Annotated in this window: 59 protein-coding genes (2 of these 59 only partly in view); 25 read left to right on the top strand and 34 right to left on the bottom strand. The window is 66.2% G+C overall.

Annotated features, from left to right (window positions below; genetic code table 11):
- The 7 genes from thrC to coxB all read right to left on the bottom strand — a co-directional run.
- A protein-coding gene (gene thrC / locus BMX57_RS11475) for a threonine synthase (protein ID WP_092366819.1) crosses the window boundary here: on the bottom strand, positions 1-678 show its beginning. 711 nt of this gene lie to the left of the window's left edge; the window shows 678 of its 1389 coding nt (coding positions 1-678); the start codon lies at positions 676-678; the stop codon falls past the left edge of the window.
- Positions 675-1358: an SURF1 family protein gene (locus BMX57_RS11470; protein WP_092366817.1), complete on the bottom strand. Its 684-nt coding sequence runs from the start codon at positions 1356-1358 to the stop codon at positions 675-677. The genes thrC and BMX57_RS11470 overlap by 4 nt, the downstream gene beginning before the upstream one ends.
- Before the next feature lie 101 nt (positions 1359-1459).
- On the bottom strand, positions 1460-2278 hold the full coding sequence (locus BMX57_RS11465) for a cytochrome c oxidase subunit 3 (protein WP_092366814.1): 819 nt from the start codon (positions 2276-2278) through the stop codon (positions 1460-1462).
- 22 nt (positions 2279-2300) lie between these two features.
- Entirely contained in the window at positions 2301-2879 is a 579-nt protein-coding gene (locus tag BMX57_RS11460) for a cytochrome c oxidase assembly protein (protein ID WP_092366810.1), read from the bottom strand.
- A complete protein-coding gene (locus tag BMX57_RS20675) occupies positions 2876-3037 on the bottom strand; it encodes a hypothetical protein (RefSeq protein ID WP_177175448.1) in 162 nt (53 codons plus the stop codon). The genes BMX57_RS11460 and BMX57_RS20675 overlap by 4 nt, the downstream gene beginning before the upstream one ends.
- Complete coding sequence (cyoE, locus tag BMX57_RS11455; RefSeq protein ID WP_092366807.1) at positions 3034-3990, bottom strand: heme o synthase; 957 nt, start codon at positions 3988-3990, stop codon at positions 3034-3036. Before cyoE ends, BMX57_RS20675 begins: the two co-directional genes overlap by 4 nt.
- A 107-nt stretch (positions 3991-4097) precedes the next feature.
- Complete coding sequence (gene coxB, locus BMX57_RS11450; protein WP_092366805.1) at positions 4098-4934, bottom strand: cytochrome c oxidase subunit II; 837 nt, start codon at positions 4932-4934, stop codon at positions 4098-4100.
- Positions 4935-5111: 177 nt separating this feature from the next.
- On the opposite strand from coxB, the gene tldD reads away from it, so the two are divergent.
- Complete coding sequence (gene tldD / locus BMX57_RS11445) at positions 5112-6533, top strand: metalloprotease TldD (protein WP_092366802.1); 1422 nt, start codon at positions 5112-5114, stop codon at positions 6531-6533.
- 16 nt (positions 6534-6549) lie between these two features.
- Here tldD and BMX57_RS11440 read toward each other — a convergent pair whose 3' ends face one another.
- Positions 6550-6756, bottom strand: coding sequence for a hypothetical protein (locus BMX57_RS11440; protein ID WP_177175447.1), 207 nt, complete (start codon positions 6754-6756; stop codon positions 6550-6552).
- 182 nt (positions 6757-6938) lie between these two features.
- On the opposite strand from BMX57_RS11440, the gene BMX57_RS11435 reads away from it, so the two are divergent.
- On the top strand, positions 6939-7847 hold the full coding sequence (locus BMX57_RS11435; protein ID WP_092366797.1) for a LysR substrate-binding domain-containing protein: 909 nt from the start codon (positions 6939-6941) through the stop codon (positions 7845-7847).
- Between the two features lie 21 nt (positions 7848-7868).
- On the opposite strand, the gene BMX57_RS11430 is transcribed toward BMX57_RS11435, so the two are convergent.
- Genes BMX57_RS11430 through hisS form a run of 4 tightly spaced genes read right to left on the bottom strand, consistent with a single transcriptional unit; the run spans position 7869 to position 12137 of the window.
- Positions 7869-8693, bottom strand: coding sequence for a zinc ribbon domain-containing protein (locus BMX57_RS11430; protein WP_177175446.1), 825 nt, complete (start codon positions 8691-8693; stop codon positions 7869-7871).
- A 47-nt stretch (positions 8694-8740) separates the two neighbouring features.
- Positions 8741-9430, bottom strand: coding sequence for an ATP phosphoribosyltransferase (gene hisG / locus BMX57_RS11425; RefSeq protein WP_092366795.1), 690 nt, complete (start codon positions 9428-9430; stop codon positions 8741-8743).
- The gene (locus tag BMX57_RS11420) at positions 9427-10515 is read right to left on the bottom strand and encodes an ATP phosphoribosyltransferase regulatory subunit (RefSeq protein ID WP_092366793.1); all 1089 of its coding nucleotides are present in this window, start codon (positions 10513-10515) and stop codon (positions 9427-9429) included. Before BMX57_RS11420 ends, hisG begins: the two co-directional genes overlap by 4 nt.
- Positions 10515-12137: a histidine--tRNA ligase gene (gene hisS / locus BMX57_RS11415; RefSeq protein WP_092366791.1), complete on the bottom strand. Its 1623-nt coding sequence runs from the start codon at positions 12135-12137 to the stop codon at positions 10515-10517. The genes BMX57_RS11420 and hisS overlap by 1 nt, the downstream gene beginning before the upstream one ends.
- A 136-nt stretch (positions 12138-12273) precedes the next feature.
- On the opposite strand from hisS, the gene BMX57_RS11410 reads away from it, so the two are divergent.
- The 5 genes from BMX57_RS11410 to BMX57_RS11390 all read left to right on the top strand — a co-directional run bounded on the left by BMX57_RS11410 (position 12274) and on the right by BMX57_RS11390 (position 18105).
- Positions 12274-12468 carry a SlyX family protein gene (locus BMX57_RS11410; protein WP_092366789.1) on the top strand — a complete coding sequence of 65 codons (195 nt, stop codon included), beginning with the start codon at positions 12274-12276 and terminating at the stop codon, positions 12466-12468.
- A 208-nt stretch (positions 12469-12676) separates the two neighbouring features.
- A complete protein-coding gene (dprA, locus tag BMX57_RS11405; RefSeq protein WP_092366786.1) occupies positions 12677-13831 on the top strand; it encodes a DNA-processing protein DprA in 1155 nt (384 codons plus the stop codon).
- Between the two features lie 195 nt (positions 13832-14026).
- On the top strand, positions 14027-16633 hold the full coding sequence (gene topA, locus BMX57_RS11400; RefSeq protein ID WP_092366783.1) for a type I DNA topoisomerase: 2607 nt from the start codon (positions 14027-14029) through the stop codon (positions 16631-16633).
- Between the two features lie 126 nt (positions 16634-16759).
- On the top strand, positions 16760-17464 hold the full coding sequence (locus BMX57_RS11395; protein ID WP_092366780.1) for a CoA transferase subunit A: 705 nt from the start codon (positions 16760-16762) through the stop codon (positions 17462-17464).
- Positions 17464-18105, top strand: coding sequence for a 3-oxoacid CoA-transferase subunit B (locus tag BMX57_RS11390; RefSeq protein WP_092367204.1), 642 nt, complete (start codon positions 17464-17466; stop codon positions 18103-18105). Before BMX57_RS11395 ends, BMX57_RS11390 begins: the two co-directional genes overlap by 1 nt.
- Before the next feature lie 48 nt (positions 18106-18153).
- On the opposite strand, the gene BMX57_RS11385 is transcribed toward BMX57_RS11390, so the two are convergent.
- Entirely contained in the window at positions 18154-19023 is an 870-nt protein-coding gene (locus BMX57_RS11385) for a lytic transglycosylase domain-containing protein (RefSeq protein ID WP_092366777.1), read from the bottom strand.
- A gap of 351 nt (positions 19024-19374) precedes the next feature.
- On the opposite strand from BMX57_RS11385, the gene BMX57_RS11380 reads away from it, so the two are divergent.
- From BMX57_RS11380 to pdeM, 16 genes are all read left to right on the top strand, one after another.
- Complete coding sequence (locus BMX57_RS11380) at positions 19375-19566, top strand: Flp family type IVb pilin (protein ID WP_092366774.1); 192 nt, start codon at positions 19375-19377, stop codon at positions 19564-19566.
- Positions 19567-19729: 163 nt separating this feature from the next.
- Positions 19730-19855, top strand: coding sequence for a hypothetical protein (locus BMX57_RS21020; RefSeq protein WP_268236021.1), 126 nt, complete (start codon positions 19730-19732; stop codon positions 19853-19855).
- A gap of 140 nt (positions 19856-19995) precedes the next feature.
- The gene (gene cpaB / locus BMX57_RS11370) at positions 19996-20853 is read left to right on the top strand and encodes a Flp pilus assembly protein CpaB (protein ID WP_092366769.1); all 858 of its coding nucleotides are present in this window, start codon (positions 19996-19998) and stop codon (positions 20851-20853) included.
- A gap of 195 nt (positions 20854-21048) precedes the next feature.
- Entirely contained in the window at positions 21049-22455 is a 1407-nt protein-coding gene (locus BMX57_RS11365) for a type II and III secretion system protein family protein (RefSeq protein WP_092366766.1), read from the top strand.
- Between the two features lie 17 nt (positions 22456-22472).
- Entirely contained in the window at positions 22473-23102 is a 630-nt protein-coding gene (locus BMX57_RS11360; RefSeq protein WP_092366763.1) for an OmpA family protein, read from the top strand.
- 198 nt (positions 23103-23300) lie between these two features.
- A complete protein-coding gene (locus BMX57_RS11355) occupies positions 23301-24539 on the top strand; it encodes a CpaE/TadZ family protein (protein WP_092366760.1) in 1239 nt (412 codons plus the stop codon).
- 22 nt (positions 24540-24561) lie between these two features.
- Entirely contained in the window at positions 24562-26001 is a 1440-nt protein-coding gene (locus tag BMX57_RS11350; RefSeq protein WP_092366757.1) for a TadA family conjugal transfer-associated ATPase, read from the top strand.
- An 8-nt stretch (positions 26002-26009) separates the two neighbouring features.
- Positions 26010-26978 (top strand): type II secretion system F family protein, encoded by a 969-nt coding sequence (locus BMX57_RS11345; RefSeq protein ID WP_092366755.1) that lies wholly within the window; start codon positions 26010-26012, stop codon positions 26976-26978.
- A 12-nt stretch (positions 26979-26990) separates the two neighbouring features.
- Complete coding sequence (locus tag BMX57_RS11340; RefSeq protein ID WP_092366752.1) at positions 26991-27977, top strand: type II secretion system F family protein; 987 nt, start codon at positions 26991-26993, stop codon at positions 27975-27977.
- A gap of 46 nt (positions 27978-28023) precedes the next feature.
- Positions 28024-28569 (top strand): tetratricopeptide repeat protein, encoded by a 546-nt coding sequence (locus tag BMX57_RS11335; protein ID WP_092366749.1) that lies wholly within the window; start codon positions 28024-28026, stop codon positions 28567-28569.
- Positions 28570-28598: 29 nt separating this feature from the next.
- The gene (locus BMX57_RS11330) at positions 28599-29447 is read left to right on the top strand and encodes a tetratricopeptide repeat protein (protein WP_092366746.1); all 849 of its coding nucleotides are present in this window, start codon (positions 28599-28601) and stop codon (positions 29445-29447) included.
- A gap of 3 nt (positions 29448-29450) precedes the next feature.
- Positions 29451-29945: a prepilin peptidase gene (locus tag BMX57_RS11325; protein ID WP_092366743.1), complete on the top strand. Its 495-nt coding sequence runs from the start codon at positions 29451-29453 to the stop codon at positions 29943-29945.
- 115 nt (positions 29946-30060) lie between these two features.
- Positions 30061-31368: an ATPase gene (locus BMX57_RS11320; RefSeq protein ID WP_092366740.1), complete on the top strand. Its 1308-nt coding sequence runs from the start codon at positions 30061-30063 to the stop codon at positions 31366-31368.
- 52 nt (positions 31369-31420) lie between these two features.
- Complete coding sequence (locus tag BMX57_RS11315) at positions 31421-31885, top strand: VOC family protein (RefSeq protein ID WP_092366737.1); 465 nt, start codon at positions 31421-31423, stop codon at positions 31883-31885.
- Between the two features lie 38 nt (positions 31886-31923).
- A complete protein-coding gene (locus tag BMX57_RS11310; RefSeq protein WP_092366734.1) occupies positions 31924-34341 on the top strand; it encodes a ligase-associated DNA damage response DEXH box helicase in 2418 nt (805 codons plus the stop codon).
- The gene (gene pdeM / locus BMX57_RS11305; protein ID WP_092366731.1) at positions 34338-35003 is read left to right on the top strand and encodes a ligase-associated DNA damage response endonuclease PdeM; all 666 of its coding nucleotides are present in this window, start codon (positions 34338-34340) and stop codon (positions 35001-35003) included. Before BMX57_RS11310 ends, pdeM begins: the two co-directional genes overlap by 4 nt.
- A gap of 12 nt (positions 35004-35015) precedes the next feature.
- On the opposite strand, the gene BMX57_RS11300 is transcribed toward pdeM, so the two are convergent.
- On the bottom strand, positions 35016-35711 hold the full coding sequence (locus BMX57_RS11300; protein ID WP_229724237.1) for a LytTR family DNA-binding domain-containing protein: 696 nt from the start codon (positions 35709-35711) through the stop codon (positions 35016-35018).
- A 207-nt stretch (positions 35712-35918) separates the two neighbouring features.
- Here BMX57_RS11300 and BMX57_RS11295 point away from each other — a divergent pair, with 207 nt between their 5' ends.
- Positions 35919-36326, top strand: coding sequence for a PaaI family thioesterase (locus tag BMX57_RS11295; RefSeq protein ID WP_092366725.1), 408 nt, complete (start codon positions 35919-35921; stop codon positions 36324-36326).
- A gap of 15 nt (positions 36327-36341) precedes the next feature.
- Here BMX57_RS11295 and folD read toward each other — a convergent pair whose 3' ends face one another.
- From folD to ruvC, 17 genes are all read right to left on the bottom strand, one after another.
- Positions 36342-37244, bottom strand: coding sequence for a bifunctional methylenetetrahydrofolate dehydrogenase/methenyltetrahydrofolate cyclohydrolase FolD (folD, locus tag BMX57_RS11290; protein WP_092366722.1), 903 nt, complete (start codon positions 37242-37244; stop codon positions 36342-36344).
- Between the two features lie 40 nt (positions 37245-37284).
- Positions 37285-37590: a chorismate mutase gene (locus BMX57_RS11285; protein ID WP_092366719.1), complete on the bottom strand. Its 306-nt coding sequence runs from the start codon at positions 37588-37590 to the stop codon at positions 37285-37287.
- Positions 37591-37646: 56 nt separating this feature from the next.
- Positions 37647-39323: a formate--tetrahydrofolate ligase gene (locus tag BMX57_RS11280; RefSeq protein ID WP_092366716.1), complete on the bottom strand. Its 1677-nt coding sequence runs from the start codon at positions 39321-39323 to the stop codon at positions 37647-37649.
- A 173-nt stretch (positions 39324-39496) separates the two neighbouring features.
- A complete protein-coding gene (locus BMX57_RS11275; protein ID WP_092366714.1) occupies positions 39497-40075 on the bottom strand; it encodes an MOSC domain-containing protein in 579 nt (192 codons plus the stop codon).
- 109 nt (positions 40076-40184) lie between these two features.
- A complete protein-coding gene (gene ftsH, locus BMX57_RS11270; RefSeq protein WP_092366711.1) occupies positions 40185-42101 on the bottom strand; it encodes an ATP-dependent zinc metalloprotease FtsH in 1917 nt (638 codons plus the stop codon).
- 77 nt (positions 42102-42178) lie between these two features.
- The gene (gene tilS / locus BMX57_RS11265; protein WP_308419738.1) at positions 42179-43432 is read right to left on the bottom strand and encodes a tRNA lysidine(34) synthetase TilS; all 1254 of its coding nucleotides are present in this window, start codon (positions 43430-43432) and stop codon (positions 42179-42181) included.
- Positions 43429-44259, bottom strand: a complete 831-nt coding sequence (gene ybgF, locus BMX57_RS11260) for a tol-pal system protein YbgF (protein ID WP_092366706.1) — start codon at positions 44257-44259, stop codon at positions 43429-43431. The genes tilS and ybgF overlap by 4 nt, the downstream gene beginning before the upstream one ends.
- A gap of 5 nt (positions 44260-44264) precedes the next feature.
- Entirely contained in the window at positions 44265-44783 is a 519-nt protein-coding gene (gene pal, locus BMX57_RS11255) for a peptidoglycan-associated lipoprotein Pal (RefSeq protein WP_092366703.1), read from the bottom strand.
- Between the two features lie 94 nt (positions 44784-44877).
- Positions 44878-46197 carry a Tol-Pal system beta propeller repeat protein TolB gene (gene tolB, locus BMX57_RS11250; RefSeq protein ID WP_092366700.1) on the bottom strand — a complete coding sequence of 440 codons (1320 nt, stop codon included), beginning with the start codon at positions 46195-46197 and terminating at the stop codon, positions 44878-44880.
- Entirely contained in the window at positions 46194-47321 is a 1128-nt protein-coding gene (locus BMX57_RS11245) for an energy transducer TonB (RefSeq protein ID WP_092366697.1), read from the bottom strand. Before BMX57_RS11245 ends, tolB begins: the two co-directional genes overlap by 4 nt.
- A 9-nt stretch (positions 47322-47330) precedes the next feature.
- Complete coding sequence (gene tolR / locus BMX57_RS11240; RefSeq protein WP_092366694.1) at positions 47331-47810, bottom strand: protein TolR; 480 nt, start codon at positions 47808-47810, stop codon at positions 47331-47333.
- A gap of 3 nt (positions 47811-47813) precedes the next feature.
- Positions 47814-48509 (bottom strand): protein TolQ, encoded by a 696-nt coding sequence (tolQ, locus tag BMX57_RS11235; RefSeq protein ID WP_092366691.1) that lies wholly within the window; start codon positions 48507-48509, stop codon positions 47814-47816.
- 106 nt (positions 48510-48615) lie between these two features.
- On the bottom strand, positions 48616-49002 hold the full coding sequence (gene ybgC / locus BMX57_RS11230; protein ID WP_092366688.1) for a tol-pal system-associated acyl-CoA thioesterase: 387 nt from the start codon (positions 49000-49002) through the stop codon (positions 48616-48618).
- Positions 48999-49637 (bottom strand): hypothetical protein, encoded by a 639-nt coding sequence (locus BMX57_RS11225; protein WP_177175445.1) that lies wholly within the window; start codon positions 49635-49637, stop codon positions 48999-49001. The genes ybgC and BMX57_RS11225 overlap by 4 nt, the downstream gene beginning before the upstream one ends.
- Positions 49638-49780: 143 nt before the next feature.
- Positions 49781-50800, bottom strand: coding sequence for a Holliday junction branch migration DNA helicase RuvB (ruvB, locus tag BMX57_RS11220; protein WP_092366682.1), 1020 nt, complete (start codon positions 50798-50800; stop codon positions 49781-49783).
- Positions 50801-50809: 9 nt separating this feature from the next.
- Complete coding sequence (ruvA, locus tag BMX57_RS11215) at positions 50810-51487, bottom strand: Holliday junction branch migration protein RuvA (RefSeq protein WP_092366679.1); 678 nt, start codon at positions 51485-51487, stop codon at positions 50810-50812.
- Positions 51484-51981, bottom strand: coding sequence for a crossover junction endodeoxyribonuclease RuvC (ruvC, locus tag BMX57_RS11210; protein WP_092366676.1), 498 nt, complete (start codon positions 51979-51981; stop codon positions 51484-51486). Before ruvC ends, ruvA begins: the two co-directional genes overlap by 4 nt.
- Before the next feature lie 333 nt (positions 51982-52314).
- On the opposite strand from ruvC, the gene BMX57_RS11205 reads away from it, so the two are divergent.
- Positions 52315-52533: a DUF1127 domain-containing protein gene (locus BMX57_RS11205; RefSeq protein ID WP_092366674.1), complete on the top strand. Its 219-nt coding sequence runs from the start codon at positions 52315-52317 to the stop codon at positions 52531-52533.
- A gap of 76 nt (positions 52534-52609) precedes the next feature.
- Here BMX57_RS11205 and BMX57_RS11200 read toward each other — a convergent pair whose 3' ends face one another.
- From BMX57_RS11200 to BMX57_RS11190, 3 genes are all read right to left on the bottom strand, one after another.
- The gene (locus tag BMX57_RS11200; protein WP_092366671.1) at positions 52610-52957 is read right to left on the bottom strand and encodes a hypothetical protein; all 348 of its coding nucleotides are present in this window, start codon (positions 52955-52957) and stop codon (positions 52610-52612) included.
- 100 nt (positions 52958-53057) lie between these two features.
- On the bottom strand, positions 53058-53936 hold the full coding sequence (locus tag BMX57_RS11195; protein ID WP_092366668.1) for a 50S ribosomal protein L11 methyltransferase: 879 nt from the start codon (positions 53934-53936) through the stop codon (positions 53058-53060).
- A protein-coding gene (locus BMX57_RS11190; RefSeq protein WP_229724236.1) for an MATE family efflux transporter crosses the window boundary here: on the bottom strand, positions 53936-54824 show its 3' portion. 518 nt of this gene lie beyond the right edge of the window; 889 of the gene's 1407 nt are visible here — the last part of the coding sequence; its start codon lies beyond the right edge, outside the window — the gene reads right to left on this strand; its stop codon occupies positions 53936-53938. Before BMX57_RS11190 ends, BMX57_RS11195 begins: the two co-directional genes overlap by 1 nt.

Genomic DNA, 54824 nt, shown 5'->3' with positions numbered 1-54824 from the left:
CCGGGCGAAGTTGATCGAGTTCACGCCGGCCAGCCGCACTCCGTCGCGGAACTCGAAGTCGTTGAACATGGCCTTCACCGCGGCCTGGCAATCGTCGAAATCGCCATCCAGCGCCAGCGCGTGCACATTGGCATCTTCGGGCGTGGTCATCTGCCGGCGCTGCACCTCACTGACGCGGCCATGCGGAAACAGGATGAACACGTCGACATTGTCCAGCCCGCGGAACGCCTCGATGGCGGCGCTGCCGGTGTCGCCGCTGGTGGCGCCGACGATGGTCACCCGTTCGCCGCTGCGTTCCAGCGCTGTCTGGAACAGCTGCCCGATCAGCTGCATGGCGAAGTCCTTGAACGCCAGGGTGGGGCCGTGGAACAGCTCCAGCAGGAAGGCGTTGGCGTCCAGCTGCCTGAGCGGCGCGCGGGCGGCGTGGCCGAAGCCCTCATAGGCCCGGGCGATGATGCCGCGGAACTCGTCCTCGCTGAAACTGCCCGAGACATAGGGCCACATCACCCGGAACGCGATCTCTTCATAGGGTTGCCCGGCCAGCGCGGCGATCTCGTCGCTGGGGATCGCCGGGATCTCGGCGGGCAGGTAAAGGCCGCCATCGCGCGCCAGGCCGGTCAGCATCGCCTCTTCGAATGTCAGCTCGGGCGCCTGCCCGCGGGTCGAGATGTATCTCATGGTTTCACGCTTTCGGATCGGCTGCGGCCGCGCCGCAGGAAATAGACGGTCATCGCGGCCCAGACCGCCGCAAGACCGAACCAGGTGATGGCATAGTGCAGGTGATCGTTGGGAATCCCGGCGCTGTCCACCGGCAGCGGTGTCACATCCGGATCGGTGGGCGTGCGCGCGATCAGCAGCACCGGCTCGGTGTCCAGCGCCTCGGCCAGCGCCGGCACGTCGCGGGCAAACCAGATGTTGCCGTCCTTGTCCGGTTCCGGCGTGTAGCCGTCGATCTCGTCCGGCCAGTGCAGGTTGCCGGTGACCTGTATCGGCCCCGTCGCGCGCGGTGCGTCCTTGGCCTCGGTCGGCACGAAGCCGCGATCGACCAGGATGCGGCGCCCGCCGGTGCGGAACGGCGCGATGATGCGATAGCCCGGCCCGACCCGCTTCACCGAGACCAGCACATGCACCTCGCCCCGGTCGAACGTGCCCTCGGCGCGCACGGGAAGGTAGCGGTCGGTGTCGGGGTCCGGATCCACGGGCAGCGCCACGGGCGCGGCTGCGATGCGGGCGTCGATCTCGGCCAGCAGCGCCTCTTTCCAGGCCAGGCGCTGCACCTGCCAGATGCCGAGGCCCAGCAGCACGGCAAGCCCGACAAGGCCGAAGGTCAGCACGAACAGAAGGCGGCGGGTGGGCATAAACGCGGGTCCGGAAGGCAAAAACGGCGCCCGTGGCAATTCCCGGGCGCCGTTGTTTCTTGCGCGTCGGGGGCGGATTTGCAACCGCCCCGGGCGCTGCGTCAATTCATCAGCGGCGCCTGGCCCCAGATGTAGACGGCGAAGAACAGGAACAGCCAGACCACATCGACGAAGTGCCAGTACCAGGCCGCCGCCTCGAAGCCGATATGCTTCTCGGGCGTGAAATCGCCGCGCATCGCCCGGATCAGGCAGACCAGCAGGAAGATCGTGCCGATGATCACATGCGCACCGTGAAAGCCGGTCGCCATGAAGAAGTTCGAATAGAACTGGTCGCCGCCGAAGGTCCAGTCCTCATGCGCGATCAACTGCCAGTATTCATAGCCCTGAAGGACGGTGAAGAAGACGCCCAGCACGATGCCGATGGCCAAGCCCTGCACCAGCGCCTTGCGGTCGTTGTTGTGCACCAGAGCATGGTGCGCCCAGGTCACGGCACAGCCCGACAGCAACAGCACCAGCGTGTTGATCAGTGGCAGATGCAGGGGATCCACCGCATGGATCGCCGGGGCCACGTATTCGCTGCCCACATACTCCTGCATCGGATAGATCCGGTGCTTGAAGAACGACCAGAACCACGCGGCAAAGAACATCACCTCGGAGGTGATGAACAGGATGAAGCCATAGCGCAGGCCTATGCGCACCACCGGGGTATGGTCTCCGACCCGGCTTTCGGCAACGACGTCGGACCACCAGCCGAACATGGTGTAAAGCACGCCCACCAGCCCGATCAGGAACACCCAGTGGGTGATGCCGTGCATCCACAGCACCGCGCCGATCAGCATGACGAAACCGCCCAGCGAGCTCAGGAGCGGCCAGATGGAGGGGTTGAGAATATGGTAATCGTGGTCTTTCGCGTGTGCCATCAGCGTCCCTTACCTTGCGGCCTTAATTCGTATCTGTTGCGGTGTCCGCCTCGAGGGCCGCGTATCCCTCGGGCAGATCTATCTCGTAGAATGTATACGACAGAGTGATCGTATGCACATATTTGCCGTCGCGGTCCTCGACGATCTCGGGATCGACGAAGAAGGTGACCGGCATCTGGACCCGCTCACCCGGTTCCAGCACCTGTTCCTCGAAACAGAAGCAGGCGATCTTTTCGAAGAAGCCGCCGGCCTGGTAGGGCGTCACGTTGTAGGACGCCTGCCCCGCCACCGGTCGGTCGGTGGGGTTGTAGGCCTCGTAGAAGGCCAGCCCGGTCTCGCCGATGCGGATTTCCATCTCGCGTTCGACCGGGGTGAATTCCCAGGGCATGCCGCGCTCGCGGCTGGCGTCGAAGCGCACGGTGATGGTCTGGTCGAGGATCTCGTCCGAGCCGGCCTCGGCCACGCCGGTCACCCCGCCAAAGCCGGTGACCCGGCAGAACCAGTCGTAGAACGGAACCGAGGCCCAGGCCAGGCCGCCCATCAGTAGCACGACTCCGACGGTCTGCACGACCGTCTTGCGGGGTCCGGTCAGGCCCTTCATTGCTGCACCTCTCCAGTGGGAAGCAGGAAATCACCGCGGCTGACCTTGACCACGGTCAGGCTGAACACGATCACGATGAACCCTGCCAGCGTCAGCGCCAGGCCCAGGTTGCGCCCGAAGCGGCGCTGGTGCAGCTCATGGGGTTTGCGCAGGCTCATCCCCAGCCTCCCAGTCCAAAGGGCTTGAGCAGAGCCTCTGTCAGGATCGCGCCGAAATGCAGGAACAGATACAGCAGCGACAGTTTGAAGAACCCGCGCTCGGCCTTGAAATTGTCGGCCTCGGCATCGGCCTCGTCCCGGCGCCAGATCGTCCAGGCACCGCGCAGGAACAGCGCGTTCATCACCAGGGCCACGGCCAGGTAGACCGGCCCGCCGATATCGGTAAAGGCAGTGCCCACCGCCAGCAGCGCGAGAAGCGCGGTATAGACCAGGATATGCACCCGGGTGGCGCGGCGGCCGTGGGTGACGGTCAGCATCGGCACGCCGGCATCGTCGTAATCGTTGCGCATGAAGAGCGCCAGCGCCCAGAAATGCGGCGGCGTCCACATGAAGGTCAGCGCGAACATCAGCCAGGGCTCGATGCTCATGCCGCCGGTGGCCGCGATCCAGCCGATGACCGGCGGAAAGGCCCCCGCGGCACCGCCGATCACGATGTTCTGCGGCGTCGCCCGCTTGAGCCACATGGTATAAATCGCCACGTAGAAGAAGATGGTGAAGGCCAGGAAGGCGCCGGCAAACAGGTTCGTCGCCAGCGCCAGCATGATGACGCTCAACCCCGACAGGGCCAGCCCCAGCGCCAGCGCCTCGCCGGGCGCGATCTTGCCGGCCGGGATTGCGCGGCGGCGGGTGCGCTTCATCACCCGGTCGATATCGGCGTCCCACCACATGTTCAGCGCCCCGGACGCGCCGCCGCCGATGGCGATGAACAGGATCGCGCAGAACCCGATCACCGGATGCACCGTGACCGGCGCCGCCAGCAGGCCCACCAGCGCGGTGAACACAACCAGCGACATCACCCGCGGCTTGAGCAGCGAGAAATAGTCGCCGAAACCCGCCTCGTCCTCGCGGACGGGGTTGCGCAGGGGGCTGGCGTTGAAACTTGCGTCACTCATGTCCGGTCCTTGGGCGTCACGGAGGCGCGGAGACCGCGCGTCCTACGTCTTGATCGTCACGCGGGACACGCGGGCCGGGAAACCGACCTGCCGCCCGGTCCAGCCTGTCAGTTCGAGGCCACCTGCAAGCTCTGCGGCACGCCGGCGAATTCCTCTTTCGCCTCGGCCAGCCACTGGTCATAGGCCTCCTGACTGACCACCTTCACGGTGATCGGCATATAGGCGTGGTCCTTGCCGCACAGCTCGGAACACTGGCCGAAATAGATACCCTCGCGGTCGGCATTGAACCACAGCTCGGCCAGGCGCCCCGGCACCGCGTCCTGCTTCACACCGAAGGCCGGAATGGTCCAGCTGTGGATCACGTCGGCGCCGGTGACCTGCATCACCACGGTCTTGTTCACGGGCACCACAACGGCGGTGTCGGTGGCCAGCAGGTATTCGTCCTGGCTATAGCCGTTCTCTTCCAGCGACTCGCGGTCCAGCATGAAGCTCTCGAAGCCGAACCCCTCGTCGATATATTCATAGCCCCAGTACCACTGGTAGCCGGTCACCTTGATGGTCAGGTCGGCCTCGGGGATTTCCTGCTGCTTGAACAGCACCGGCAGGCTGAAGGCGCCGATGAAGACCAGGATCAGGATCGGCCCGATGGTCCAGAGGATCTCGACCGGGGTGTAATGCGAGAAGCTGGACGGGGTCGGGTTGGCCCGGCGGTTGAAGCGCAGGATCGCATAGAGGATCAGGCCGCCCACCAGCAGACAGATCAGGGTGATGATCACCAGGACGATCCAGTCGAGCGATTGCAGGTCTCGCGCCAGTTCGGTCGCGGCGGGCTGGAACCCGGTGCCGCCCGGGACCGGCTTGCCGACGGATTCCAACTCCTGCGCGGCGGCGGGCAGGCTCGAAAGGGCGGCAAGGGGCGCCGAGAGCTTCAAAGCGTTCTTCATTTTCTGTCCTGATCGTTTGATCTTGTTCCCGTCAGACCGGGCCGGGCATGAATCGGACACACCCGGCCCGTTGTCTTTGGCTGCGTTAAAAACCATATTCCGGACTACAGATAAAGCGAAATGCTTGCGTCAAAGAGACGCTTTTTTGATCTGGATCAAACAGCGAGGCCCCGCCGCATGTCACAGGACGCGTTCCGCCCATTCGAAGCCGCCCTTCCCCTGGACGAGGCGCTCCCGCTCTTGCACGGCGCGCTGGACGGGGCCGAGGATGGCGAGCTTTTCGTCGAACGCCGCCGGTCCGAGGCGCTGACCTTCGATGACGGGCGGCTGCGGCAGGCCTCGTATGATGCGTCCGAGGGCTTCGGTCTGCGCGCGGTGAATGGCGAGGTCGCGGGCTATGCCCATTCCACCGATGTCTCGATCCCCAGCCTGCGCCGCGCCGCCGAGACCGCGCGCCTGGCCGTGGGCGATGGCGGCGGCACCTATGCCGACCCGCCCCAGGCCACCAACCGCCATCTCTATACCGATGCCGACCCGATCGCGTCGGCGGAGTTTCCGGTCAAGATCGACACGCTGCGCGAGATCGACGCCTTCGCGCGTGGCCTCGACCGGCGGGTGGTGCAGGTGACCGCCTCGGTCGCCGCCTCGCATCAGGAGGTCGAGATCCTGCGGCCCGACGGAACCCATCTGCGTGACGTGCGGCCGATGACGCGGCTCAACGTCTCGGTGATCGTCGAGCAGGACGGCCGCCGTGAAAGCGGCACCGCCGGCGGTGGCGGGCGCGTGGGCCTCGACGGGCTGATCGCGCCGGACGCCTGGCAGGCCAGGGCGCGCGAGGCGCTCAGGATTGCGCTGGTCAACCTCGAAGCGGTGCCGGCACCGGCCGGCGTGATGGAGGTGGCACTGGGGCCCGGCTGGCCGGGGATCCTGCTGCACGAGGCGATCGGCCACGGGCTGGAGGGCGATTTCAATCGCAAGGGCAGTTCGGCCTTTGCCGGGCTGATGGGCCAGCGGATCGCGGCCAGGGGCGTCACCGTCGTGGATGACGGCACCATGCCGGACCGGCGCGGCTCGATCAGTTTCGACGACGAGGGCACGCCCTCGCACCGCACCACGCTGATCGAGGACGGCATCCTGGTGGGCTACATGCAGGACCGCCAGAATGCCCGGCTGATGGGCATGGCGCCCACCGGCAACGGGCGGCGGCAGAGCTATGCGCACAAGCCGATGCCGCGGATGACCAACACGGTGATGCTGGGCGGAGACGCCGATCCCGCCGACCTGGTGGCGCAGATCAAGGACGGCATCTGGGCGGTGGGCTTCGGCGGCGGCCAGGTCGACATCACCAATGGCAAGTTCGTGTTCTCCTGCACCGAGGCCTACCGCGTGCAGGACGGCAAGATCGGCGCCCCGGTCAAGGGTGCCACGCTGATCGGCGACGGCCCGACCGCGCTGGGCCGCATTCGCGGGCTGGGCAACGACATGGCGCTCGATCCCGGCATGGGCAATTGCGGCAAGGACGGCCAATGGGTGCCGGTCGGCGTGGGCCAGCCCACGGTGCTGATGGACGGGCTGACCGTGGGCGGCTCGGCGGCCTGACACCGCCGGTCCGTCGTCACGGCGCCGGGCCGCTCGCGTCGATCACCACGAAGTCCCGCACGCCGTCCGTCCAGACCGTGCGCCCAGCGGTGCTCCGGTGGCGGTCCCTGGTGAAGCCGATATCCTCCAGCAGGTGCGGCGACAGCGCAGCCAGCCTTGCCAGTGCCTCCTCGGTCTTCGCGTCGGGCGGCGGCGTGGGCGCGCTTGGATCAGCAAATCTCAAGGCTTCCGCGCAACGGGAAAGCGCAAACATGACCCAATGGCGCGATGTGAAACTCGCTTTGGCTATTGGCATGGCGTGCTCTCCGTTGCTGATGGCCAGATCAGGATTACTTGTGAACTCCGCTTGCGGGCAAACCAGTTTTTCGCCTAGGTTGGATCAGGAAAACTGATCCAACGCCCGCCATGCCCCTGCCACCGCTCAATGCCCTTCGCGCCTTCGAGGCCGCCGCCCGGCACAACGGCTTCGTCGCCGCTGCCGACGAGCTGTGCATCACGCGCGGCGCGGTCAGCCGGCATGTCAAGCTGCTCGAGGCGCATCTCGGCGTCACCCTGTTTCGCCGCACCCACCGGGGCGTGGACCTGACCGCGGCGGGCCAAAGACTGCTGCCTGTCCTGACCGACGCCTTCTCCGCGATCGAGCGCGAGACCCGCAGCCTGACCGCCCAAGGCGCGGAACTGCGGATCATCTGCCCGCCCGCCCTGTCGATCCGGTGGCTGTTCCCAAGGCTCGAGTCGTTCCGCCGGGACCACCCCGAAATCCGGGTGCGGCTGACGACCGAGTTCTACGGCCAACAGGGGTTCGACGCGGCGGAATACGATCTCGGCATCTCGCTGGAGCACCGGCCGGGACGGTCGCCCGACATCGAGGTGCAACCGCTTTTTCCGATGGTCCTGTCGCCGGCCTGCGCGCCGGATCTGGCGGAAGGTGGTGCCCGGCTCACTGATCCACACCAGGTCGGCGCGTTCACCCTGTTGCACGAAAGCCCGAGGCGCAGCGACTGGGCCACGTGGCTGGAGACCTTCGGCATAGGCGGCGTCGATGTCGAAAGCGGCGAGGTGTTCCCGAATCTCGACATGGCGGTCCGGGCCGCCGTGATGGGCTCGGGCGTGGTGATGGCCGACCTGTTCCTGTGCCGCGAGGAACTGGCGCGCGGTACGCTGGTGCTGCCGTTTCCCGACATGCGCTGCGAAACGCCGGAGGGCCGCTATTGCCTGATCGGTCCGCGCGACAAATGGAAGGATCGCAAGGTGCGGGCGTTCCGGGACTGGGTGGCCGGCATGTCGGGGATGGATACCGACGCCGCGCGCTGACCGGCCCCGAGCGGTGACGCCTCAGAACCGGCCCTCGGTGCTGATGTGAATGGTCTCGCCGCAATGCTTGCAGTGCACGGCGTCGGCGTCATGCACCAGCAGGCCGCAATGGGGGCATTCCTTGCGCACCTTCGAAGGGCGGAACAGCACCTGCGCCAGCCGAAGGAACAGGGTCACGCCGACGATCATCACCCCCACCGACAAGAGCCGCCCCGAGGTGCCTTGCAGGGTGATGTCTCCGAACCCGGTGGTGGTCAGCGTTGTGACCGTGAAATACAGCGCATCTGCATAATTTCCGATCTGCTCATTGGCCTCGTTCTGCAGCGCATAGATCAAGCCGGTCATGATGAACAGGAACACCGACAGGTTGATCGCGGCAAAGATGATCTCTTCGTTGCGCCGGAAATACGGGAAATCCTGCCGCAGCCGCGCCAGCATCTGGTAGGTGTGCAAGAGCCGCAGCGTGCGCAGGATGCGCAGGAAGGCCAGCCCCTCACCGGCAATGGGCGCCAGGAACGACACCATCGAGATCAGGTCGGCCCATGTCGCCGGCCGCATGAAGAACGCCATGCGGTCGTGATCGAGGCGCAGCCGGATCAGGAAATCGGTAAGGATCAGAACGCCGAAGATCGTGTCCACCACGGTGATTGCCGTGGTGTGCGGAATGAACGAGGATCCGACCACGAAGAGGATCGTCACGATGTCGAAGACCAGCAGACCATAGCGGAACCTGTGCGCCCGCGGCGTCGACCCTTCGTAGAGCGCGCGCAGTCGCGCAACCCGCGAAGGCTTGGCCGATGCGGCGGCACTCCCGGTCTGGGTTGAGGTATCCTGGGCCTCGTCCATCCGTGCAGTCTGCACCGAAACCCGGCGACCCGCCAAGCCCCGCGAGGTCAGCCGATCCGGTCGAGCAGCGCCCGCAACACGCCGCGATCCGAACCTTCGCAGGGCGCCACCCGGCTGCGCCACAGCGTCGCCTGGCTGCGCAGCACCGGTCCGTCCGACAGCACCTTGAGGTGATTTGCGCGCAGCGTCTCACCCGTCGAGGTGATGTCGGCAATCGCCTCGGCGGTCTCGTTGGCCACCGTGCCCTCGGTCGCACCCTGGCTGTCGACCAGCGTATAATCGGCCACGCCATGGGCGGTCATGTAGTCACGCACCAGCCGGTGATACTTGGTGGCGATGCGCAGCCGGTGGCCGTGACGCGCGCGAAAGGCCGCGGCCGCGGCATCCAGGTCGTCCAGCGTGTCGACATCGCTCCAGCAGGCCGGCACCGCCACGATCAGGTCGGCCTGGCCAAAACCCAGCGGCGCGATCTCCTCGACCTGCTGTTCCCACCGCGGCAGCTTTTCATGCACCAGGTCGGTGCCTGTCACGCCCAGATGGATGCGCCCGGCGGCCAGTTCGCGCGGGATCTCGCCCGCCGACAGCAGCACCAGCGCCAGCCCGTCGATGCCCTCGACCTGGCCGGCATATTCGCGCTCCGACCCGGCCCGGCTGAGCGTGACGCCGCGCCGCGCGAACCACTGGAACGTCTTTTCCATCAGCCGCCCCTTGGACGGCACGCCGAGTTTCAGGGTCATCCGCCGCGCGCCTCCAGCTCGAGCATCAGGTCGGGGCGCAGCACACCGCCTACCGCCGGGATCTCGGCCCCCGCGCCCAGCTGCCGGGTCAGCGCGTCATAGCGCCCGCCGGTGGCGATGGGCGGCAGGTCCGGGCGGGATTCAGCGTAGAAGCCGAACACGAACCCGTCGTAATACTCCATCGAGGTGCGGCCATAGGATGCCTCGAAATCCAGCCCGTCCACATCGACGCCCCGTTCGCCCAGCGCCTCGATCCGGGCCTCGAGCCGGTCGAGCGCCGGGGTGATCTGCGGCAGGTCCACCGCCACGTCGCGCAGGCGCTCCAACGCGAAGGGCATCGTCTCGCGCACCGACAGCAATGTCTCCAGCGCCGCCATGTCACCCTCGGAGATCGGCGGCGCGGCCGCGTCGGCACGCAGTGCCGCGATGCGCGCGGCCACCTCATCGGCGCCGCGCTTGCCGATCTGGGGCACATCCGGTGCCTCGGGCGTCTCGCGTGCCAGCAGCGCGGCGCGGGCCGGCGGCACCGGTGCACGCCCCGAGTAGCGTTCCAACAGGGCGCGGAACCGGCGCGGCCGCCAGATATGGCGCATCAGCGCCGCCTTGCGCGGCTCCGCCGTCTGCAACCCCTGCACCGCGGCCAGCAGGATGCCGATATCCCCGGTCGCGGCGCGCAGGCCCAGCCCCGACAGCGCATCGGCGATCAGGGCGAACACCTCGGCATCCGCCGCCGCCGGATCGGTGCGGTCGAACACCTCATAGCCGACCTGCACATATTCATTGGCCCGGTCCGGATCCTGCTCCTGCCGCCGGAACACCTCGCCGGCATAGGTATAGCGCGCGGGTTCGGCCCCGTGGGCCATGTGCATCTGCACCACTGGAACGGTAAAGTCCGGGCGCAGCATCTGCTCGCCCCGAAGCGCATCCGAGGTGACATAGGCCCGCCCCCGGATGTCCTCGCCATAAAGATCCAGCAAGGTGTCCGCAGGCTGCAGCACCGGCGTTTCCACCGGCTGCGCGCCCAGCGCCTCGAACCCACCGCGCAGGTCGGCGGCGCGGGCCAGGATGTCGGCACGCGCCGGCATCAGGCGTAGCGGCCGTCGGCGTCCAGCAGCCCGTGGCTGCCCAGGATCTCGCGTACGCCGGTCACCAGCTCGGCGCGCGGCAGCTCGAACTGGCTGGGGCGTTCCTTCCATTCCTCCAGCGTGGCGCTTTCTGCGATCTGCGCGCCCAGGATCAGGTCCTTGACCTGCACGATCCCGGCGGCCTTTTCGTCGCCGCCTTCGATGATGGCGACAGGCGATCCGCGCCGGTCGGCGTATCTGAGCTGGTTGCCGAAATTCTTCGGATTGCCCAGGTAGACCTCGGCGCGGATGCCGGCATTGCGCAGTTCGGCCACCATCGCCTGATAGTCGGCCATGCGGTCGCGATCCATCACCGTGACCACGACGGGCCCGCGAGCGGCGCTCTCGATCCGCCCCTTCTCGCGCAGCGCGGCCAGCAGGCGGTCGACACCGATGGAAATGCCGGTTGCCGGCACTTCCTGCCCGGTGAAGCGCTTGACCAGATCGTCATAGCGCCCGCCGCCTGCAACGCTGCCGAATTGCCGCTTGCGGCCCTTCTCGTCGAGGATCTCGAATGTCAGCTCGGCCTCATAGACCGGGCCAGTGTAGTAGCCGAGGCCACGGACGACGGAGGGGTCGATGACAATCCGGTCGGGGCCATAGCCCTGGGCGGCAAGAAGGTCGGAAATCTCTCCGAGTTCCTGGAGGCCTTGGAAACCAATTTCGGTTTTGCCGACAAGTCGCATCAGGTGATCAAGCACACCCCAGTTCCAAACCCGCCCTGCATGTTCGCTTTTCTCATGTGGATCAGAAAGCCTAGTGCCCATTCCGCCGGGGATCCGGTCATCAGATTTTGGGGGACCATTCTTGAGTTCATCTTCAACGATTGCATTGGAGTTTAAGAATGCAACAACGGTGTCGATTTGCTCGTCGCTCAGTCCCACCCCGCCGATATAGGCCCCCGAGGCATCGAGCCGCCCTTGGCCCAGCAATTGGCGCACACCCGTCTCGCCGACCTTGTCGAACTTGTCGATGGTGCGCAGGACGGCAGCCTGCTTTTCGGCATCTTGCAAGCCTACAACCTCCAGCACGCCGTTCAAAACCTTCCGGTTGTTCACCCGGATCAGGTAGTCGGCGCGCGCGATGCCCACCGCCTCTAGCGTGTCGGCCAGCATGGCGCAGATCTCGGCATCGGCGGCCATCGAGGCCGAGCCAACCGTGTCCGCATCGCACTGATAGAACTGCCGGAACCGCCCAGGCCCCGGCTTCTCGTTGCGCCAGACCGGTCCCATCGCATAGCGGCGATAGGGCGTGGGCAAGTCGTTGCGGTGCTGGGCATAGACCCGGGCCAGCGGGGCGGTCAGGTCATAGCGCAGCGCCAGCCAGTCGCCCTTGCCATCCTCATCGGCCTCCTGCCAGGCGAACACGCCCTCGTTGGGGCGGTCCACGTCGGGCAGGAACTTGCCCAGCGCCTCGACCGTCTCGACCGCGCTGCTTTCCAGCACGTCGAACCCGTAGCGGTGATAGACGCCCTGGATCCGGTGCAGCATCTCGGCGCGCTGAGTCACCTCGGCGCCGAAATAGTCGCGGAACCCCTTCGGCGTCTGCGCCTTGGGGCGGGGCTGTTTCCTGGGCTTGGCCATCGGTGTCCTCGGGCGGCGTTGTCCTCGCGGCGCGGTCTAGCCCAAGCCCCGCGCCGGGGCAAGGCGGCGCGGGTGCGGGGCTGGCCAGCCCGGGCGCGCGGCGATAGACAGGGCGCAACCGACAGGAGGGCCGGACATGCAGCAGCTGGAAGAGCGGATCGCGCACCTTACCCGCGTGGTGGACGACCTGAGCGAGGTTGTGGCCCGGCAGCAGGCCGAGATCGACCGGCTGGGGCGCAGGGTCGAGATGCTGGTGCTGCGCGAGGCGCAGCGTGATCAGGACGCCTCGGGCGGGGTGATCCTGGGCGACGAACGGCCGCCGCATTACTGATCCGCGGGTTTTCGCCTCGGGCGGACCGGCGATTCGCGGCTCCCGGCGCGGGGGAGCGCAACGAGCACTGCGCCGGGATCGTGTAATTACCCCTGTTTTCCTGGCATCGGCCATCCATTCGCGAGAATCCGAGACGAATTTTTGGCGATTCACGCGGCGTTAACCCGCCGGGCGCTAGACCTGTTCCTGCAAACAGGCGGAGCGACGGATGACCGAGGACGACACATCTTCCTATCACCCCCCCCCCCCCCCCACCACGGAAGACGACCGGTTTTCGTGGCTCCGCCTTTTGCGCTCGCGCCGGGTCGGCCCGGCGACCTTCCGGCGCCTGCTGGCCGAACATGGCAACGCGCAATCCGCTTTGGCCGCCCTGCCCGAGGTGGCCCGCGCCGCCGGCGTCGAAGACTACCAGCCCTGCCCGCCCGCTGTGGTCGAGGCCGAACTGAACGCGGCCCGCGCGGCCAACGCGCGTCTTCTGTGCCTGGGCGACCCCGATTATCCGCGCCAGTTGATCGACCTGGCCGATGCCCCGCCGGTACTGTGGGCGCTGGGCGACGTGGCGCTGCTGAACCGGCCAGTGATCGCGCTGGTGGGCGCGCGCAACTGCTCGTCGCTGGGCACCCGCATGGCCCGCGCCCTGGCGCATGATCTGGGCAAGCAGGGCTACGTCGTGGTCTCCGGACTGGCGCGCGGCATCGACACGGCCGCGCATCTGGCAACGCTCGAGACCGGCACCATCGCGGTGATGGCGGGCGGTGTCGACGTGATCTACCCGGCCGAGAACACGCATCTGGCGGGCGATATCGCCGCGCGCGGCCTGCGCCTGTCGGAGCAGCCGCCGCGCATGACCCCGCAGGCAAGGCATTTCCCGCGCCGCAACCGGATCATCTCGGGCCTGGCGCAGGCGGTGGTGGTGGTCGAGGCGGCGGCGAAATCCGGCAGCCTCATCACCGCGCGCGACGCGCTGGACCAGGGGCGCGAGGTTCTGGCGGTTCCCGGCCACCCCTTCGATGCGCGCGCAGCGGGCTGCAACATGCTGATCCGCGATGGCGCACATCTGGTGCGCAACGCCGCGGATGTGATTGCCGCACTGCCGCCGCAAGGCGAAGCGACCGTGCAGAAGCCGCCCGCAGATCTGCTGGCCGACCTGCCGCCGCCTCCGCCGCAACGGCGCAGCCTGCGCGAGAGCGCGGCGCTCCACCAGAAGGTGCTCGACCGGCTGGGCCCCTCACCGCTGGCCGAGGATCAACTGATCCGCGACCTGGCCGCCACGCCGGGCGAGGTCGGGCCGGTTCTGGTCGACCTGGAGCTTGACGGCAAGATCAACCGGCAGGCCGGTGGATTGCTGTCCCGCGCGGGATAGGCCGCGCGGCCACCTGCACCACCGCAGATCGCAGGTCGGTCTCCGACCAAAATGCGGACACGACCGCCCCAATCGGCCACACGCGATGGGTCGAATACCGCGCCGAATTCGCGCGGATTGACAATCGCCCCTTGCACCCCACATGGTGCCCGGCCATAGAAAGAGCCCGTTCCGCCATGTGAGGTTTTCACCTAAATGCCTGTAGTAGTTGTAGAATCCCCGGCCAAGGCAAAAACGATCAACAAGTATCTCGGCCCCGACTACACGGTTCTGGCGTCTTACGGGCATGTACGCGACCTGCCGCCCAAGGACGGTTCCGTCGACCCCGACGACGAATTCGCGATGACTTGGGAGGTCAGCCCCGACAGCCGCAAACACGTCAAGGCGATCGCCGATGCGCTGGCCGAGGACAATGCCCTGATCCTCGCCACCGACCCCGACCGCGAGGGCGAGGCGATCAGCTGGCACCTGCAGGAGGCGCTGACCAAGCGCCGCTCGATCAAGAAGGACACCGACGTCAAGCGGGTGACCTTCAACGCCATCACCAAGGACGCGGTGAGCCAGGCGATGCAGAACCCGCGCGAGGTCGACCTGCCGCTGGTCGAGGCCTATCTGGCGCGGCGGGCGCTCGACTACCTGGTGGGCTTCAACCTCAGCCCGGTGCTGTGGCGCAAGCTGCCCGGCGCCAAGTCGGCGGGCCGGGTGCAGTCGGTCTGCCTGCGGCTGATCGTCGAGCGCGAGATGGAGATCGAGGCGTTCAGGCCGGTCGAATACTGGTCGGTCAAGGCGGTGTTCGAAACCCCGCGCGGCCAGACCTATGAGGCGCGGCTGGTCACGCTGGCCGGCAACAAGCTGGACAAGCACGACATCTCGAATGCCACCCAGGCCGAACTGGCGGTGCAGGCGATCACCAGCCGCGCGCTCAAGGTCACCTCGGTCGAGGCCAAGCCGGCGGCGCGCAATCCCTCCGCACCCTTCATGACCTCGACCCTGCAGCAGGAGGCCAGCCGCAAGTTCGGCATGGGCGCGCGCCAGACCATGAGCACCGCCCAGCGCCTTTATGAGGCGGGTCACATTACCTATATGCGAACCGACGGCATCGACATGGCGCCCGAGGCGGTCACGATGACCCGCGACGCGATCAAGGACCGCTATGGCGCCGAATACGTCCCCGACGGCCCGCGCATCTACAAGAACAAGGCCAAGAACGCGCAAGAGGCGCATGAGTGCATCCGCCCCACCGACATGGCGCGCGACGCCAAGTCGCTGAAGCTCACCGAAGAGGATCAGCGCAAGCTCTATGACCTGATCTGGAAACGCACCATCGCCTGCCAGATGGCCGCCGCGCGGCTGGAGCGCACCACGGTCGAGATCGGCAGCGACGACGGTCAGGTCGGGCTGCGCGCCACCGGCCAGGTGGTGCTGTTCGACGGGTTCCTGCGCGTCTATGAGGAAGGCCGCGACGATGTGGTGGACGAGGACGACAAGCGCCTGCCGCAGATCATGCAGGGCGATCCGGCGGTCTTTGCCGGGACCTCGCTCAAGGATCAGGCCGACAAGGCGCGGTCGAACGACAGCGGCGCGGTCCTGTCCGACAACGAGGCGGTTCTGGCCCTGCAGCACCACACCCAGCCGCCGCCGCGCTATACCGAGGCGACGCTGGTCAAGCGGATGGAGGAGCTGGGCATCGGCCGCCCCTCGACCTATGCAAGCATCGTCACCACGATCCAGGACCGCGGTTATGTGCGCAAGGACAAGAACCGCCTGATCCCCGAGGAGAAGGGCCGGATCGTCACCATCTTCCTGCTGAACTTCTTCCGCCGCTACGTGGGCTACGAGTTCACAGCCAACCTGGAGGAAGAGCTGGATGACGTGAGCGCCGGCGGGCGCGACTACAAGGATCTGCTGAGCCGCTTTTGGCGCGATTTCTCTGCCGCCATTTCCGAGACCTCAGAGCTGCGCATCACCGAGGTTCTCGACAAGCTGGACGCCGCGCTGGCGCCGCAGCTCTACCCCCCGCGCGAAGACGGGTCCGACCCGCGCATCTGCCCGAAATGCGGCGAGGGGCGGCTGCATCTCAAGACCTCGCGCACCGGCGGGTTCGTGGGCTGCGGCAACTACCCCGAGTGCCGCTATACCCGCCCGCTCTCGGGCGATCCCGACGACAGTGGCGACCGGGTTCTGGGCGAGGATGACGGCGACGAGATCAGCCTCAAGACCGGCCGGTTCGGGCCCTATGTCCAGCGCGGCGAGGTCACGGAAGAAAACAAGAAACCGCCGCGCGCCAGCCTGCCCAACACCTGGTCGCCCGACGACATGGACCTGGACAAGGCGCTGATGCTGCTCAACCTGCCGCGCGAGGTTGGCCCGCACCCCGATGACGGCGAGATGATCGAGGCGGGGATCGGGCGCTACGGGCCCTACGTGAAACACGGCAAGCTCTACGCCAACCTCAAGCAGGTCGACGAGGTGTTCGAGATCGGCATGAACCGCGCCGTCGAGGTGCTGGCGCAAAAGGCGGCCAGCCGCGGCGGGCGAGGAGCCACCGCGAAGCCGCTGAAGGAGCTGGGCGAGCATCCCGACGGGGGCGCGGTGAACGTGATGGAAGGGCGCTATGGGCCTTACGTGAAGTGGGAGAAGATCAACGCGACCTTGCCCAAGGGCGTCGAACCCGCCGACGTCACGCTGGAGCAGGCGTTGGAACTGGTCGCCGAGAAGGCCGCCAAGAAGGGCGGCCGCAAGAAGGCTGCGCCCAAGAAAAAGGCGGCGCCCAAGAAGAAATCCACCGCTAAGAGCGACTGATCCCAAGCCCACTGCGATGGTCTTGTGTGCATTGCGTAGAAATACGCGATGCCTCCGCGCTTGATTGACTTCGCTCCGGCGCGGCGGCAGAACCGGGCCATCACCAAGTCATCGGGAGAGGGATCCATGAAGAAAGTCTATGCCACGGCCTCCGAGGCGCTGGACGGGGTGCTGCATGACGGCATGCTGATCGCGGCCGGCGGGTTCGGCCTGTGCGGCATTCCCGAACTGCTGATCGACGCGCTGGTCGAAAGCGGCGTCAAGGATCTGACGATCGCATCGAACAATGCCGGCGTCGACGGGTTCGGCCTGGGGAAACTGCTGGAAACGCGCCAGATCAAGAAGATGATGTCGTCCTATGTCGGCGAGAACGCCGAGTTCATGCGCCAGTATCTCAGCGGTGAGCTGGAGCTGGAATTCAACCCGCAGGGTACGCTGGCCGAGCGCATGCGCGCCGGCGGCGCGGGCATTCCGGGCTTCTATACCAAGACCGGGGTTGGCACGGTGATCGCCGAGGGCAAGGAGCACAAGGAGTTCCGCGGCGAGACCTACATTCTCGAAGAGGGCATCTTTGCCGATCTCAGCATCGTCAAGGCCTGGAAGGCCGACGACACCGGCAACCTGGTGTTCCGCAAGACCGCGCGCAACTTCAACCCGGCCGCGGCCATGTGCGGCAAGATCTGCGTTGCCGAGGTCGAGGAGATCGTGCCGCGCGGCAGCCTGGATCCCGACCTGATCCACCTGCCCGGCATCTACGTGCACCGCCTGATCCAGGGCGACCACGAGAAACGGATCGAACAGCGCACCGTGCGCAAGAGGGAGGACGCATGATGGCCGGAGACGCAAAGGGCTGGGACCGCAACCAGATGGCCGCACGCGCGGCGGAAGAGCTTGAAGACGGCATGTATGTGAACCTCGGCATCGGCATTCCGACGCTGGTGGCCAACTACGTGGGCGACAAGGACATCACCCTGCAATCCGAGAACGGGATGCTGGGCATGGGCCCCTTCCCCTATGAGGGCGAGGAGGATCCCGACCTGATCAACGCCGGCAAGCAGACGATCACCGAACTCAACCGTACGTCCTATTTCGACAGCGCGACCAGCTTCGGCATGATCCGCGGCGGCAAGATCGCCGCGGCGATCCTGGGCGCGATGGAGGTGGCCGAGAACGGCGACCTGGCGAATTGGATGATCCCCGGCAAGCTGGTCAAGGGCATGGGCGGCGCGATGGACCTGGTGGCCGGCGTCAAGAAGGTGGTCGTGGTCATGGACCACACCAACAAGCATGGCGACAGCAAGCTGCTGAAGGAATGCACGCTGCCGCTGACCGGCACCGGTGTGGTGGATCGCATCATCACAAACCTGGGCGTTCTGGACGTGGCCGAAGGCGGGCTGAAGATCGTCGAGCTGGCCGACGGCGTGACCGAGGACGAGATCCGCGCCGCGACCGACGCGACCATTGTCAACTGATCGCGCGATCCGCGCATGAGACGGCCCGCCAGACCCGGCGGGCCGTTCTCAGTTCAGCGTCCGGAAGACACAGCCATCGGTCACCAGAACCGGTGGTGTCGCGCAGAGCGAGCGCGCGACCTGGAAGGCGGCCAGCACCTTGGGCACATAGTCCCGCGTTTCGGCAAAGGGCGGCACGCCGTTATGGTCGCGCACCGAACCTTCGCCGGAATTGTAGCCGGCAAGCACCAGGATCGGATCGTTCTGGAACTTGCCCATCAGCCAGTCCAGGTACTTGACACCGCCGGCGATGTTCTCGGCCGGAGACAGAGAGTCCTTGACCCCGAACCGGTCGGCAGTGGCCGGCATCAGCTGCATCAGGCCCTGCGCCCCGGCGCTGCTGACCGCGTCGTGCCGCCCCGAGGATTCCACCGCGATCACGGCAAGCACCAGCGCCGGCGAGACCTTTGTGCCGACCGTCGAGCGCAGGATGTCCACGCCGCGCTCGCCGGCGATCTTCTGCATCGCCTGAAGCCGCGGCGCCGCGACCCCGCCCGCCGAAATCGCCGCCATCGCCTCGTCGAGCCGTCCTGGCCCCGATGCGGCGCGGCTGGGCGAGACCTTGTCCCAGAACCAGTCATAGGCCGCCTTGGACGCGGTGCCCGGCGTGGCCGGCAGGGCGGCGGCGACAGGAAGGACCTCGGCCTCCGGTATCACATCGGGTTCCTCGTCCCGCATTCCGGTCGAACCCGCCTTGGGAGCGGCGGCGTGTTCCTCGGCGGTGATCTGGACGGTCACACGCGGCCGCGCCCCCGGTTTCGGGGCCGACACCCGCTTGAACACGGCACCGGTCGACTCGGCCCCCGCCAGGCTTGTGCCCAGCGGAAACCCGATCGCAGCGGCCAAGGCCGCGCAAATCAGGGATGTGCGGAGGTTCATCTGCTCGCCTCGCGTTTTCTTTGCGTACATTTTCCGCCGATCTGGGCCGAAAATTCCAGAAAAACCCTGTGAATTGAGGCGTTTTCGCCCCAATTGACACCGTTTTGCATCGCTTGGTTTCCGGGCCGTCGAGGCCATCCATATTTTTCTCGTTAAAAACCAATGCGCTATGGGAAATATGAGCGAAAAGTTAAAATCTGGCGCGAGAATCCGCGATTTGGCCCAATTCCTGCCACGGGCCTTAGGCAAACATACATCCATACCGCGACGGACAGGGCCGATGAGAGAGAGCAGGCCCAGACGGACGGCGAGGTAAGCGAAACGTAGTGAGATCCTTAGGAGGGACGTACCATGATCAAATTCTTCAAGAACTTCCGCGCAGACGAAGACGGTGCCGTGACGGTTGACTGGGTCGTGCTGACCGCAGCCGTGGTTGCTCTGGCAGGCGTTGCATACACCGGCATCAAGGGCGGTACTTCGACCCTGGCCGGCAGCATCTCGACCGGCATCGGCGGCATCTCGGTCAGCGACCCGACCAACTAAGCGGGCTCCATCGACCTGATGTGACGAAAGGGGCTGCGCCGATTTCCGGCGTGGCCCCACTTTTTTGCCGCCACCCGAAAGGGATATTGCTGCCATGACATGTTTTCTGAAAAGATTTTTCGCGAATGAAAGCGGCGCCATCACAGTTGATTGGGTTGTTCTCGTGGCCCTGGTTGTCGGATTGGTCGCCGCGGCTTTGCCGCTGGTCTCCGACGGGACCGAGGAGGCGTCCGACACCGTTGGCGAGTTCATCGAGCTGCGGCCGGTGGCGCAGCCGACCTGGAACTAATTGTTCAGGTTTGCCGCCCCAAAGTCGTCGATCTTCCCTGATTTGGACACAATCGTAACCTAAAAGTTTATATCGGGTAAACCGAGGGGCAAAGGCCCCCGGCACCCGGAACGACTGGGGTAAGAGAAAGAGGTGCAGGTATGCGTGCGGTATTCGGTCTTGTCTTGATCGTGGGGGTGGCTCTGGCCGGTGGGGCCGTGATGATGGCCCGCAACTACATCAGCGCCTACCAGGAGGAATTGGCGCGCGAACGCGCGGCCCGGGCGGATGTCGTCCCGATCCAGGAGGTCTATGTCGCGGCGCGCCCGCTGCGTTATGGCGAACGCCTGAACAAGGATGCGGTCCGCGCGGTCAAATGGCCTGTGGATGCGATCCCCGAGGGGTCCTTTACCAATGCCGACGAGCTGTTCCCGGTGGACGAGCAGGACAACCGCTATGTCCTGCGCTCGATGGAGAAGGACGAGGCCGTCCTGGGCGTGAAGATCACCAAGATCGGCGAGGATGCCGGCCTGACCTCGCGGCTGGAGCGCGGCATGCGCGCCTTCGCGATCCGGGTCGACGTGGCCTCGGGCGTCTCGGGCTTCCTGCGGCCCGGCGACCGGGTCGATGTCTACTGGACCGGCGGGCTGCGTGGTGCCGTCGAGGGCGCGCAGGGTGAAGTGACGCGCCTGATCCAGGCCAATATCGATCTCGTGGCGGTCGACCAGACCGCCGGCGGCGATGTCGAGCGCGCGACCATCGCCCGGACCGTGACCGTTGCTGCCCGGCCCGAACAGATCGCGGCGCTGGCGCAGGCCCAGAATACCGGCCGGCTGTCGCTTTCGCTGGTCGGCGCCGAGGACGACACGATCGCCTCGGCCATCGAGGTGAACCAGCGTTCGCTGCTTGGCCTGGGCGAGCTCGAGGCCGCCCCCGAAGCCATCGAGGAGAAGGTCTGCACCGTTCGGACCCGTCGCGGAGCCGAGGTCGTCGAGATCCCGATCCCCTGCACAAACTGAACCGTATCAGCGGTTTACCGACCCGGGGCCGCGCCATTGGCGCGGTCCCTTCCTTGTTTGTTGTTGCCAGTTGTCCACATAAGTTCCCGAGCGGAACCCGTTGATTCTTGCAATAAATCCGGAAGTGGCGCAGAGTGCCCGCAAGAATGGGCAGAAAAGACCCGTCAACGAGGCGTGATCGGAGAGGCAGGTCACATGAGAATTCATGGAATGTTCAAGGCCACCCTGCTGGGGTTGGCTATTGTGTGCAACCCGTTTGCACCGGCGGTGCAGGCCCAAGAGGTCCTGCGCGTGCTCAAGAAAGACGCGGCAACCATGCTCGAGGTTCCGATGAACCGCGCCGTGGTTGTCGAAAGCGAGGAACCCTTCGCCGAGCTCAGTATCGCGAATGCGGGAATCGCCGACATCTCGTCGCTGTCGGATCGCACGATCTATGTCCTGGGCAAGTCGCCGGGTCTGACCTCGCTGACGCTGTTCGACGCGTCCGGGATGCTGATCACCAACGTCAACGTGCGCGTGTCGGCGGACGTGACCGAGTTCAAGGAGCGGCTGCGGCAGATCCTGCCCAGCGAGAAGATCGAGGTGCGCACCGCCAATGACGGCATCGTGCTGTCGGGCACCGTCTCCAGCAGTTCGCGCCTGCAGCGGGCGCTGGACCTTGCCGAACGGTATGCGCCCGAGCGGGTGTCGAACCTGATGAGTGTCTCGGGCGTGCAGCAGGTGATGCTCAAGGTCCGGTTCGCGGAAATGCAGCGCTCGGTGTCCAAGGCGCTCGGGGCCTCGCTCGGCTTCAGCGGCGGGAACGCCATTGGCGGCCTCAACACACTGAACAACAACCCGAATTTGACCAACGCCATCAACGGAAACATTCCCGGCACCAATGAGAACGCGGGCGCGTTCCTGTTCGGCTTCAGCGCCGGGTCGACCCAGATCCGCCTGCTGATCGAGGCGCTGGAGCGCAAGGGCGTCGTGCGCACCCTGGCGGAACCGAACCTGTCGGCCCTCTCGGGCCAGGAGGCCACGTTCCTCGCCGGCGGCGAATATCCGATCCCGGTTGCACAGCGCGACGGCCTGTTCTCGGTCGAATACAAGCCCTTCGGTGTCGAGATGAAATTCGTCCCGCGCGTCGTGGATGGCGACCTTATCAACCTGGAGTTGCTGGCCGCGGTCTCGTCCCTGGATCCCAACAACTCGGTGATCGTCAACGGGTTCGAGATCGCCGCCTTCCAGCGCCGCGAGACCTCGACCACGGTCGAGCTGCGCGACGGCGAGAGCTTTGCCATCGCCGGGCTGATCGAGGACGAGTTCCTGGACAACAACCAGCAACTGCCCTGGCTGGGTGACGTGCCGGTCCTTGGCGCCCTGTTCCGCAGCGCCGACTACCAGCGCAGCCAGACCGAACTGGTCATCATCGTGACCGCGCACCTGGTCTCGCCCACCCGCGGCGAAGCGCTGGCGCTGCCGACCGATCGGGTCCGGCCGCCCAGCGAAAGCGACCTGTTCCTGTTCGGCCGCACCACGCGCACCACGCGCGGCGGCGGCGCCGCCGCCGAGGTGGCCAAGCAGGATTTCAGTGGCTCCTACGGCTACGTGATGGAATGATCGGGAGGATTGGACCGATGCAGAAATGGATCGTGGCACTGGGATTGTCGGCAAGTCTGTCGGCCTGTGGATATGAGGCCGGCCAGGCGGTCGATTCGGGTACCTTCGGCAACGCGACGCTGAACAACATCCAGATGTCGAACGGCGAGAGGTCGTTTGTGCAAGCATTGGGCGAGCGCTTTGCCCGCGAAGTTCCCAATCAGGTGAATTTCGCCTTCGACAGCGCACAGCTCGACCCCTCGGCGCGGCAGATCCTGGCCGAACAGGCCAACTGGATCCGCCAGTTCCCCGAGGTTCGCTTCCGGGTCTACGGCCATACCGATCTCGTGGGCTCCAACGCCTACAACAAGAGCCTCGGCCTGCGCCGCGCCCAGGCGGTCGTGGCCTACCTGGCCAGCCAGGGCATCAGCCGTTCGCGGCTGGAGGCGCTTGTTTCCTTTGGCGAAACCCGCCCGGTGATCCAGACCAGCAATCGCGACCGGCGCAATCGCCGTACCGTGACCGAGGTGTCCGGCGTTGCCGGCGGCCGCGGCCAGCTTCTGGATGGCCGCTATGCCGAGGTCATCTATCGCGACTACATCCGCAGCGCCGAGCCGGCCTCGACGCTGAGCGTGGACACCCGCGCCACCGGGTTCGAACAACAATAAGGCGAGTTGGGCGGCATCGTCGCCCAATTCCCTACAATTGGTTCTTTTCGGCCCCAATCTCGCCCAACTTGCCAGTGAAATTGCCTCCAATAGGTGACGTGCGTCCTGAACCGGGACGCATGCAGGCACCGGGAGGCCGGGACACGCAGAACGCTGTTTCAACCGTCCTTCCGCGCCTCCGTAAAGAGGATGAAGGCAATGAGCAGCGATACGCCGCAAAGCGAAACAACACCGATCCTTGCCTGCACCGTCAGCCGTGACGTGCAGAACTTCGACCTTCTCATCGAGGACATGGAAGCCGCGATGGGCGAGAACTGGGGCGACCTGGGTTTTGCCGAGGCGCTGGCCTTCTTCGGCCAGCCCGAGGCCGAGTCCCTGACCTTCATCGCCCTGGCGCTGGATGGCAGCGACGAGGACAACCTTGTCCTGATGGGCGAGATCATCACCCAGGCCAAGGCGCGCGGGATCAAGGTGATCCTGATCGCCGAGGACGTGACACCGGCCTCGCTGCACCAACTGCTGCGCAAGGGTGCGGACGAATTCGTTCCCTACCCCCTGCCCGAGCACGAGTTGCAATCCGCCATCGACCGGCTGGAGGAGCCCGAGAAGGAACCCGAGCCCAGCCGCCACAACACCGCGAGCCTGAAATCGGGCGAGCAGCGCGAAGGCGCCCTGCTGGTGACCCACGGGCTTGCCGGGGGCGTCGGATCGACCACGCTGGCGGTGAACCTGGCCTGGGAACTGGCCTGCCTGACCGCGGACAGCGCACCCAGCGTCTGCCTGATCGATCTCGACCTGCAATACGGCTCGATCTCGACCTTCCTGGACTTGCCTCGGCGCGAGGCCGTCTTCGAGATGCTGACCGATACCGACAGCATGGACGAAGAGGTGTTCGGCCAGGCCCTTCTGAGCTTCGAGGACAAGCTTCAGGTTCTGACCGCGCCGCCGGACATGGTGCCGCTGGACATCGTGAGCCCCGAAGACGTCAAGCGCGTGATCGAGATGGCGCGGGCGCATTTCGACTATGTGGTCGTCGACATGCCCAATACCCTGGTGCAGTGGTCCGAGACCGTCCTGCAGGCCGCGCATGTGTATTTCGCGCTGATCGAGCTGGACATGCGCTCGGCCCAGAACGCGCTGCGGATGAAGCGCGCGCTGCAATCCGAGGAGTTGCCTTTCAACAAGCTGCGTTTCGCGCTGAACCGGGCCCCCAAATTCACCGACCTGAGCGGCAAGAGTCGGGTCAAGCGGATGGGCGAGTCGCTGGGGATCTCGATCGACCTGCAACTGCCCGATGGCGGCAAGGCGGTCACGCAGGGCGCCGATCACGGCCTTCCGCTGGCCACCTCGGCCCCGAAGAATCCGTTGCGCCGGGAGATCGCCAAGCTGGCGCAATCGCTGCATGAGCTCGGTCAGAGCGATGCGGAAGCGGCCTAAGCCATTCAGAGGGGGGTGACAGGTGTTTTCACGTTACAAGAAGCAGGGCAAGGGCGAACCGGTCAAGGTGACCGACAAGGCCGCGGTCGCGGCCAGCCCCGATCCGCAGGCCGTCGCAAAACCGGCCAGCCTGCGCAAGCCGGCGCAGCAGAAGGCCGCGGAATCCGCGCCGCAGGATCGTGAGCGCAAGCGCAAGGAGCGGCTGGGCGACATCAAGATCCAGCTGCACCGCGAACTGCTCGAAAACCTCAACCTCGCCGCGCTGGAAACCGCCGCCGAGAAAGAGCTGCGCGCCGAGATCAGCCAGATCGCCAGCGAGATCCTGGAACAGAAGGGCATCGTCCTCAATCGCGAGGACCGCACCCAGCTGACCAAGGAGCTCTATGACGAGGTCACGGGCCTGGGTCCGCTGGAGACATTGCTGCAGGACGACTCGGTCAACGACATCCTCGTAAACGGGCCGCAGCAGGTTTTCGTCGAACGGTCGGGCAAGCTGGAACTCAGCGACGTGACCTTCAAGGACGAGCGCCACCTTCTGCGCATCATCGACAAGATCGTGTCCGCGGTGGGCCGCCGGGTCGACGAATCGAACCCCTATGTCGACGCCCGCCTGGCCGATGGTTCGCGTTTCAACGCGATGGTGCCGCCGATCGCGGTGGACGGCTCGCTGGTGTCGATCCGGAAATTCAAGAAGGACAAGCTGGGCATCGACGACCTGGTGAATTTCGGGGCCTTCACCGAAGAGATGGCCGCCTATCTTCAGGCCGCGGTCGCAACCCGCCTGAACATCATCGTGTCGGGCGGTACGGGTTCCGGTAAGACCACGACGCTGAACGCCCTGTCCAGCTTCATCGACAATGCCGAACGGATCCTGACAATCGAGGACACGGCCGAACTTCAGCTGCAGCAGACCCATGTGGGCCGGATGGAAAGCCGCCCGCCGAACGTGGAAGGCAAGGGCGAGGTATCCCCGCGCGACTGTCTGAAGAACGCGCTGCGGATGCGGCCCGACCGCATCATCGTCGGCGAGACGCGCGGCGAGGAGGTCATCGACATGCTGCAGGCCATGAACACCGGCCATGACGGTTCGATGACCACGATCCACGCCAACAGTGCCCGTGACGGCATCAGCCGCCTGGAGAACATGATCGCCATGGCCGGCATCGAGATGCCGATCAAGGCGGTGCGAAGCCAGATCTCGTCGGCCGTGAACCTCATCGTGCAGGCCAGCCGCCTGCAGGACGGCTCGCGCCGGATGACCTCGATCACCGAGATCACCGGGATGGAAGGCGACGTGATCTCGATGCAGGAAATCTTTCGCTATCAGCGCGTCGGCCTGACCCCCGACAACAAGATCATCGGTCATTTCACGGCGACCGGCGTGCGCAGCCATTATTCCGAACGGTTCCGGATGTGGGGCTACGATCTGCCCGCATCGGTCTATGAACCCACAACCATGTAGGGCACGTCATGCAACTCAGTGCAGAACCGATCATCTATGGCCTGATCTTCGTCGGCGTGCTCGTGCTGGTCGAGGGGATCTATCTGGTCGCCTTCGGCAAGTCGATCAGCCTCAACAGCCGGGTCAACCGCCGGCTCGACATGCTGGACAAGGGCACCGGCCGCGAACAGGTGCTGGAACAGCTGCGCAAGGAAATGCAGCAGCACATGAAGTCGCGGTCGATCCCGCTTTATTCGCTTCTGGCGGAAAAGGCGCAGAAGGCGGCCATCGCCTTCACTCCGCGGCAGCTGATCATGATCATGGCGGCGCTGGCCGGCGTGGCCTTTGTCGGCCTCAGCATCGGCACCGAGACGGAGGTGCCGGTACGCATCGCCATCTCGATCGGCATCGGTGTCGGCGCGGTGTATTTCTGGGTCAACAAGAAGGCCAAGAAGCGCATGTCGATGTTCGAGGAACAGCTGCCCGACGCTGTGGAACTGATGGTGCGCTCGCTCCGCGTGGGCCATCCGTTCGTGTCGTCGATCCAGATCGTCGCCAAGGAGACCGAGGATCCGATCGCCACCGAGTTCGGCATCATCGCCGACGAGGCGGCCTATGGCCGGGACGTGGGCGAGGCGCTCAAGGAGATGGCCGAACGGCTGGACCACCAGGATCTGCGCTTCCTGTCCGTCGCCGTGACCATCCAGCAGCAGTCTGGCGGCAACCTGGCCGAGGTTCTGGCCGGCCTGGCGGCGGTGATCCGCGCCCGGTTCCGCCTGTTCCGCCGGGTCAAGGCAATCACCGCCGAGGCGCAGTGGTCGGGCAAGTTCCTGTCCGCCTTCCCGCTGATCTGCCTGGCCGTCGCGCTGGTCAACGACCCGAACTACTATGACGGGGTCAAGGATCACCCCTGGTTCATTCCCGCCACATTCGTCGTGGGCATCATGCTGACCGCGAACCTGTTCGTGATGCGCTCATTGACCAACATCAAGGTCTGAGGGGGCCTAGCCATGCAATTCCTGCAATCCATCAACGACATGCTGACCGAGCAGCTGGGGCCGTTCGGACCTCTGATCGTGGTCGGCGTCCTGGGTCTGTTCATGATCCTGGTCACCATACCGATCATGATGAACCAGCCCGAGGACCCGCTGAAAAAGCTCAAGCGGGACATGAACCCCAAGACGGCGAACAAACCGAAGAAGGAACAGCTGCGCCAGGGCGGCCGCAACGAGCAGCTGGAGAAATTCGCGGGCTTCCTCGAGCCCAAGGATGCCGACGAGCTGTCCGCGATGCAGCTCAAGCTGCGCCAGGCCGGCTATCAGAGCCAGGACTCGGTGCGTTTCTTCCACTTCTCGCAATTCGCCCTGGGCATGATCGGCCTCATCCTCGGGGTGGTCTACGTGACGGTCATCGCCGGCGACCAGGATTTCGATGCCCAGGGCATGTTGCTGCGCGTGCTGGGCCCGGGCCTGGTCGGGTACTTCCTGCCGAAATACTGGGTGACACGCCGGGTCGAGGAACGCCGCGAGTCGATCACCCGCGCCTTTCCCGACGCGCTGGACATGATGCTGGTCTGTGTCGAAGCCGGTCAGTCGCTGGACCAGGCCATCGTGCGCGTCGCCAAGGAACTGCGCGCCTCCTACAAGGAGCTGGCCGACGAGTTCGAGGTGGTGGCCTATGAGATGAAGGCCGGCAAGGACAAGGACCGCGTTCTGCGCGACTTCGCCACCCGCTGCAACGTGCCGGATCTGTCGTCCTTCGTGACGGTGATGATCCAGTCGGCGGCCTTCGGCACATCCATCGCCGAGGCGCTGCGCGTCTATGCGGGCGAGATGCGCGACAAGCGGGTGATGCGCGCCGAAGAGGCGGCAAACAAGTTGCCAACCAAAATGACCCTTGCCACAATGATGCTCACGGTCCCGCCCCTGCTGATCATCCTTGTCGGCCCTTCGGCACGGGGTATCATGGACCTCGGCAACATGGGACCCGGCAACTGACCGGGAGGCAGGACAGGGTGTGAGCAGGTCCGCACCGCTATTCAGGATGAATGCAGCCATCGCCGTCATCGCGGCGGTGGCCGCTTGCGACTCGGGCGGGACGGACCTGCCAGAGGATCCGTTCCCGCCCGGCATCGATCACCGCAAAGATGCCGTCGATGGCGTCGAGGTCGGACAGCGCCTCATGGCGGCCGGCGAATACGAGCTGGCGCTGGATTCCTTTACCCGCGCCGCACTGGACCAGGGTATGACCACCGAGATCCTGACCGGGCTGGGCACCGCCAACCTGGAGCTCGGCCGCCTGGGCCAGGCCGAAGGCATGCTGCGCCGCGCCGTCGAGGAGGCGCCGGACTGGCCCGAGGCCTGGAACAACCTGGGCGTCCTGCTGATGGAGAAGGGCGAGATCCCCGAAGCGACGCAGGTCTTCCGCAAGGCCTATGCGCTGGACAATGGCGAAAGTGACGCAATCCGCGAGAATCTGCGCTTATCCCTCGCAAATTTGGAAAATCCTGTTAATACTGAGCCCACAGAAAAAGACTATAAAGTGGTGCAGCGGAGCCCCGGCGAATTCGTGATCCGCAAGACACCATGACGAGGCCAGAGCAGTAAAGGACGCAATAAATGCGCCATCTCATCTTGATTCCAGCCGTCCTGGCGGGCGGTTTCGGTCTGTCGGCCTGTTCCGAAAAGGGTGACGAGACCGTCGAACGCGCTTTCCAGGACGTCAATGTCGTCGACGAAAGCAACCTCAACGACGTGATGCTGACGGTCGGCGACCCCAACGAGGCGGTCCGGCATTTCCAGAAATCGCTCAAGTCCGATCCCGACCGCGCGGATCTGCAACGCGGGCTGGCGATGTCGCTGACCCGCGCCAAGCGCAACACCGAGGCGATTTCGGCCTGGACCAAGCTGACCGGGATGGAGGGCGCCAAGCCCGAGGACTCCGTGGGTCTTGCCGATGCGCTGATCCGGTCGAGCGAGTGGAAACGCGCCGAGCAGGTGCTGGACGCCATTCCGCCCACCCACGAGACCTTCCGCCGCTACCGGCTCGAGGCGATGGTGGCCGATGCCAACAAGGAATGGAAGAAGGCCGACAGTTTCTACGAGACCTCGGTGGGCCTGACGACCAAGCCCGCCGGCGTCATGAACAACTGGGGCTATTCCAAGCTGACGCGGGGCGACTTCGAGGGGGCGGAGCGGATGTTCGGTGACGCGATCCGGCAGGATCCGTCGCTGTTCACCGCCAAGAACAACCTGGTCCTGGCCCGCGGCGCGCAGCGCAACTACTCGCTTCCGGTGATCCCGATGTCGCAATCCGAGCGCGCCCAGCTGTTGCACACGCTGGCGCTTTCTGCGGTCAAGCAGGGTGATGTCACCACCGGAAAGACCCTGCTGCGCGAGGCGATCAGCACGCATCCCCAGCATTTCGAGGAGGCGGCCCGCTCGCTGCAGGCGCTGGAGGCCGGATAGGGCATGTCGATCTCGGCGCAGGCGGCGCTGTGGTTCCTGCCCTTCGTGCTGCCGATCTGCTTCTACGTGGCCTTCACCGACCTGCGCGAGATGCGGATCACCAACCAGGCGGTGGTCGCGCTTGCGGCTGTGTTCGTGGTCATCGGGCCGTTCCTGATGCCCCTGCCCGTGTTCGGCTGGCAACTGGTGCAGCTGGTCTTCATGCTGATCCTCGGAATCGTGCTGAACGCAGCGGGCGCGATAGGGGCCGGCGACGCCAAGTTCGCCGCCGCCGCCGCGCCCTATGTGGCCCTGGGCGACCTGCGCGTGCTGATGGCGCTTTTCGCCGCGAACCTGCTCGCCGCCTTCGCCACCCACCGGCTGGCCAAGCACACCGCCCTGCGCCGCGCCGCACCCGGCTGGAAGAGCTGGGACATGGGCTGGAAATTCCCCATGGGGCTGAGCCTGGGCGGCACCCTGGCGCTCTATCTCGTGCTCGGCGCGATCTACGGGCAGTGAGGCACCGTCAAGGTGCCCCGAGCTTGCCCTTGTCCTGCCACAATGCGCTGACAATCTGCGGCCATGCGGGCGCACCGTATCCTTTTGACGAACAGACAACCGACAGGCCGCACCGATGAACATGCAAGCCAACAGCGTGATGTCCCCGCCCGCCCCGAAGGGCCTGGCCGAGATGCGTCTTCCGATGGTGATGATGCGGGACATCCTGCTCAAGACGATCTACCGCAAGACGGTCGACACGGTCAGCGAGATCGCCGAGGCGATCTGCCTGCCGCGGGCCGTCACGCAGGAGCTGGTGGATATCGCGCGCGAGCAGAAACTGCTCGAGGCGACCGGCACGCTGAATGCCAACAGCGGCAACGAAATGGGCTATCAGCTGACAGATGCGGGCAAGTCGCGCGCGCTGGACGCGCTCAGCCAGTCGGAATATTTCGGCGCCATGCCGGTGCCGCTGAGCGTCTATAGCGAGCAGGTCAAGCGCCAGTCGATCCGCAACATCCAGGTCACCCGCGAACAGCTGGTCAACGCGATGGGCCATCTGGTTCTGCCCGACAGCCTGCTGGACCACCTGGGCCCGGCGGTCAGCGCGGGCCGCTCGATCCTGATGTATGGCCCGCCGGGCAACGGCAAATCCTCGATCTCGAACGGGATCCGCGAGGCGCTGGGCGACAAGGTCTATGTGCCGCGCGCCATCGAATATTCCGGCCAGGTCATCACGGTCTACGACCCGATCGTGCACAACGCCATCGAGCAGGAACCCGACGACCCCAACAGCCTGCGCCGCAAGACCCGGTTCGACACCCGCTATGTCATGTGCGAGCGGCCCACGGTAGTCACGGGCGGCGAGCTGTCGCTGTCGATGCTGGACCTGGTCTACAACCCCACGGCGCGGACCTACCAGGCGCCGCTGCAGCTGAAATCCACCGGCGGCATATTCATCGTCGACGACCTCGGCCGCCAGGCGGAACCGCCGCAGGCGCTGATCAACCGGTGGATCGTGCCGCTGGAAGAGAACAAGGACATCCTGGGCCTGCAATCGGGCGAGAAATTCGAGGTGCCGTTCGACACGCTGGTGATCTTTTCCACCAACTTCCATCCCAACGAGATCTTCGACCAGGCCGCCCTGCGCCGGATCTTCTTCAAGATCAAGATCGACGGGCCGAACCAGGAAAACTTCCTCAAGATCTTCGCCATGGTGGCCCGCAAGCGCGGCATGCCGCTGGACGAGGCGTCTCTGGTGCATCTGCTCAAGGTGAAATACCCGACGATCGACAACATCTATGCCAACTATCAGCCGATCTTCCTGATCGACCAGATGATATCGATCTGCGAATTCGAGGGCATCCCCTATCAGATGCGTCCCGACCTGATCGACCGCGCCTGGGCCAACATGTTCGTGAAGGACGAAAAGATCGTGAAGTGACGCCGCGTGTCAGTCCGCTATCATCCTGACAAAGGATCGAAGGAGGGCTGACATGACCACCACCGACAAACCGCGGCTCGTCGGGATCAATCACATCGCGCTCGAGGTCGGCGACGTGCAGGCGGCGCTGGATTTCTACGGCGCCATATTCGCCTTCTCCCTGCGCGGCGAGAATCGCGACGACGACGGCAAGCTTACGATGGCCTTCATCGACATGGGCGATCAATTCATCGCGCTCAGCGGCGGACGGACGCAACCACCCGACGATCACCGGCATTTCGGCCTTGTCGTGGACGACCGCGAGCGGGTGGCGGAACTGGCGCGCGCGGCCGGCGCCCGGATGGTCGACGGCCCCTTCCTGGATTTCCGCGACCCCTGGGGCAACCGGATCGAGGTGGTCGAGTACCGCGACCTGCAATTCACCAAGGCGCCGACGGTCCTGGACAAGCTGGGCGTCGCCGCCGACAAGACGGAAAAGGCGAAAAAGCAGTTGGCGGACAAGGGGATCGAGATCTGACTCTGGCGCCGCTTGGGTGAATGTTCTAGATTTGTTCAATGCCTGAGATACCTGCGTTCCTTCTTGACTGGTTCGCTGGCCGGGGGTGGTCGGTCCATCCGCACCAGCATGACATGGTGGCCCGCGCCGATGCGCCCGCCACCCTGCTCATCGCTCCCACGGGCGGCGGCAAGACCATGGCCGGGTTCCTGCCGACACTGGCGGAACTGGCGGATGGGCGCCATACCGGGCTGCACACGCTCTATGTCTCGCCGCTCAAGGCGCTGGCCGCGGACATCAAGCGCAACCTGCGCACTCCGGTGGACGAGATCGGCCTGCCCATCCGCATCGAGGACCGCACCGGCGACACCTCGGCCACGCAGAAGAAACGCCAGCGCGCGGATCCGCCGCATATCCTGCTGACCACGCCCGAAAGCCTGGCCCTGCTGACCTCGTATGAGGATGCGCCGCGGATGTTCGCCGGGCTGCAACGTGTCGTGGTGGACGAGATCCACGCGCTGGCCGAAAGCAAGCGCGGCGACCAGCTGATGCTGGCACTGGCGCGGCTGCAATCGCTCTGCCCCGGCCTGAGGCGCGTAGGGCTGTCTGCGACGGTCGAGGATCCGGCAGCCATCGCCCAATTGCTGGCGCACCATCCCGACCCCTGCGAGATCCTGATGGCCGATCCCGGCCCCGATCCCAATATCGCCATGCTGGAAACCGCCGAGGCGCCGCCCTGGTCCGGGGGTGGCGCGGCCTATGCCATCCCGGCGGTTCTGGAGCAGGTCCGCCAGCACAAGACCACGCTGATCTTCCACAACACCCGCGCGCAGGCCGAGATCTTCTTTCACAATCTCTGGCTGGCCAATGACGAGGGCCTGCCCATCGGCATCCATCACGGCTCGCTCGACCGGCAGCGCCGCGAACGGGTCGAGGCGGCCATGGTGCGCGGCGAGTTGCGCGCCATCGTCTGCACCGGCAGCCTGGATCTGGGCATCGACTGGGGCGACGTGGACCTTGTGATCCAGATCGGCGCGCCGAAAAACGTCAAGCGGCTGGTGCAACGGATCGGGCGGGCCAATCACCGCTACAACGCGCCCAGCAAGGCGCTATTGGTGCCCGCCAACCGCTTCGAGGTGGTGGAATGCGTGGCGGCACTGGAGGCCGCGCGTGCCCATGACCTGGATGGCGAGCCCCGGGGTCCCGGGCCGCGTGACGTGCTGTGCCAGCACATCCTGATCGCCGCCTGCGCCGGGCCGTTCGACGCCGACGCGCTCTATGCCGAGATGACGGGGGCCGGGCCCTATGCGGATCTGGAACGGGTCGAATTCGATGCCTGCCTCGATTTCTGCGCCACCGGCGGCTATGCCCTGCGCGCCTATGACCGCTGGCAGCGCCTGCAACAGCGCCCCGACGGCCTCTGGCAGCTGCGCGACCCGCGCAGCGCGCAGCGGATCCGGATGAATATCGGCACGATCCAGGACACCGACACGCTCAAGGTGCGGATGCGCCGGAACCGTGGCGGCAAGCCGCTGGGCGAGATCGAGGAGGGCTTTGCCGCCTCGCTGAGCCCCGGCGACACGTTCCTGATCGGCGGACAGGTGGTGCGCTACGAGGGGCTGCGCGAAATGGTGGTCGAAGTCAGCCGGGAGCGCGGCCGCAAGCCCAAGATCGCCACCTTCATGGGCACCAAGTTCGCCACCTCGACCCAGCTGAGCGCGCGCATCCTGGACATGCTGCAACAGAAGGACTGGCCGCAACTGCCGCGCCACACCGCCGACTGGCTGGCCCTGCAGCGGCGCATGTCGCGCCTGCCGCAGCGCGGGCGGCTGCTGATCGAGAGCTTTCCCCATGACGGGCGCGAATGCGTCTGCGTCTACGGGTTTGCCGGGCGCAACGCGCAGCAGACACTGGGCCTGCTGCTGACCAAGCGGATGGAGGAGACCGGGTTGCACCCGATGGGCTTTGTGGCCACCGACTATGCCACGCTGATCTGGGGGCTGGACGCGCCCACCGACCCACGGCCGCTTTTCGACATCGACGCCCTGCGCGACGGGCTGGACACCTGGCTTGCCGGTAACGCGGTGATGAAGCGCACGTTCCGCGCCAGCGCGACGATCGCGGGGCTGATCGAACGCAACACCGGCGGGCAGCGCAAGTCCGGGCGGCAGGCCACGTTTTCGTCGGACATCCTCTATGACACGCTGCTGAAATACGACCCCGATCACCTCTTGATGCGGATCACGCGGGCCGAGGCGATGCGCGGGCTGGTCGATTTCGGCCGCATCGAAGAGATGATCGCACGCGTCGGCGCGCGGATCGACCTGGTTCGCGTGGGCCGCGTGACCCCGCTGGCCGCCCCGTTGTTCCTGGAGGTGGGCAAGGTGCCGGTCAAGGGCGCGGCCGAGGAGCGCCTCCTGGCCGAGGAAAGCGACCGTTTGCTGGCCGAGGCGGGACTGGTCGGGATCGGGGCATGAGCGGTTATTCCTTCGACCTGTATGGTGCGGGTCTGACCGCATTGGGATCGGGCGCGCTCTGGTGGCCGGAGCGGCAGGCGCTGTGCGTGTCGGATCTGCACCTTGGAAAGTCCGAGCGGATCGCGCGGCGTGGCGGCGCTGCCCTGCCCCCTTATGAGACGCGCGATACGCTGGCGCGGTTGGCAAGCGATCTGGACCGGACCGGCGCCCGGACGGTCATCTGCCTGGGCGACAGTTTCGACGACCCGTTGGCGATGCAGGCGCTGCCCCGGCAGGACCGGCTGTGGATCTCGACCCTTCAGGCGGGGCGGCGCTGGATCTGGATCGAGGGCAACCACGATCCCGGCCCGGTCGACCTGAGTGGCACGCATCTGGCCGAGCTGTCGCTGGGTCCGCTGCAGTTCCGCCATATCGCTGCGGCGGAGGCAAAGGGCGAGGTGTCCGGCCACTATCATCCCAAGGTCCGGTTGCGCCTGCGGGGCCGCGCCCTGCAGCGCCCGGCCTTCCTGCTGGACCGCGACAGGCTGATCCTGCCGGCCTATGGCACCTATACCGGAGGGCTGTTCTGCGACCGCCCGCCGCTGGCGGATCTGATCGGGGATCCCGGCCTGGCCATTCTCACCGGCGCTCAGCCCCGTGCGGTCCCGATGCCGCGCAGCTAGGTGGGCCGAGCCTCAGACAAGACCGGCCTTCTCCAGCCCCGGGCGGTATTTCCGGCTGACCGGCACCCGGTCGCCATTGACCAGCCGCAGATGGATCTTGCCGCCTGCCCGCTCGACGCTTTCGATGGCGTCCCGCGCCACCCAGTGGGACCTGTGGGTGCAATGGCCGACCACCGGCTCCATCTCGTCGATCGCGTCGGCAAAGCGTGATCGGACAGTGAACGTGCCATCGGTCGTCACCACGTCGACAAAATGGTCGCGCACGGTCAGCCGAAGGACGCGCCCGGTGAAATCGTCGGGCAGGCGTCGATGCAGCCGCGGCTGCGGCGCATCGCCCGGAGGGACAAGGACCGAGTCGAGCGCCGGCAGCCCGCGCCGCACAACCACGATGCCGGTGGAGAAAACCGCCCCGTATTTCAGCGCCCGGGTGAAATCCGGCATCGCCTCGCCGCCCTGCAGGTGCAGAAGGGACAGCAGCCCCCAGAACAGCGGGACGAACAGCGCGGCAATTGCCACGGCAATCAGGGCATCCCTGAGGAAACCGCCCTGCAGAGCCGCCTTGCGGTGCACGAACAGGAACCCCGCCACGACACTCACGGCGGCGGCGCCGATCAGGACCAACCAGAACAGGAACCGGACGACGAAGGAAACGCCCTGCACTCCGAATGGTTCGGTTTCGGCCGCCAGGAAGGCCAGCATCACGACCATGGGAACGGCCGCTCGCGCGAAATTTGGACCCAAAATCTGTTTCACCGTTGAAAACATTAACATCGGAACAATTAACGATACGCGCACCATTTTTACCCGCGATCGGTTCACGCATAAAGGTGCGGGCGTTCAAATGTTCTAAACTTGATAAATGTTTCGGCATCGTCTTGGGTTAACCGGTGGGCAGTCCGGAAAAAGGCGGCGGCAATGCATCAGCGGATTCACGCCAGTTTCGACCGGCAGGGCATGATGAGGACACTCGGCGCGCGGCTTGACCTGGTCGAGATGGGGCGAACGGTCATCTCCGCGCCGATCCTGCCCGGAAGCCGGCAGCAGCATGGCGCGGCCCATGCGGCGCTGACCTTCGCATTGGGCGATTCGGCGGCTGGCTACGCGGCCCTGACGACATTGCCCGAGGACCGCGAGGTGATGACCGCCGAGATCAAGATCAACCTGCTGCGCCCCGGTCTGGGTAAGCGGCTGCGCGCCACTGGGCGGGTGTTGAAACCGGGTCGCCGGCTGATCGTCGTGACCTCGGAGATCCACGCGCTGGACGGGGACACCGAGACGCTGATCGCGGTGATGCAAGGCACGATGGTTCCGGTCGATCCCTGAAGGCGCGCCGAGGCGTCAGGCCGTCAGCCCCTCCGGCTCGGGCACGCCGTTGGCGCGGCAACAGGCCGTCACCGTGTTGGCCAGCAGGCAGGCAATGGTCATCGGCCCCACACCGCCCGGCACCGGCGTGATGGCCCCGGCCACCTCGGCACAGCTGTCAAAGTGGCAGTCGCCCACCAGCCGGGTCTTGCCTTCCCCATTTTCCGGCGCATCGATGCGATTGATACCCACGTCGATCACGGTGGCGCCGGGCTTGATCCAATCGCCAGGCACCATTTCCGGCCGGCCCACGGCGGCCACCACGATATCGGCACGGCGCACGACCCCGGGCAGGTCCCTGGTGCGGGAATGGGCGATGGTCACGGTGCAGCTGTCGCCCAGCAGAAGCTGCGCCATCGGCTTGCCGACGATGTTGGACCGGCCGATCACCACCGCGTCCAGACCGGACAGCGACCCGTGGTGGTCGCGCAGCATCATCAGGCAGCCCAGCGGCGTGCAGGGCACCATGCTTTTCTGACCCGTCCCCAGAAGCCCCACATTCGAGATGTGGAACCCGTCGACATCCTTGGCGGGATCGATCGCGTTGATAACAAGATCCTCGTCCAGATGATCGGGCAGCGGCAGCTGCACCAGGATGCCATGCACCGCCGGGTCGGCGTTCAGCTTGTTGATCAGCGCCAGCAGATCGGCCTGCGATGTGTCGGCCTCCAGCTTGTGCTCGTAGGAGTTCATGCCGACCTCGACGGTCATCTTGCCCTTCGAGCGGACATAGACCTGGCTGGCGGGATCCTCGCCCACCAGGACCACGGCGAGGCCGGGGGTGATGGAGTGCTCGGATTTCAACCGGGCCACGTGCTCGGCCACCTTGCCCCGCACCTTGGCGGCAAAGGCCTTGCCGTCGATGATCTGTGCCGTCATGTCGGTCCCCTTCTTCACGCTTCCCCTTGCGGGATGTCGGTCACTCCGCGCCGATCACGCGGGCCTCGCGGTCGATCGACCAGTCGATCAGGACGCGCCACAACTGCTCGGCCAGTTCCGGGTCCAGCCCGGCGTCGAGCGCCGTTGCGCGCACGTTGCGAACCACCTCTTCCACCCGTTCAGGGATCCGCGCCGGAAGCCCCTCTTCCGGCTTCAGCTGCGCCGCCCGGTCGATGTAACCCGCGCGGTCCACCAGCAGCGAGATCAGCTGCCGGTCCAGCCGGTCGATCTGCGCCCGAAGCTCGGTCATGGACCGGCATTCGTCCGGAGGTGTCAGAGAAGGCATGTCAATCTCCCGCGGCCTGCCTTGGTCACAGGCCACGGGATGTCTCATTTGAAGGGTCAGAACAAGCCCTCGATCTGCCCTGCGTCATTGAGGCATATGGTCTCCGCGGCCGGTCTGCGCGGCAGGCCGGGCATGGTCATGATCTCGCCGCAGACCACCACGACGAAACCGGCGCCGGCGCTCAGACGCACCTCGCGGACCGGCACGGAATGGCCGGTGGGCGCACCGCGCAGGTTGGGATCGGTCGAGAAGGAATACTGCGTCTTGGCCATGCAGACCGGCAGGTGGCCATAGCCCTGCTCCTCCCACAGCTTGAGCTGGTCGCGGATCTTCTTGTCGGCCAGCACCTCGTCGGCGCGATAGATCGACTTTGCGATGCGCTCGATCTTCTCCATGAAGGACAGGTCGTCCTTGTAGATCGGCGCGAACTGGCTGACGCCGCTCTCGGCGATCTCGGCCACGCGCGTGGCCAGATCGGCGGAGCCTTCCGAACCGAGCTCCCAATGACGGCTCAGGATGGCCTCGGACCCTTGGGTCTTGACGTATTCCTTGACCGCGTCGATCTCGGCATCGGTGTCCGTGACGAAATGGTTGATGGCGACCACAACCGGCACACCGAAGCTCTTGAGGTTGCCGATATGGCGGCCGAGGTTGGCGCAGCCCTGCCTGACCGCATCGACATTCTCGGCACCCAGGTCGGCCTTGGCGACCCCACCATTCATCTTCATCGCGCGCACCGTGGCGACCAGCACCACGCAATCCGGGGCCAGCCCGGCCTTGCGGCACTTGATGTTCATGAACTTCTCGGCACCCAGATCGGCGCCGAAACCGGCCTCGGTCACGACGAAATCGGCCACCTTGAGCGCCGTCTGCGTGGCGATGACCGAGTTGCAGCCATGCGCGATGTTGGCGAACGGGCCGCCATGCACGAAGGCGGGATTGTTCTCCAGCGTCTGCACCAGGTTGGGCTGCATCGCGTCCTTGAGCAGAACGGTCATCGCGCCCTCGGCCTTGATATCGCGGCAATAGACCGGCGTGCGGTCGCGGCGATAGGCGACGATCATGTCGCCGAGGCGCTTCTCCAGATCCTTGAGATCCTTGGCCAGGCACAGGATCGCCATCACCTCGGAGGCCACGGTAATGTCGAAGCCGCCCTCACGCGGGAAGCCGTTGGCCACGCCGCCGAGCGAGACGTTGATCTGCCGCAGGGCACGGTCGTTCATGTCGACCACGCGGCGCCACTGGACCCGGCGAATGTCGATTTCCTGCTCGTTGCCCCAGTAGATGTGGTTGTCGATCATCGCGCTGAGCAGCGAATGGGCGCTGGTGATGGCGTGGAAATCGCCGGTGAAGTGCAGGTTCATGTCCTCCATCGGCACGACCTGGGCGTAGCCACCGCCCGCGGCGCCGCCCTTCATGCCGAAGTTCGGGCCCAGCGAGGCTTCGCGGATGCAGATCATCGCCTTCTTGCCGATCCGGTTCAGCCCGTCGCCCAGGCCCACGGTGGTGGTGGTCTTGCCCTCGCCCGCCGGCGTGGGGTTGATCGCGGTCACCAGGATCAGCTTGCCGTTCGGGCGGTCCTGCACCGAGTCGATGAAGCGCTGGCTGACCTTGGCCTTGTCGTGGCCATAGGGCAGCAGGTCGTCGGACGAGATCCCAAGCCGCTCGCCGACCTCCTGGATCGGGCGCTTCTGCGCCTCGCGTGCAATTTCGATATCCGTCTTGTAGCTCATCGGACCGTCCCTGAAAAAATGCGTTGCAGGCGGACGACATAGGTCGCCGCTGGTGTATCCATACCGCCGACGCGGACGGGCAAGGTTATGGATTGCGACATTTTCGCGCTGTGTTGCGTCTTAAGCGCGTGCAATCCGCGCCCGTGGCCAGGCCTGCCGGGCCGGGCGGCGGGTCACGGCGACCAGGCGGGCTGGTCGGGCACGAACAGCGTCAACCGGTCGCCCAGCGCCAGATCGCCGGGCCGTTCAACCCAGGCTGTCACCCCACGCCGCCCCGCCGCCGCCGGCTTGAAGCCTGCGCCGAAGCCGGCGTGCTCCGCCTCGATCTCGCGACCGGGCAGGACGCAGGGGCGGTTCTCCATGTCCACGGTCAGGGTTGCGCCCGACGGGGCCTGCAGTCGCGACGAGGGCGGGATATGGGTGAAATCGGGAATGCCGCGCAGCACGACCGACGCACCGAGAAGCGCGGGATCCAGCGCATCCATCTCCATCCGGGCGGCGATCTCGTCCAGGTCTTCGACGGACAGGAGCGACAGCTGCCGCGTGTTGCGGATTTCGGTGCCGCGCTGGGGATAGAGGTTGGTCACACGGCTGCAGGAGGGGCGCGTGGCCCCCTCGTGCCGTCCGCCGGTAATCCCCTGGAACTCCAATGGCAGGCGTTCCACCGGCCGCGCCCTGAGCGACCTGCCCGCCGGCACATGGCCAAGCCAGACAACCTCGCCTTCATGCTCCGTTTGCTGCAACGCCGGCATCCGCGCCCCCGATGATTCCCCGTTCGGGCCGAGACTAGCGGATCGCACATCCATCACCAGACCCACCGGAACGAAAAGACCCGGCAGGGTCTGCCGGGGCCTTGGTCGGTCAGGCCGAGGGTTCGGGCTCCAGCCCGCCATCCGGCGGGGTCTTCTTGGGCTTGGTCTTGGGGATCGCCGTGACGCTGGGCGCGCTGCCCTCGTCGGGGCTGGGACCCTCGTCGTCGTCCTCGGTGGGCGGCTCGCCCTTCATGACGCGCTTGATCTCGTCGCCGGTCAGCGTCTCGTATTCCAGCAGGCCCTGGGCCAGGCGCTCCCATTCTTCCAGGTTGTCGTCCAGGATCTTGCGAGCCTGGTCATAGCCTTCCTGGATCAGGCGCTTGACCTCTTCCTCGATCAGCTCCTTGGTGTGGGCCGAAACCGAGAAGCCGGCGGTGTTACCGGAATAGCCCTCGTGCGCCTCGGCATAGTCGATATTGCCGACCTTGTCGGACATGCCCCAGCGCATCACCATCGCACGGGCCAGCTGGCTGGCCTGCTGGATGTCGCCCGCAGGCCCGTTCGAGATGTGATCCTCGCCGTATTTGATGATCTCGGCGGCCTTGCCCGCCATGGTCATGGCCAGCTTTTGTTCGCACTCGTCGCGGTGATAGTTCAGCCGGTCCATCTCGGGCAGCGAAACCACCATGCCCAGCGCGCCGCCGCGCGGGATGATGGTGGCCTTGTAGACCGGATCGCAGAGCGGCAGGGTCAGGCCGACGATGGCGTGGCCGGCCTCGTGATAGGCGGTCTTTTCCTTCTGGTCCTGGGTCAGCACCATCGAGCGGCGCTCCGAGCCCATCATCACCTTGTCCTTGGCGTTCTCGAAATCGTCCATGGTGACGAAACGCCGGCCGACGCGGGCGGCCATCAGCGCGGCCTCGTTCACCAGGTTGGCAAGATCGGCGCCCGAGAAACCGGGCGTACCGCGCGCGATGATGCGCAGATCGACATCCGGCCCCAGGGGCGTCTTGCGGGCATGTACGCCGAGGATCTTCTCGCGGCCCTTGATGTCGGGATTGGCGACGGTCACCTGCCGGTCGAACCGGCCGGGACGCAGAAGCGCGGGGTCCAGCACGTCCTTGCGGTTGGTGGCGGCCAGGATGATGACGCCCTCGTTGGCTTCGAACCCGTCCATCTCGACCAGCAGCTGGTTGAGCGTCTGTTCGCGCTCGTCATTGCCGCCGCCATAGCCGGCGCCGCGATGACGGCCCACGGCGTCGATCTCGTCGATGAAGACGATGCAGGGCGCGTTCTTCTTGGCCTGCTCGAACATGTCGCGCACACGGCTTGCCCCGACACCCACGAACATCTCGACGAAGTCCGAGCCGGAAATGGTGAAGAACGGCACACCCGCCTCGCCGGCAATGGCGCGGGCCAGAAGCGTCTTACCGGTGCCCGGAGGGCCGACCAGCAGCGCGCCCTTGGGGATCTTGCCGCCCAGGCGCGAGAATTTCTGCGGGTTGCGCAGGAATTCGACGATCTCTTCCAGTTCTTCCTTGGCCTCGTCGATGCCGGCCACGTCGTCGAAAGTGACGCGCCCATGTTTCTCGGTCAGCAGCTTGGCGCGCGACTTGCCAAAGCCCATCGCCCCGCCTTTGCCGCCGCCCTGCATCCGGTTCATGAAATAGACCCAGACGCCGATCAGCAGAAGGAAGGGCAGAAGGGTGATGATGAAGGACTGGAACCCCGATTGCTGCTGCTTTTCGGCGCGGATCGGAATGTTCTGGTCGATCAGCAACTGGGTGACTTCGGCATCGCCCGGCTTGATCGTGACATAGTCGCGGCCGTCACTGGTTCGGAACCGGATCTGCTCGCCATCCAGCGTCACGCGGCTGACGGTGCCGTCCTCGACCGCGGACACGAACTCGGTATACGTCTTCTCCTGGCTCTGCAGGGTGCTGCCGGATCCGCTGAACAGGTTGAACAGGGCCAGGATCAACAGGAACAGAACGACCCAGAAGGCGATGTTGCGTGCGTTTCCCAAGTGGAATCTCCCAATCTTCCGGACGAACTCGCGGTGCGTCCGACTAGACCCCTAAAATAGAGAGGATTGGGTGAGGTTCAATGCGATAAAAGCAAAGCGTGATACTCTGTCTCGCCTCGGGTCAGGGCGGCGTGCCAGCCATTTTCCAGACCGGCAAGCGGCGCGGCCAGCAATTCGGTGCCCGACCAGACCGCGGGCGTGGCCAGGATCGCGGCATGCGGCCGCCCGCTATCGCGCCAGTCCGGGCACCGGGCAAGGCCCGCGCGCCCCAGGGCGCGGATCTCGGCACCTTCCGTCGCCGGCCCGGTCACCCGCCAGCGACCGTCCCAGACCGCGCCCGGCGGAGCGGAGAGGCCCCGCACCGCGTTGAATTCGCGGCAAATCCGGATGCTCTCACCCCGGCACAGGACGCGGCACCCCGCCAGCTGCCCGCCGCGTCCCTCGGTGATCGCCGCAAGCGTATGAGCGACGGGGATCCGGCGTGGCGGGTAGATATCTCCGGTGATCCAGCGCAGCGCGGCCAGCAGCAGCCGCCGGGCGATCTCGTCGGGCAGATCGAGGAATGCGCGCCGTGCAATCAGCACGTCGCCCGCATCGATGCTCACAACGTCCCGGGCAGCGGCACCCGCGGTCTCGGCCAGAGCGGCCTCGGCATCGGCCATGTTCCGCGCGACGCGAACCAGGGCATCGGTGGTCACGCCCAGCGGCGCCAGCTGCTCCAGCGCCGCGCGAGCACGCACCCGGTCGAACCGGGTGTCGTGATTCGACGGATCTTCGGCCCAGGCGATGCCGTGGTCCTGCAGATACCGGCGCAGCCGGGCGCGCCGCAGTGTCAGCAGCGGCCGGATCAACAGGACACCCTGTTCGCGCCGCTGCGGCGGGATTCCGGCCAGACCGGTCACCCCGGCCGACCGCGACAGGCGCATCACCAGCGTCTCGGCCTGATCGTCGGCGGTGTGGCCCAGGGCCAGCGCCGCCATCCCGTGGTCCCGCGCCCAACCGGTCAGAAGATCGTAGCGCGCGCGGCGGGCGCGGTCCTGCAGGTTGCCGGGTTCCGCAATTTGGTCCCAGGTCAGGACATCATGGGCCAGGCCCAGGTCATCGCAGAGCCGCGCGACAAGGCGGATCTCCTCCGCGACCTCGGGCCGCAGGCCGTGATCCACCGTCGCGACCCGGAGCGTTACACCCTGACCGTCGACCGCCCGCGCGATCAGGTGGAGCAAGGCGAGCGAATCCCCGCCGCCCGAGACCGCAACGGCAAGCCGGGAGGGCAACGGGTCGGGCAGACCCTGCCGGATCCCGGTCAGCAGGTCGCGGTCGGGCTCGCTCAAGAGCAGCCCAGGGCGGCCATCTCGTTGCGGGCGTCACCCACGGTCTGCGCGTCGGGGAACCGCACCGCCACCTCGCCCAGCGTCACGCAGGCCTGGTCGGTCTGGCCCAGCCGGCCCAGAGCCGCGCCAAGTTCATAGAGCGCCTCGGGAGCGGCCGCCCCGTCCGGCGCACCGGTGAAGCTGGCCAGGAAGGCGCGGGCCGCCTCGCGGGTGTCGCCGGCCTGCTCCAGCGCGCGGCCGCGGCTGAGATTAGCCTGCGGCGCCAGCGGGCTACCGGGATAGGACTGGTCGAACTGCGCGAAGAGATCGGCGGCGCGGGCATAGTCACCGTCCTCGAACGCCTTGGTCGCGGCGTCGAAATCGGCCTGCTCGCCGACCGCCAGCTGGGTCTCCGCACCGCCCGTCTGGTCCGTCGCCGGTTGCTCGACCGGCGGGGCCACGGCCGGCGCCTCGCCACCCAGGGTGGAGGTTTCCGGCAGCTGCGAAATGTCGCAGTCGCTTTCCAGCTCGCAGAGGCGGAACTCCAGGTCGCCGACCCGGTTTGAGCCGTCGGCGACGACCCGGTCGATGCGGGCGTTCAATTGTTCGGTCTTGCGGGTCAGGCGCTGCAACTCGGCCTCGATCGCGTCGACCCGCTCCAGCACGGTGCTGCCGGCCACGTTGGCCGCCGGCGCACCTGTGGTCGACAGCTCGCGCTTGAGCCGCTGCACCTCGACATGCAGGACCGTCAGCTCCTGCCGGATGTCGGCCAGGGTCTGCTGCTGGTCCTGCGCCGCCGCACCACCCGCGGACAGAAGCGCCACAAGGGCAAAAGCCGCAATGCGCATGGCCCCTACCCCGTCAGACCGGCTGTGAGCACCGTGACGGCGCGGCGGTTCTTGGTATAGCAGGCCTCGGTGCTGCAGACCTCGATGGGCCGCTCCTTGCCAAAGCTCACCGTCTTGAGGCGATTGCCCGCCACACCCTGCGAGATCAGGTATTCGCGCGCCGCGTTGGCCCGCCGCGCGCCCAGGGCCAGGTTGTATTCGCGGGTGCCCTGTTCATCGGCATGGCCCTCGATCGTGGCGGTGTAGTCGGGATTGGCCGCCAGCCAGGCCGCCTGTCCCTGCAGGGTCGTTTGCGCCTGCGGCGACAGGGTCGACTGGTCGACCGCGAACAGGACCCGGTCACCAATCGCCTGCTGGAAGTAGGCGGGCGACTTGGGATCGTTGACGGAGCCCGCCGCGCCCGGCCCGCCGGCGCCACCGCTGCCGCCGGGACCGCCATTGCCCCAGTTCGACGGATCGTTGCTGGAACAGGCCGCCAGGACCGTCAGGGCACACAGGGCCGCGACTTTGCTCAATACCTTCATTTCAAATGCCTCACGCTTCGCTTGTTGCTTTGGGCCTGTTTACCACAGGGCCCGGGTCATGTGAACGCGGCCGGCACGGCCGCTCACGCTAGTGTCAGTCCAGGAGCGGCGACCAGGACGGGTCGCTGGCGCCATCGGGTGTGCGCACCGGGCGCAGGTTGCGGCCGGTGATGTCAACGGAATAGAGCGATGCGCGCCCCTCGGCGCCCTGGGATTCGCGGGTGAACATGATGACCCGGCCATTGGGCGCCCAGGTCGGCCCCTCGTCCAGGAACGAGGCGGTCAGCAGCCGCTCCTCGCTGCCATCGGTGCGCATCACGCCGATATGGAACCGGCCCTTGTTCTGCTTGGTGAACGCGATCAGGTCGCCGCGCGGCGACCAGACCGGGGTGCCATAGCGGCCCTGGCCGAAACTGATCCGCTCGGCCTCGCCGCCGCCGGCGGGCATGATATAGAGCTGCGGGCTGCCCGAGCGATCGCTCTCGAAGACGATGCGGCTGCCGTCGGGGGCATAGCTGGGCGCAGTCTCGATCGAGGGGGCTTCGGTGAGCTGGCGGGTCTGGCCGCTGGCGATATCCATCGAATGGAGATCGGTGTTACCGCCCTGAGACACCGAATAGAGCACCGTGCGCCCGTCCGGCGAGAAGCGGGGCGAAAAGCTCATCGTGCCCTCCTGGCTCTGCAGCACACGGCGCTCGACACGGCCCACGTCCAGCACATGGATACGCGGGAAGCCGCCTTCGTAGCTGGTATAGAGTACCCGGTCGCCGGTGGGCGAGAAGCGCGGCGCCAGCACGATACTGGAACTGTCGGTCAGGTATTGCAGGTTGGCACCGTCGTAATCCATGATCGCAAGCCGTTTCTTGCGGTCGTTCTTGGGCCCGCTTTCCGACACGAACACCACGCGGCTGTCGAAATACGGACCCTCGCCGGTGATCCGGCCATAGACCTGATCGGCCACTTTGTGCGCCATGCGCCGCCAGCCGTCCGTGGTGCCGGCAAACTGCAGCCCGTTGCCCAGCTCGGTGCCGGCGAATACGTCCCACACCCGGAACCGCACGGTCAGCCGCTGGCCCGAAACGCTGACCGCGCCGGTGATCAGGGCCTGGGCGTTGATCGCCTTCCAGTCGGCGAATTGCACCGGCGCGTCGAAACTGGTGACCTGGCTGATATAGGCCTCCTTGCCGATCTCGCGAAACAGCCCGGTGCCACTCAGGTCCGAGGCGATGACACGCGACAGGTTCGCCGCGTATTCCGCCGCGGCCGGCGTGTCGGGCACGAAATCAGGCACCGCGTAGGGCAGCGGTTCGATCACCCCCTCGTCGATGATGATCCGCAGGGGCTGGTTCTGGGCCAGGGCCGGCGCCGCGATCAGCGCGAGACCTAGGAAGAGGCTGGTCAGAAGTCGCTTCATTTGATCCGCATCCTCTCGGGGTTGAACGTCATTTCGATGGTCTGCCACTGGCCGTATTTCTCGACCGGCAGGTCGTATCCGCTGGCACCGCACCGGATGATAGCACGGCGCGCCGCTTCGAAGGCCTGTCTTGCTGCCGAGTCCGAGCCGTTCTGGCTGTCGAGCATCCGGATCGAACTGACAACCGGCGTGCCGTCCTGGTTCATGTCGACGCCGACCACGACGGTTGTGCCCAGCGCATCGGTCGACAGCGAGCCCACGTTCCAGCAGCGCGAGACGGCCACGCGCAGCCCCTCCTTCTCGCCGCCTGTCAGGGGCGGGCCGGTGGGCGCGGGTGCCGTGCTCTCGCCGCCCAGAGCCTCGGCCAGTGCGTCCTGAACCGCGTCTTCGGTCGCCGGCGGGGTGTCGGAGCGAGGTGTCTCTTCGGTCGGAGTCCCGGTTGGTGTCTCGACCGGCGCCTCGGCCACCTCCGGCGGCGAGGGCCGGCGCGCGGGCGGGCGTGGCGAGCGCAGCGGGGCGGCCTCGTCGGTCTCGGTCGCCTCGGTCACGATCTGGTCGGTCGCTTCTTCGGGCGCGGTGGCCTCGCTCGGCTCTTGCGGGGTTTCGGCGCCGTCATCCTCGGTCACGGCAGGGCTTTCAACCTCGTCGGGGCGCGTGTCGGGGTCGGGCCGGGCCACCGGCACGGGCGCGACGCGGTCCACGGGGCGCGGCTTGGGCCGCTCGTCGGCAGGGGGCGCCGGCACCGCGACCTCCGGCTCGGGTTGGACCAGTGTGGGGGTATCGTCCGGCACCTCGGGTTCCGGCGTCTCGGGCACGGCCTCGGGCACCGGATCCGGCGCGGGCGCGGGCACCGGTTCGGGTTGCGGTGCCTCAGGCTCGGGCGTGTCGGGCTCCGGCACGACCACGTCCTGCGGCTGCGCTTCGGGTTCGGTGGGCTCCTCGGGTCGGGTCACCACCTCGGGCGCCTCACGCGGGGCGCTGAGCGCGGCGAACTCCTCGGAACTGATGATCGAGACATCCTGCACCTCGAACGGCAACGGCTCGGACCGGAATGTCCCGCCGAACACGGCCCATCCGATCAGGGTCGCATGGGCAATCGCCGAAATCTTGGTGCCGGTCTGCAAACCGTTGCCTCACTCTCCGCCCGTGTCCAGCGTCGGCCCGCCGGTGTCGGTCACCAGTCCCACATTCGAGAACCCGCCGGCATTGAGCGCACCCATCACCTGCATCACCTGCGCATAGGGGATCCCGCCATCGGCGCGCAGGAACACCCGGTCGCCGCTGCGCTCGGCAGCGATGGCGCGCAGCTTGGGCACGAGTTGGTCGCGCTCCACCTCGGTGGTCTGGATCTGCACCCCGCCCTCGGCGGTCAGCGTCACGGTCAGCGGCTCCTCGCTGTCGGTCGGCAAGGCGCTGGCGGCGGTCTTGGGCAGTTCGACCGGAACGCCAACGGTCAGGAGTGGGGCTGCGACCATGAAGATGATCAGCAGCACCAGCATCACGTCCACGAAGGGCGTGACGTTGATCTCGGCCATCGGCTGCGCCCGCCCGCCCCGGCGCCGGCCGCGCCGGCGGTTGCTGCCGCCGCCGCCATTCTGAATCGCGGCCCCCATGGCTCAGCTGTCCAGCTGGCGCGACAGGATGGTCGAGAACTCGTCGGCGAAGGCCTCGTAGCCGCCGACGATCCGGTCGCTGTCCGCACTCAGCTTGTTGTAGAAGATCACCGCCGGGATCGCAGCAAGAAGGCCCAGGCCGGTGGCCAACAGCGCCTCGGCGATGCCCGGCGCCACGACGGCCAGGTTGGTGTTCTGCTGCTCGGCAATTTCGATGAAGGCGTTCATGATGCCCCAGACCGTGCCGAACAGCCCCACGAAGGGCGCGGTTGATCCAACAGTCGCCAGCACCGGCAGCCCTTTCTGCAGGGTCTCGGCCTCCTTCGCGATGGCCACGTCCATCGACCGGTCGATCCGCGCCTGGGCGCCGGCGATCAGCGCCCCGTCGGTGCGGTGCGACCGGCGCCACTCGATCATGCCCGAGGCGAATATCTTCTGCGAACTGCCCTCGGGCTGCGGGCCGATCTGGTCGAACAGTTCGTCCAGCGGCTCGCCCGACCAGAAGGCGCGGTCGAACCGCGACGCTTCGCGCCGCGCGGCCCTGTAGTTGATGATTTTCTGGATGATGATCGCCCAGGCCCAGATCGAGGCCGCGATCAGCATCAACATGACGAGTTTGACGATCAGCGTGGCGCGGGCAAAGAGCCCCCACATCGAAAAATCGATCTCCTGCGCCAGCGCCAGGGTTTCTGCTTCCATGAACCTGCTCTTTATCCGCCGTGTCGCCGGGTATCCCGGTCTTGTTGCGGCGAACGCTAGCGCAGTTCCGGGCCGAATGCCAACAGAACCGCCTGTGACGCACGATTTATTGTATCAATGCGCGAATCTCTGCCGGAAGGCGCACAGGCTTGCCGGCCGCGTTCATGCAGACCGCCGTCACAGTGGCGGCAAACACCGGCACGTCGCCGCGCAGCACCTTCTGCACCATCGTCAGGCGCGCGCCCGACACCGCGGTCATCTCGGTCTCGATGATCAGTTCATCCTCGAATTTCGCGGCCGAAAGATACTCGGCCTCGATCCGACGCACGACCCAGACGATTCCGGCGTCGCGCATGGCATTCTGGTCATTGCCCAGCCTGCGCACCCAGTCGGACCGGGCGCGTTCGATGAAGCGGAGGTAGTTGGCATGATACACGATCCCGCCCATGTCGGTGTCTTCGTAATAGACCCGGACCGGGAAGCGGTGTTTCATTGAGCGTTTTCGGCCGGCTCCATCTCCATCCGCGCGTGAAGCCGCAGCGCCAGCGACGGGTCACGGGATGCGTTCGGAAGCGCTGGGTCGTAGGCGGCACGAATGAGCTTGCTGACATCTGGACGGAGAATCGTGACGCCATCGGCTGTGGCCAGAGGGGAACGGTCCTGAAATGCAGTGTCCGACCAACACAGAATTGTTTGCGCGACTTGACTGAGGGAGAGGACGTCCGCAGGCACATCCGATAGCTGGGCATCCATCTTGAGGAATATGTATGCCGCCAGGATCGCACCCTTCTCGTCGAAGCGGAAGGCTCTGTACTGGTTCGCTTTGGCCTCTTCAAGCCGACCGATCAAGCCTTCCAGGTCAGGCATAACTCGATCGAGTTCGGGCACATCGCGCATCTCCGCCCAATCTTGAAAGAAGAAGAAAATGCAATTCGACCCGAGTTCGGGGTCGGCATCAACCATCTCGTGCCCGGCAACAGCGGTGACGGCTTCGAATGCGCCCTTGATCACCGCCAGTGAATCATCTGTCACACCCACGGCCATCGGCGCCAGAGGCCGCCCCCAACGCGCAAAGACAAAATCGCCATTTTCGCGCGTAAACAGTGCTTCGACTTCTTCGGACAACATGACAGAACCCTTCGAAAACATCTTCGTTTCTTTAGCAGACGCCTTGCATACGATACAACTGCTGGCAGGTATTTGTCGTAGTACCGATAAAACTGCCGAGGAACAAAGAAACAATGCGGGCCAAGGCGGGTGGACTGGATCCATCAACCGAACAAATCGCTCTGCCCCTTCGGTTTCGGCAGGCCCAGGTGATCCCAGGCCTTCTGCGCCAGCATCCGGCCGCGCGGGGTGCGCTGGATCAGGCCCTGCTGCAGCAGGTATGGCTCGATCACTTCCTCCAGCGCGTCGCGGCTTTCGCTCAGCGCCGCGGACATGGTCTCGATGCCCACCGGGCCGCCGGCATAGTTCTCGGCGATCAACTGCAGATAGCGCCTGTCGGCACCGTCCAGTCCCAGCTGGTCCACCCCGAGCCGCGTCAGCGCCCGGTCGGCCAGTTCCAGGCTGACCCGCCCGTCCCCCTCGACCACAGCGAAATCCACCACCCGGCGCAGCAGCCGACCGGCGATCCGCGGTGTGCCGCGGGCGCGGCGGGCGATCTCGCGCGCACCGGCGGGATCGGCGGGCGCGCCCAGCTTGCGGGCGTTGCGGGTGACGATCTCGTGCAACTCGTCGATCTCGTAGAAATGCAGGCGGGTCGGGATGCCGAACCGGTCGCGCAGGGGCGTGGTCAGCAGGCCCATGCGCGTGGTCGCGCCGACCAGCGTGAAGGGCTGCAACTCGATCCGCACGGTGCGCGCGGCGGGGCCTTCGCCGATCACCAGATCCAGCTCGAAATCCTCCATCGCGGGATAGAGCACCTCCTCGACCGCCGGGTTCAGGCGGTGGATCTCGTCGATGAACAGCACATCGCGGGCCTCGAGATTGGTCAGGATCGCGGCCAGGTCGCCCGCCCTGGCCAGGACCGGGCCCGAGGTCATGCGGAAATTCACACCCAACTCGCGGGCCATGATCTGCGCCAGGGTGGTCTTGCCCAGGCCGGGGGGGCCATGGAACAGCGTGTGGTCCATCGCCTCGCCCCTCTGGCGCGCGGATTGCACGAACACGCGCAGATTGGCGCGCGCCTCGGCCTGGCCGATGAACTCGTCCAGCGCCTGGGGCCGCAAGGCGCGATCGTTGTCCTCGGGCAGCGGCTCGGGGCGGAGTGTGGGATCGGCGTCGGTCATCTCGTCACGCTACCCTTTCGGCGCCAGCAGTTTCAGTGCGGCGCGGATCAGCTCCGTCGTGCCGGCGCCGGGATCCTCGCCGGCGGCGCGGGCGACGGCGGCGGCGGCATCGCCCGGGCCATAGCCCAGATTGCCCAGCGCGGACAGCGCATCCGCCTGCGCGGTGGTGTCCCCCTGCCCGGCGGCCGGGGCGGCCCGCGGCCGGTCCGGCGTGGGCGCGGGTTCCACCACGTCATCGGCGCTCGCGTCCTGCGCCCGCGTGATGGTGCCGCCCATCGCCATCACGCCGGGCGCCTTGTCCTTGAGGTCGAGCACGATGCGCTGCGCGGTTTTCGGACCGACGCCCTTGGCGGCCTTCACGCTGGCCCAGTCGCCCAGCGCGATCGCGCGGCTCACGCCATCCGGGCCCAATGCCCCCAGGATCGCCAGCGAGACCTTGGCCCCCACCCCCTGCACCGAGCACAGCAGCCGGTGCCACTCCTTCTCGGCCAGCGAGGTGAAGCCATAGAGCTGCATCAGGTCTTCGCGCACCAGCAGGTCGGTATAGAGCGTCACGGCCTCGCCGACCCCCGGCAGGGCGGCTAGGGTGCGCTCGGAACAGAACACCAGATAGCCGACGCCGCGCACGTCGATCAGGACGTGATCGCCCGCCCGGTAGTCGATACGGCCGGTCAGCTTGCCGATCATGCCCTCACCTCGCGCAGTTCCGGCGCGGCGCGGCCGCCGAAATGGGCGTGGCACATGGCGATGGCCAGCGCGTCGGCGGCATCCGGCCCGGCCGGCTCGCACCCCGGCAATTGTAGCCGCACCATATAGAGGATCTGCGCCTTGTCGGCATGGCCCGCGCCGACGATGGTCTTCTTGACGCGGTTCGGCGCGTATTCCCCGACCTCCAGCCCGGCCTGCGCCAGCGCCAGCAGCGCCACGCCGCGCGCCTGGCCCAGCTTGAGCGTGCCGGCCCCGTCCTTGTTCACGAAGGTCTGTTCGATCGCAGCCGCCTCGGGGGCATGCCGGGCGATGACCTCGGTCAGCTGCTCATGCAAAGTCAGAAGCCGCGCCGCCAGATCGCCGGTGCCCGACTTGCACAGGCCGTTGGCGACGTGGGCCAGGCGACTTCCCTGCGATTCGATGACGCCCCATCCCAGGGTTCTCAACCCCGGATCAATGCCCAGAATCCGCATGTGCCGCCCCGATCCCGCTCGTGTTTTGAAACTTTTTTCACGGAATAGCACGAAAGGCGAACATTATCCAAGCGAATTGACTTCACAACAGTTGCGACTCTCCATTGTCCGCCGGCGACATCCGGCCTGAAAACGACACCGTCCAGGACCGAAAACGACGCGATTTGGCCGCCGCTATCACCTTTGTTTCAAAGGGATTTCAGCGTTTCGGACCCTTGCAGAAATCGCATGGCACGTATGAGAAAATTGCTGCTTGTGCGGTGCATGGCGCGCTTCTAGATGCGCTGGACCGACACCAGACGCATCGACGCGCAAAGACCTGAGGACACAGATATGGCTGCACTGGATTTCTCCCGCACCACCGCTGGCTCGTTCGGCCCCGCCGGCCGTATCAGCGCCCTTTACACCTACACGATCGGCAAGCTCGTCGCCTGGAACGACGCACGCATGACCCGCAACGCCCTGGCGTCGCTGACCGATCGCGAACTCGACGATATCGGCATGTGCCGCGGCGACATCGAACTGGTCGCCGAGGATTTCAGCATCCGCTGACCGGAAGACCGCCACTCACAACAAAAAGCGCCGCGTGATCCCTCACGCGGCGCTTTTTTGATCCGGTCCGGCGATCCTAGCGCAGCAGTGTGCCCAGTTTCTGGGCCAGGAACTGGCTGAGCGGGTCGACCTGCATCACCCAGGCGCCGGCGCGCTCGACACTGGTGCCGGCGTCGAGGCGTTCCAGGCGCTGCTCATAGGTGGTCGTTCCCAGGCTCGCCAGCAGAAAGCCCTTGAAGGCAAAGAATGCCGCTGCGAACATGATGAAGGCCTTGGGAGAGACCGCAAGCCGTTTCCGGCGCGGCTTGACCACGATAAGACCATCGGGACGCAGCCGGGCGGAATAGCCGCGCGACATCGCCTGATGCTTCTTTGTCAGACCGGCAATGCGCCGGTCGAATTGGGCATGGCTTTGATCAACCATGGCAGCCTCCAAATACTCGTCCCCACAAAATCATTAAGAAAAGCTACGGCGAAAATTGGGCAAAACAAAGCCCAGTGCCTCGAAACCCAATAAAACACGGTTAAATTGCGGTTTTTTTGCGAAGATGCAGCGTTGACCAGTCACCAATCCTGTCAATCTGGACAAGATTGGTTCCGTTGTGCGCATAAACCGCGATGACCTCGTCGGCCTGTTCATTGAGAATCCCCGACAGAATCGCATGTCCCCCGGGGCGCAAACGGGCGCACAGATCCGGTGCAAGCGCCACCAGCGGGCCCTTGAGGATGTTGGCGAAGATCAGGTCATAGGGCGCATGCTCCGCCAGGTGCGGGTGGTCGAAACCGGCGGCCTCGACACAGCGCACCGCGCCCGACAGGCCGTTTGCGGCCAGGTTGGCCTCGGCCACCTCGACCGCCACGCTGTCGATGTCGCTGGCCACGATGTCCACCGGCCAGATCCGCGCGGCGGCCATGGCCAGAACCGCCGTGCCGCAACCGATATCGGCGATGCTGCGCGGCTCGAACCCGTCCTCGACCAGCCGATCAAGCGCGTTCAGGCAGCCCAGCGTGGTGCCGTGATGGCCCGTGCCGAAGGCCATCGCCGCCTCGATCAGCAGGGGCACGGCATCTTCGGGCACCTTGTCGGCGTCATGGCTGCCGTAGACATAGAACCGCCCGGCGCGGACAGGCGCCAGTTCCCGGCGCACATGCGCGACCCAATCGGTTTCCGGAAGCTCCGAGACCACAAAGGGACGGGCCGAGAACGCGCCGACCAGCAGCGCCAGCGCCACCTCGTCGGGCGGTTCGGTGAAATAGCCGCCGACCTCCCACAGGCCCGAGCCGTCCTCCATCTCGAACACCCCGACGCCGGTGGGCGCGGGATCCAGGCGCTCCATCGCCTCGCCCAGCGCTTCGGCCTGCGCCTTGTCTGACAGCGTCGTGAGGGCGGTATAGGTGGGCATCAGCGTCTCCTGAATCGGTCGGCATGGGCGTAGGACCGCGCCGGTGCGAGGTCAAGCGGCGGCACCGCGCGGCGCCGCAACGCATGCACGAAGCGCCAGCACCAGGCGGCTGCGACCATGCCCATCAGCGCCCCGGCAAGTGCCTGTGCATAGATCACGCCAACGGCGCCGAAATGGGCGGAAACCCACAGCGCCAGCGGCAGCGTGATTATACCGTCGCGAAACCAGTTCAGGCCGGTCGAGCGCGCCGGGCGCCCCAGCGCGTTGAAGGCCGCGTTGGACACGAAGAGCGCCGAGGCGAAAACGAAGGCACCCGCGCCGATCCGCGTGAAGGACAGGACGACCTCAGCCGCCAGCCCCGTGAGCCCGAATGCTACCACGACCGAGGGGCCCGACAGCGCCAGCAGCGCCCAGGTCGCCAGCGCGTAGAGCAGCCCGAAGAGCAGCGCATCGCGGAACGTGCGTTCGACCCGGTCATAGGCGCAGGCGCCGAAATTCTGCCCGAAGATGCCGCCGATCGCCCCGGCCAGCGAGAAGATGCCGCCAAAGGCCACCACGGTCAGCCGGCCGACCACCGCCCAACCCGCCATCGCGTCGTCGCCAAACCCGGCCATCGCGCGCGTCAGCAGGTAGTTTCCCGAAGGCGTCGCCAGCTGCGTCAGAACCGCCGGCAGCGCGATGGCCAGGTAGGGGCGCATCACGCGGCGCAGCGCACCGAGCTCCGGCCGGGCCATCAGATCGTGGACCCCGATGGCATAGCGCAGCGCCATCGCAGTCATCACGCAGCGAAAGATCACCAGCCCCGCCGCCGCGCCGTCGAGCCCCCAGCCCAGCCCGTAGATCAGGAGCGGGTCCAGAACCATCGCCACCAGACCAGACAGCAGGGTC

Origin of the sequence: Cribrihabitans marinus, assembly GCF_900109035.1 — a bacterium.
GTDB lineage: Bacteria > Pseudomonadota > Alphaproteobacteria > Rhodobacterales > Rhodobacteraceae > Cribrihabitans > Cribrihabitans marinus.
This window is presented reverse-complemented; position numbering and strand designations above follow the sequence as displayed.

What these genes read in the sequence shown, in the direction of transcription:
- BMX57_RS11470 (WP_092366817.1), bottom strand. Translation starts at nt 1,358, where the DNA reads ATGCCCACCCGCCGCCTTCTGTTCGTGCTGACCTTCGGCCTTGTCGGG.
- BMX57_RS11465 (WP_092366814.1), bottom strand. Translation starts at nt 2,278, where the DNA reads ATGGCACACGCGAAAGACCACGATTACCATATTCTCAACCCCTCCATC.
- BMX57_RS11460 (WP_092366810.1), bottom strand. Translation starts at nt 2,879, where the DNA reads ATGAAGGGCCTGACCGGACCCCGCAAGACGGTCGTGCAGACCGTCGGA.
- BMX57_RS20675 (WP_177175448.1), bottom strand. Translation starts at nt 3,037, where the DNA reads ATGAGCCTGCGCAAACCCCATGAGCTGCACCAGCGCCGCTTCGGGCGC.
- cyoE (WP_092366807.1), bottom strand. Translation starts at nt 3,990, where the DNA reads ATGAGTGACGCAAGTTTCAACGCCAGCCCCCTGCGCAACCCCGTCCGC.
- coxB (WP_092366805.1), bottom strand. Translation starts at nt 4,934, where the DNA reads ATGAAGAACGCTTTGAAGCTCTCGGCGCCCCTTGCCGCCCTTTCGAGC.
- tldD (WP_092366802.1), top strand. Translation starts at nt 5,112, where the DNA reads ATGTCACAGGACGCGTTCCGCCCATTCGAAGCCGCCCTTCCCCTGGAC.
- BMX57_RS11435 (WP_092366797.1), top strand. Translation starts at nt 6,939, where the DNA reads ATGCCCCTGCCACCGCTCAATGCCCTTCGCGCCTTCGAGGCCGCCGCC.
- BMX57_RS11430 (WP_177175446.1), bottom strand. Translation starts at nt 8,693, where the DNA reads ATGGACGAGGCCCAGGATACCTCAACCCAGACCGGGAGTGCCGCCGCA.
- hisG (WP_092366795.1), bottom strand. Translation starts at nt 9,430, where the DNA reads ATGACCCTGAAACTCGGCGTGCCGTCCAAGGGGCGGCTGATGGAAAAG.
- BMX57_RS11420 (WP_092366793.1), bottom strand. Translation starts at nt 10,515, where the DNA reads ATGCCGGCGCGTGCCGACATCCTGGCCCGCGCCGCCGACCTGCGCGGT.
- hisS (WP_092366791.1), bottom strand. Translation starts at nt 12,137, where the DNA reads ATGGCCAAGCCCAGGAAACAGCCCCGCCCCAAGGCGCAGACGCCGAAG.
- BMX57_RS11410 (WP_092366789.1), top strand. Translation starts at nt 12,274, where the DNA reads ATGCAGCAGCTGGAAGAGCGGATCGCGCACCTTACCCGCGTGGTGGAC.
- dprA (WP_092366786.1), top strand. Translation starts at nt 12,677, where the DNA reads ATGACCGAGGACGACACATCTTCCTATCACCCCCCCCCCCCCCCCACC.
- topA (WP_092366783.1), top strand. Translation starts at nt 14,027, where the DNA reads ATGCCTGTAGTAGTTGTAGAATCCCCGGCCAAGGCAAAAACGATCAAC.
- BMX57_RS11395 (WP_092366780.1), top strand. Translation starts at nt 16,760, where the DNA reads ATGAAGAAAGTCTATGCCACGGCCTCCGAGGCGCTGGACGGGGTGCTG.
- BMX57_RS11390 (WP_092367204.1), top strand. Translation starts at nt 17,464, where the DNA reads ATGGCCGGAGACGCAAAGGGCTGGGACCGCAACCAGATGGCCGCACGC.
- BMX57_RS11385 (WP_092366777.1), bottom strand. Translation starts at nt 19,023, where the DNA reads ATGAACCTCCGCACATCCCTGATTTGCGCGGCCTTGGCCGCTGCGATC.
- BMX57_RS11380 (WP_092366774.1), top strand. Translation starts at nt 19,375, where the DNA reads ATGATCAAATTCTTCAAGAACTTCCGCGCAGACGAAGACGGTGCCGTG.
- cpaB (WP_092366769.1), top strand. Translation starts at nt 19,996, where the DNA reads ATGCGTGCGGTATTCGGTCTTGTCTTGATCGTGGGGGTGGCTCTGGCC.
- BMX57_RS11365 (WP_092366766.1), top strand. Translation starts at nt 21,049, where the DNA reads ATGAGAATTCATGGAATGTTCAAGGCCACCCTGCTGGGGTTGGCTATT.
- BMX57_RS11360 (WP_092366763.1), top strand. Translation starts at nt 22,473, where the DNA reads ATGCAGAAATGGATCGTGGCACTGGGATTGTCGGCAAGTCTGTCGGCC.
- BMX57_RS11355 (WP_092366760.1), top strand. Translation starts at nt 23,301, where the DNA reads ATGAGCAGCGATACGCCGCAAAGCGAAACAACACCGATCCTTGCCTGC.
- BMX57_RS11345 (WP_092366755.1), top strand. Translation starts at nt 26,010, where the DNA reads ATGCAACTCAGTGCAGAACCGATCATCTATGGCCTGATCTTCGTCGGC.
- BMX57_RS11340 (WP_092366752.1), top strand. Translation starts at nt 26,991, where the DNA reads ATGCAATTCCTGCAATCCATCAACGACATGCTGACCGAGCAGCTGGGG.
- BMX57_RS11335 (WP_092366749.1), top strand. Translation starts at nt 28,024, where the DNA reads ATGAATGCAGCCATCGCCGTCATCGCGGCGGTGGCCGCTTGCGACTCG.
- BMX57_RS11330 (WP_092366746.1), top strand. Translation starts at nt 28,599, where the DNA reads ATGCGCCATCTCATCTTGATTCCAGCCGTCCTGGCGGGCGGTTTCGGT.
- BMX57_RS11325 (WP_092366743.1), top strand. Translation starts at nt 29,451, where the DNA reads ATGTCGATCTCGGCGCAGGCGGCGCTGTGGTTCCTGCCCTTCGTGCTG.
- BMX57_RS11320 (WP_092366740.1), top strand. Translation starts at nt 30,061, where the DNA reads ATGAACATGCAAGCCAACAGCGTGATGTCCCCGCCCGCCCCGAAGGGC.
- BMX57_RS11315 (WP_092366737.1), top strand. Translation starts at nt 31,421, where the DNA reads ATGACCACCACCGACAAACCGCGGCTCGTCGGGATCAATCACATCGCG.
- BMX57_RS11310 (WP_092366734.1), top strand. Translation starts at nt 31,924, where the DNA reads ATGCCTGAGATACCTGCGTTCCTTCTTGACTGGTTCGCTGGCCGGGGG.
- pdeM (WP_092366731.1), top strand. Translation starts at nt 34,338, where the DNA reads ATGAGCGGTTATTCCTTCGACCTGTATGGTGCGGGTCTGACCGCATTG.
- BMX57_RS11300 (WP_229724237.1), bottom strand. Translation starts at nt 35,711, where the DNA reads ATGGTCGTGATGCTGGCCTTCCTGGCGGCCGAAACCGAACCATTCGGA.
- BMX57_RS11295 (WP_092366725.1), top strand. Translation starts at nt 35,919, where the DNA reads ATGCATCAGCGGATTCACGCCAGTTTCGACCGGCAGGGCATGATGAGG.
- folD (WP_092366722.1), bottom strand. Translation starts at nt 37,244, where the DNA reads ATGACGGCACAGATCATCGACGGCAAGGCCTTTGCCGCCAAGGTGCGG.
- BMX57_RS11285 (WP_092366719.1), bottom strand. Translation starts at nt 37,590, where the DNA reads ATGCCTTCTCTGACACCTCCGGACGAATGCCGGTCCATGACCGAGCTT.
- BMX57_RS11280 (WP_092366716.1), bottom strand. Translation starts at nt 39,323, where the DNA reads ATGAGCTACAAGACGGATATCGAAATTGCACGCGAGGCGCAGAAGCGC.
- BMX57_RS11275 (WP_092366714.1), bottom strand. Translation starts at nt 40,075, where the DNA reads ATGCCGGCGTTGCAGCAAACGGAGCATGAAGGCGAGGTTGTCTGGCTT.
- ybgF (WP_092366706.1), bottom strand. Translation starts at nt 44,259, where the DNA reads ATGCGCATTGCGGCTTTTGCCCTTGTGGCGCTTCTGTCCGCGGGTGGT.
- pal (WP_092366703.1), bottom strand. Translation starts at nt 44,783, where the DNA reads ATGAAGGTATTGAGCAAAGTCGCGGCCCTGTGTGCCCTGACGGTCCTG.
- tolB (WP_092366700.1), bottom strand. Translation starts at nt 46,197, where the DNA reads ATGAAGCGACTTCTGACCAGCCTCTTCCTAGGTCTCGCGCTGATCGCG.
- tolR (WP_092366694.1), bottom strand. Translation starts at nt 47,810, where the DNA reads ATGGGGGCCGCGATTCAGAATGGCGGCGGCGGCAGCAACCGCCGGCGC.
- tolQ (WP_092366691.1), bottom strand. Translation starts at nt 48,509, where the DNA reads ATGGAAGCAGAAACCCTGGCGCTGGCGCAGGAGATCGATTTTTCGATG.
- ybgC (WP_092366688.1), bottom strand. Translation starts at nt 49,002, where the DNA reads ATGAAACACCGCTTCCCGGTCCGGGTCTATTACGAAGACACCGACATG.
- BMX57_RS11225 (WP_177175445.1), bottom strand. Translation starts at nt 49,637, where the DNA reads ATGTTGTCCGAAGAAGTCGAAGCACTGTTTACGCGCGAAAATGGCGAT.
- ruvB (WP_092366682.1), bottom strand. Translation starts at nt 50,800, where the DNA reads ATGACCGACGCCGATCCCACACTCCGCCCCGAGCCGCTGCCCGAGGAC.
- ruvA (WP_092366679.1), bottom strand. Translation starts at nt 51,487, where the DNA reads ATGATCGGCAAGCTGACCGGCCGTATCGACTACCGGGCGGGCGATCAC.
- ruvC (WP_092366676.1), bottom strand. Translation starts at nt 51,981, where the DNA reads ATGCGGATTCTGGGCATTGATCCGGGGTTGAGAACCCTGGGATGGGGC.
- BMX57_RS11205 (WP_092366674.1), top strand. Translation starts at nt 52,315, where the DNA reads ATGGCTGCACTGGATTTCTCCCGCACCACCGCTGGCTCGTTCGGCCCC.
- BMX57_RS11200 (WP_092366671.1), bottom strand. Translation starts at nt 52,957, where the DNA reads ATGGTTGATCAAAGCCATGCCCAATTCGACCGGCGCATTGCCGGTCTG.
- BMX57_RS11195 (WP_092366668.1), bottom strand. Translation starts at nt 53,936, where the DNA reads ATGCCCACCTATACCGCCCTCACGACGCTGTCAGACAAGGCGCAGGCC.